Annotated in this window: 58 protein-coding genes, 1 tRNA gene and 1 pseudogene (1 of these 60 cut by a window edge); 33 read left to right on the top strand and 27 right to left on the bottom strand. The window is 69.4% G+C overall.

Annotated elements, in window-relative coordinates:
* The 5 genes from ABT009_RS35320 to ABT009_RS35340 form a co-directional block, all read right to left on the bottom strand.
* Positions 1 to 344 (bottom strand): hypothetical protein (locus ABT009_RS35320; RefSeq protein WP_502990024.1); only part of this gene is annotated, 344 nt, incomplete at its 3' end.
* Positions 345 to 638: 294 nt separating this feature from the next.
* Positions 639 to 1,490, bottom strand: a complete 852-nt coding sequence (locus ABT009_RS35325) for an NAD(P)-dependent oxidoreductase (RefSeq protein WP_351304580.1) — start codon at positions 1,488 to 1,490, stop codon at positions 639 to 641.
* A complete protein-coding gene (locus ABT009_RS35330) occupies positions 1,487 to 2,074 on the bottom strand; it encodes an AAA family ATPase (protein ID WP_351304582.1) in 588 nt (195 codons plus the stop codon). The genes ABT009_RS35325 and ABT009_RS35330 overlap by 4 nt, the downstream gene beginning before the upstream one ends.
* Positions 2,071 to 3,087, bottom strand: a complete 1,017-nt coding sequence (locus ABT009_RS35335; protein WP_351304585.1) for a P-loop nucleotide/nucleoside kinase family protein — start codon at positions 3,085 to 3,087, stop codon at positions 2,071 to 2,073. The genes ABT009_RS35330 and ABT009_RS35335 overlap by 4 nt, the downstream gene beginning before the upstream one ends.
* Positions 3,088 to 3,320: 233 nt before the next feature.
* Entirely contained in the window at positions 3,321 to 3,671 is a 351-nt protein-coding gene (locus ABT009_RS35340) for a GntR family transcriptional regulator (protein WP_351304588.1), read from the bottom strand.
* 580 nt (positions 3,672 to 4,251) lie between these two features.
* On the opposite strand from ABT009_RS35340, the gene ABT009_RS35345 reads away from it, so the two are divergent.
* From ABT009_RS35345 to ABT009_RS35415, 15 genes are all read left to right on the top strand, one after another.
* Complete coding sequence (locus tag ABT009_RS35345) at positions 4,252 to 4,518, top strand: DUF6284 family protein (protein WP_351304591.1); 267 nt, start codon at positions 4,252 to 4,254, stop codon at positions 4,516 to 4,518.
* Positions 4,515 to 4,715 carry a hypothetical protein gene (locus ABT009_RS35350; protein WP_351304594.1) on the top strand — a complete coding sequence of 67 codons (201 nt, stop codon included), beginning with the start codon at positions 4,515 to 4,517 and terminating at the stop codon, positions 4,713 to 4,715. Before ABT009_RS35345 ends, ABT009_RS35350 begins: the two co-directional genes overlap by 4 nt.
* Positions 4,712 to 5,569, top strand: coding sequence for a hypothetical protein (locus ABT009_RS35355; RefSeq protein ID WP_351304597.1), 858 nt, complete (start codon positions 4,712 to 4,714; stop codon positions 5,567 to 5,569). Before ABT009_RS35350 ends, ABT009_RS35355 begins: the two co-directional genes overlap by 4 nt.
* Before the next feature lie 50 nt (positions 5,570 to 5,619).
* Positions 5,620 to 5,949, top strand: a complete 330-nt coding sequence (locus tag ABT009_RS35360) for an RRQRL motif-containing zinc-binding protein (protein WP_351304885.1) — start codon at positions 5,620 to 5,622, stop codon at positions 5,947 to 5,949.
* Positions 5,950 to 6,024: 75 nt separating this feature from the next.
* Positions 6,025 to 7,602, top strand: a complete 1,578-nt coding sequence (locus ABT009_RS35365; protein WP_351304600.1) for a hypothetical protein — start codon at positions 6,025 to 6,027, stop codon at positions 7,600 to 7,602.
* 1 nt (position 7,603) lies between these two features.
* Complete coding sequence (locus tag ABT009_RS35370; RefSeq protein ID WP_351304603.1) at positions 7,604 to 9,697, top strand: hypothetical protein; 2,094 nt, start codon at positions 7,604 to 7,606, stop codon at positions 9,695 to 9,697.
* Between the two features lie 216 nt (positions 9,698 to 9,913).
* Entirely contained in the window at positions 9,914 to 10,105 is a 192-nt protein-coding gene (locus tag ABT009_RS35375) for a hypothetical protein (protein ID WP_351304605.1), read from the top strand.
* Between the two features lie 24 nt (positions 10,106 to 10,129).
* On the top strand, positions 10,130 to 10,636 hold the full coding sequence (locus tag ABT009_RS35380) for a hypothetical protein (protein WP_351304606.1): 507 nt from the start codon (positions 10,130 to 10,132) through the stop codon (positions 10,634 to 10,636).
* Between the two features lie 16 nt (positions 10,637 to 10,652).
* Positions 10,653 to 11,147 (top strand): hypothetical protein, encoded by a 495-nt coding sequence (locus tag ABT009_RS35385; protein WP_351304609.1) that lies wholly within the window; start codon positions 10,653 to 10,655, stop codon positions 11,145 to 11,147.
* 26 nt (positions 11,148 to 11,173) lie between these two features.
* A complete protein-coding gene (gene ssb / locus ABT009_RS35390) occupies positions 11,174 to 11,635 on the top strand; it encodes a single-stranded DNA-binding protein (protein ID WP_351304612.1) in 462 nt (153 codons plus the stop codon).
* Between the two features lie 88 nt (positions 11,636 to 11,723).
* The gene (locus ABT009_RS35395) at positions 11,724 to 12,638 is read left to right on the top strand and encodes a bifunctional DNA primase/polymerase (protein ID WP_351304614.1); all 915 of its coding nucleotides are present in this window, start codon (positions 11,724 to 11,726) and stop codon (positions 12,636 to 12,638) included.
* A complete protein-coding gene (locus ABT009_RS35400; protein WP_351304617.1) occupies positions 12,635 to 13,003 on the top strand; it encodes a hypothetical protein in 369 nt (122 codons plus the stop codon). The genes ABT009_RS35395 and ABT009_RS35400 overlap by 4 nt, the downstream gene beginning before the upstream one ends.
* Positions 13,000 to 14,256 carry a DUF3631 domain-containing protein gene (locus ABT009_RS35405; RefSeq protein WP_351304620.1) on the top strand — a complete coding sequence of 419 codons (1,257 nt, stop codon included), beginning with the start codon at positions 13,000 to 13,002 and terminating at the stop codon, positions 14,254 to 14,256. The genes ABT009_RS35400 and ABT009_RS35405 overlap by 4 nt, the downstream gene beginning before the upstream one ends.
* 171 nt (positions 14,257 to 14,427) lie before the next feature.
* The gene (locus ABT009_RS35410; RefSeq protein ID WP_351304622.1) at positions 14,428 to 14,631 is read left to right on the top strand and encodes a helix-turn-helix domain-containing protein; all 204 of its coding nucleotides are present in this window, start codon (positions 14,428 to 14,430) and stop codon (positions 14,629 to 14,631) included.
* A 63-nt stretch (positions 14,632 to 14,694) separates the two neighbouring features.
* Positions 14,695 to 16,080, top strand: coding sequence for a tyrosine-type recombinase/integrase (locus tag ABT009_RS35415; RefSeq protein ID WP_351304625.1), 1,386 nt, complete (start codon positions 14,695 to 14,697; stop codon positions 16,078 to 16,080).
* 41 nt (positions 16,081 to 16,121) lie between these two features.
* Here ABT009_RS35415 and ABT009_RS35420 read toward each other — a convergent pair.
* Positions 16,122 to 16,198 (bottom strand) — tRNA-Thr (locus tag ABT009_RS35420).
* A gap of 216 nt (positions 16,199 to 16,414) precedes the next feature.
* Between ABT009_RS35420 and ABT009_RS35425 the strand changes: the two genes are divergently transcribed.
* The 3 genes from ABT009_RS35425 to ABT009_RS35435 all read left to right on the top strand — a co-directional run bounded on the left by ABT009_RS35425 (position 16,415) and on the right by ABT009_RS35435 (position 18,998).
* Entirely contained in the window at positions 16,415 to 17,551 is a 1,137-nt protein-coding gene (locus ABT009_RS35425) for an ABC transporter ATP-binding protein (protein WP_351304628.1), read from the top strand.
* A 201-nt stretch (positions 17,552 to 17,752) separates the two neighbouring features.
* Positions 17,753 to 18,196: a hypothetical protein gene (locus ABT009_RS35430; protein ID WP_351304631.1), complete on the top strand. Its 444-nt coding sequence runs from the start codon at positions 17,753 to 17,755 to the stop codon at positions 18,194 to 18,196.
* Positions 18,197 to 18,263: 67 nt separating this feature from the next.
* On the top strand, positions 18,264 to 18,998 hold the full coding sequence (locus tag ABT009_RS35435; RefSeq protein ID WP_351304633.1) for a nucleotidyltransferase family protein: 735 nt from the start codon (positions 18,264 to 18,266) through the stop codon (positions 18,996 to 18,998).
* Positions 18,999 to 19,193: 195 nt separating this feature from the next.
* On the opposite strand, the gene ABT009_RS35440 is transcribed toward ABT009_RS35435, so the two are convergent.
* The 7 genes from ABT009_RS35440 to ABT009_RS35470 form a co-directional block, all read right to left on the bottom strand.
* A complete protein-coding gene (locus tag ABT009_RS35440; RefSeq protein WP_502990025.1) occupies positions 19,194 to 20,948 on the bottom strand; it encodes a DoxX family protein in 1,755 nt (584 codons plus the stop codon).
* A 212-nt stretch (positions 20,949 to 21,160) separates the two neighbouring features.
* Entirely contained in the window at positions 21,161 to 22,105 is a 945-nt protein-coding gene (gene rlmB, locus ABT009_RS35445; protein WP_351304639.1) for a 23S rRNA (guanosine(2251)-2'-O)-methyltransferase RlmB, read from the bottom strand.
* A gap of 124 nt (positions 22,106 to 22,229) precedes the next feature.
* Positions 22,230 to 23,630: a cysteine--tRNA ligase gene (gene cysS / locus ABT009_RS35450; RefSeq protein ID WP_351304642.1), complete on the bottom strand. Its 1,401-nt coding sequence runs from the start codon at positions 23,628 to 23,630 to the stop codon at positions 22,230 to 22,232.
* 102 nt (positions 23,631 to 23,732) lie between these two features.
* The gene (locus ABT009_RS35455; protein ID WP_351304645.1) at positions 23,733 to 24,137 is read right to left on the bottom strand and encodes a PPOX class F420-dependent oxidoreductase; all 405 of its coding nucleotides are present in this window, start codon (positions 24,135 to 24,137) and stop codon (positions 23,733 to 23,735) included.
* A 214-nt stretch (positions 24,138 to 24,351) separates the two neighbouring features.
* Positions 24,352 to 24,882 (bottom strand): 2-C-methyl-D-erythritol 2,4-cyclodiphosphate synthase, encoded by a 531-nt coding sequence (ispF, locus tag ABT009_RS35460; RefSeq protein ID WP_351304648.1) that lies wholly within the window; start codon positions 24,880 to 24,882, stop codon positions 24,352 to 24,354.
* Positions 24,872 to 25,651 carry a 2-C-methyl-D-erythritol 4-phosphate cytidylyltransferase gene (gene ispD / locus ABT009_RS35465; RefSeq protein ID WP_351304651.1) on the bottom strand — a complete coding sequence of 260 codons (780 nt, stop codon included), beginning with the start codon at positions 25,649 to 25,651 and terminating at the stop codon, positions 24,872 to 24,874. The genes ispF and ispD overlap by 11 nt, the downstream gene beginning before the upstream one ends.
* A 339-nt stretch (positions 25,652 to 25,990) precedes the next feature.
* Positions 25,991 to 26,473, bottom strand: coding sequence for a CarD family transcriptional regulator (locus ABT009_RS35470; protein ID WP_003953493.1), 483 nt, complete (start codon positions 26,471 to 26,473; stop codon positions 25,991 to 25,993).
* A gap of 648 nt (positions 26,474 to 27,121) precedes the next feature.
* Here ABT009_RS35470 and ABT009_RS35475 point away from each other — a divergent pair.
* Positions 27,122 to 27,829 (top strand): copper chaperone PCu(A)C domain-containing protein, encoded by a 708-nt coding sequence (locus ABT009_RS35475; protein ID WP_351304654.1) that lies wholly within the window; start codon positions 27,122 to 27,124, stop codon positions 27,827 to 27,829.
* A gap of 162 nt (positions 27,830 to 27,991) precedes the next feature.
* On the opposite strand, the gene phoP is transcribed toward ABT009_RS35475, so the two are convergent.
* Both phoP and phoR read right to left on the bottom strand, forming a co-directional pair.
* On the bottom strand, positions 27,992 to 28,663 hold the full coding sequence (gene phoP / locus ABT009_RS35480) for a two-component system response regulator PhoP (protein ID WP_010985401.1): 672 nt from the start codon (positions 28,661 to 28,663) through the stop codon (positions 27,992 to 27,994).
* A 5-nt stretch (positions 28,664 to 28,668) separates the two neighbouring features.
* Positions 28,669 to 29,943, bottom strand: a complete 1,275-nt coding sequence (gene phoR / locus ABT009_RS35485; protein WP_351304657.1) for a two-component system sensor histidine kinase PhoR — start codon at positions 29,941 to 29,943, stop codon at positions 28,669 to 28,671.
* Between the two features lie 212 nt (positions 29,944 to 30,155).
* On the opposite strand from phoR, the gene phoU reads away from it, so the two are divergent.
* Positions 30,156 to 30,851: a phosphate signaling complex protein PhoU gene (gene phoU / locus ABT009_RS35490; RefSeq protein ID WP_351304660.1), complete on the top strand. Its 696-nt coding sequence runs from the start codon at positions 30,156 to 30,158 to the stop codon at positions 30,849 to 30,851.
* A gap of 151 nt (positions 30,852 to 31,002) precedes the next feature.
* Here the strand turns inward: phoU and ABT009_RS35495 are convergent, their stop codons facing one another.
* Positions 31,003 to 31,161 (bottom strand): hypothetical protein, encoded by a 159-nt coding sequence (locus tag ABT009_RS35495; protein ID WP_351304662.1) that lies wholly within the window; start codon positions 31,159 to 31,161, stop codon positions 31,003 to 31,005.
* A gap of 292 nt (positions 31,162 to 31,453) precedes the next feature.
* On the opposite strand from ABT009_RS35495, the gene ABT009_RS35500 reads away from it, so the two are divergent.
* Positions 31,454 to 32,212 (top strand): FG-GAP and VCBS repeat-containing protein, encoded by a 759-nt coding sequence (locus tag ABT009_RS35500; protein ID WP_351304665.1) that lies wholly within the window; start codon positions 31,454 to 31,456, stop codon positions 32,210 to 32,212.
* On the opposite strand, the gene ABT009_RS35505 is transcribed toward ABT009_RS35500, so the two are convergent.
* Complete coding sequence (locus ABT009_RS35505) at positions 32,101 to 32,862, bottom strand: phosphoglyceromutase (protein WP_351304667.1); 762 nt, start codon at positions 32,860 to 32,862, stop codon at positions 32,101 to 32,103. The genes ABT009_RS35500 and ABT009_RS35505 overlap by 112 nt on opposite strands.
* 146 nt (positions 32,863 to 33,008) lie before the next feature.
* Here ABT009_RS35505 and ABT009_RS35510 point away from each other — a divergent pair, with 146 nt between their 5' ends.
* Positions 33,009 to 34,349, top strand: a complete 1,341-nt coding sequence (locus ABT009_RS35510; protein WP_351304670.1) for an MDR family MFS transporter — start codon at positions 33,009 to 33,011, stop codon at positions 34,347 to 34,349.
* 115 nt (positions 34,350 to 34,464) lie between these two features.
* On the opposite strand, the gene ABT009_RS35515 is transcribed toward ABT009_RS35510, so the two are convergent.
* Together ABT009_RS35515 and mshA are read right to left on the bottom strand one after the other, a co-directional pair.
* Positions 34,465 to 34,965, bottom strand: a complete 501-nt coding sequence (locus tag ABT009_RS35515) for a type III secretion system chaperone family protein (RefSeq protein ID WP_351304673.1) — start codon at positions 34,963 to 34,965, stop codon at positions 34,465 to 34,467.
* Positions 34,958 to 36,304 carry a D-inositol-3-phosphate glycosyltransferase gene (gene mshA, locus ABT009_RS35520; RefSeq protein ID WP_351304675.1) on the bottom strand — a complete coding sequence of 449 codons (1,347 nt, stop codon included), beginning with the start codon at positions 36,302 to 36,304 and terminating at the stop codon, positions 34,958 to 34,960. The genes ABT009_RS35515 and mshA overlap by 8 nt, the downstream gene beginning before the upstream one ends.
* 355 nt (positions 36,305 to 36,659) lie before the next feature.
* Here mshA and ABT009_RS35525 point away from each other — a divergent pair, with 355 nt between their 5' ends.
* The 3 genes from ABT009_RS35525 (at position 36,660) to ABT009_RS35535 (ending at position 40,587) form a co-directional block, all read left to right on the top strand.
* Positions 36,660 to 37,484, top strand: a complete 825-nt coding sequence (locus ABT009_RS35525; protein WP_351304678.1) for a class I SAM-dependent methyltransferase — start codon at positions 36,660 to 36,662, stop codon at positions 37,482 to 37,484.
* A gap of 196 nt (positions 37,485 to 37,680) precedes the next feature.
* A complete protein-coding gene (locus ABT009_RS35530) occupies positions 37,681 to 38,769 on the top strand; it encodes a C40 family peptidase (protein ID WP_502990026.1) in 1,089 nt (362 codons plus the stop codon).
* Positions 38,770 to 39,030: 261 nt separating this feature from the next.
* Positions 39,031 to 40,587, top strand: a complete 1,557-nt coding sequence (locus tag ABT009_RS35535; protein ID WP_351304681.1) for a PP2C family protein-serine/threonine phosphatase — start codon at positions 39,031 to 39,033, stop codon at positions 40,585 to 40,587.
* A 43-nt stretch (positions 40,588 to 40,630) separates the two neighbouring features.
* Here the strand turns inward: ABT009_RS35535 and ABT009_RS35540 are convergent, their stop codons facing one another.
* The 3 genes from ABT009_RS35540 to ABT009_RS35550 all read right to left on the bottom strand — a co-directional run bounded on the left by ABT009_RS35540 (position 40,631) and on the right by ABT009_RS35550 (position 42,253).
* Entirely contained in the window at positions 40,631 to 40,960 is a 330-nt protein-coding gene (locus tag ABT009_RS35540; protein ID WP_351304891.1) for a DUF2516 family protein, read from the bottom strand.
* A gap of 160 nt (positions 40,961 to 41,120) precedes the next feature.
* Positions 41,121 to 41,729 (bottom strand): hypothetical protein, encoded by a 609-nt coding sequence (locus ABT009_RS35545; RefSeq protein ID WP_351304684.1) that lies wholly within the window; start codon positions 41,727 to 41,729, stop codon positions 41,121 to 41,123.
* A 23-nt stretch (positions 41,730 to 41,752) separates the two neighbouring features.
* Positions 41,753 to 42,253 carry a helix-turn-helix domain-containing protein gene (locus ABT009_RS35550; protein ID WP_351304687.1) on the bottom strand — a complete coding sequence of 167 codons (501 nt, stop codon included), beginning with the start codon at positions 42,251 to 42,253 and terminating at the stop codon, positions 41,753 to 41,755.
* 130 nt (positions 42,254 to 42,383) lie between these two features.
* On the opposite strand from ABT009_RS35550, the gene ABT009_RS35555 reads away from it, so the two are divergent.
* The 5 genes and pseudogenes from ABT009_RS35555 (at position 42,384) to ABT009_RS35575 (ending at position 48,141) form a co-directional block, all read left to right on the top strand.
* Positions 42,384 to 43,046, top strand: a complete 663-nt coding sequence (locus tag ABT009_RS35555) for a class I SAM-dependent methyltransferase (protein ID WP_351304690.1) — start codon at positions 42,384 to 42,386, stop codon at positions 43,044 to 43,046.
* Between the two features lie 16 nt (positions 43,047 to 43,062).
* Positions 43,063 to 43,193: pseudogene (locus ABT009_RS35560) on the top strand (helix-turn-helix transcriptional regulator); the annotation flags it as partial.
* A 303-nt stretch (positions 43,194 to 43,496) separates the two neighbouring features.
* Positions 43,497 to 45,899 carry an ATP-binding cassette domain-containing protein gene (locus ABT009_RS35565; protein WP_351304693.1) on the top strand — a complete coding sequence of 801 codons (2,403 nt, stop codon included), beginning with the start codon at positions 43,497 to 43,499 and terminating at the stop codon, positions 45,897 to 45,899.
* Between the two features lie 103 nt (positions 45,900 to 46,002).
* Positions 46,003 to 46,491 (top strand): MarR family winged helix-turn-helix transcriptional regulator, encoded by a 489-nt coding sequence (locus ABT009_RS35570; RefSeq protein WP_351304696.1) that lies wholly within the window; start codon positions 46,003 to 46,005, stop codon positions 46,489 to 46,491.
* 120 nt (positions 46,492 to 46,611) lie between these two features.
* Positions 46,612 to 48,141, top strand: a complete 1,530-nt coding sequence (locus tag ABT009_RS35575; protein WP_502990027.1) for an MFS transporter — start codon at positions 46,612 to 46,614, stop codon at positions 48,139 to 48,141.
* Here ABT009_RS35575 and ABT009_RS35580 read toward each other — a convergent pair.
* Positions 48,128 to 50,368 carry a phosphotransferase gene (locus tag ABT009_RS35580; protein ID WP_502990028.1) on the bottom strand — a complete coding sequence of 747 codons (2,241 nt, stop codon included), beginning with the start codon at positions 50,366 to 50,368 and terminating at the stop codon, positions 48,128 to 48,130. The two genes, ABT009_RS35575 and ABT009_RS35580, sit on opposite strands and share 14 nt — an antisense overlap.
* Before the next feature lie 174 nt (positions 50,369 to 50,542).
* Positions 50,543 to 51,424, bottom strand: a complete 882-nt coding sequence (locus ABT009_RS35585) for a winged helix-turn-helix domain-containing protein (protein WP_351304698.1) — start codon at positions 51,422 to 51,424, stop codon at positions 50,543 to 50,545.
* Between the two features lie 172 nt (positions 51,425 to 51,596).
* Between ABT009_RS35585 and ABT009_RS35590 the strand changes: the two genes are divergently transcribed.
* Positions 51,597 to 51,779, top strand: coding sequence for a hypothetical protein (locus ABT009_RS35590; RefSeq protein WP_351304701.1), 183 nt, complete (start codon positions 51,597 to 51,599; stop codon positions 51,777 to 51,779).
* Between the two features lie 13 nt (positions 51,780 to 51,792).
* Here ABT009_RS35590 and ABT009_RS35595 read toward each other — a convergent pair whose 3' ends face one another.
* Both ABT009_RS35595 and ABT009_RS35600 read right to left on the bottom strand, forming a co-directional pair.
* Positions 51,793 to 52,494 carry an HAD family hydrolase gene (locus tag ABT009_RS35595; RefSeq protein ID WP_351304704.1) on the bottom strand — a complete coding sequence of 234 codons (702 nt, stop codon included), beginning with the start codon at positions 52,492 to 52,494 and terminating at the stop codon, positions 51,793 to 51,795.
* Between the two features lie 29 nt (positions 52,495 to 52,523).
* The gene (locus ABT009_RS35600; RefSeq protein ID WP_351304707.1) at positions 52,524 to 53,402 is read right to left on the bottom strand and encodes a GntR family transcriptional regulator; all 879 of its coding nucleotides are present in this window, start codon (positions 53,400 to 53,402) and stop codon (positions 52,524 to 52,526) included.
* 156 nt (positions 53,403 to 53,558) lie between these two features.
* Here ABT009_RS35600 and ABT009_RS35605 point away from each other — a divergent pair, with 156 nt between their 5' ends.
* Positions 53,559 to 53,747, top strand: a complete 189-nt coding sequence (locus ABT009_RS35605; protein ID WP_351304710.1) for a hypothetical protein — start codon at positions 53,559 to 53,561, stop codon at positions 53,745 to 53,747.
* A 78-nt stretch (positions 53,748 to 53,825) separates the two neighbouring features.
* On the opposite strand, the gene ABT009_RS35610 is transcribed toward ABT009_RS35605, so the two are convergent.
* Positions 53,826 to 54,737 carry a GntR family transcriptional regulator gene (locus ABT009_RS35610; protein WP_351304713.1) on the bottom strand — a complete coding sequence of 304 codons (912 nt, stop codon included), beginning with the start codon at positions 54,735 to 54,737 and terminating at the stop codon, positions 53,826 to 53,828.
* A 176-nt stretch (positions 54,738 to 54,913) separates the two neighbouring features.
* Here ABT009_RS35610 and ABT009_RS35615 point away from each other — a divergent pair, with 176 nt between their 5' ends.
* Positions 54,914 to 55,009: the 5' portion of a hypothetical protein gene (locus ABT009_RS35615; RefSeq protein WP_351304716.1), read on the top strand. Its footprint extends 90 nt past the window's final position; 96 of the gene's 186 nt are visible here — the first part of the coding sequence; the start codon lies at positions 54,914 to 54,916; its stop codon lies off the right edge, out of view.

Consider the following 55,009-nt stretch of genomic DNA (forward strand, 5'->3'; position numbering starts at 1 on the left):
TCCTGCGGATCCGGGTCCTGCGGATCCGGGTCCTGCGGATCCGGGTCGTGCGGCGGATCCTGCGGATCCGGGTCCTGCGGATCCGGGTCCTGCGGATCCGGGTCCTGCGGCGGGTCCGGGTCCTGCGGATCCGGGTCGTGCGGCGGATCCTGCGGATCCGGGTCCTGCGGATCCGGGTCCTGCGGATCCGGGTCGTGCGGCGGATCCTGCGGATCCGGGTCCTGCGGATCCGGGTCCTGCGGCGGGTCCGGGTCCGGCGGGTCCGGAGGATCAGGTTGGTCCGGCGGGTCCGGGGCTTCCGGGTTATGGGCTGCGATCGCAGCCTCAACAGGGGCTCGGGGCATTGCCACAGCGCTCGTTGCACTCGTTGGCAAGGCGAGCGTTGCAGCCAAGCAGGATGCGCCGATAAACCGGAAGACTTGACGCCGGGCGGTTCTGGCCATGATGTCCCCATCTGCGGGCATGGCGATGTTGTTCTTCGTCCCTGCGGACTAAGTCCTCAGGGACGTTGCGGCCTAAGACCGGCGAGATCTGAGGCCGACGTTGCCCGGGCCCATATAAGATCTACTTTTCACCCCCTCAAGGGATCCGGCAAGAGGACTTCACCAGCGCCACGCTGACCGAGCGCTGACGGCTAGCTAGGAGGGCTCGCCGTCCTGCGCGGCGTGCAGGTGATTGAGTACCTGGGGAATGTCCAGGGACGAATCCTTGAGGCTGTCCCACCGGCTCATGACCGCAGCCGCCGCGTCGGCCAGGTTAGAAGGAAGACCGGCCTCTTCGAGGGCGTACGCCACCTCTTTCATCTCGGGGCCCCAGCGCCATGACCGCGCTGCCACCTTCGGGATGTACCCCGTCTCAGCGAGGTAGCTGGTGGTGCGGTCCTGGGCTATGTCGAGTAGCTCCTCATGTACTCCGTAGTCACTGGCGAGGGCGTACGCGACCGCGGCCAGGACGCGGCTCGCCTTCTGATAGCTGCTGAACGACAGCTTCAGTGCGGAGGCACGCCCGATGTCCCCTGGCAGCAGGTGAGTGTGCACCGCCGAACCCGCGAAGAGCGACGCCACGGGCGTCAGCCCCTCCGAGGACCCGGAGAGGTACAGGCGAGTGTTCTTGGAGGCAGACGGAGGCGAGCCGATGACCGAGCCGTCAACAACGGTCGCTCCGGTTCGGGTCAGGATCGCGTAGACGCGCGCCATGCTGGCTGGAGAGATGGCGTTGCCGTCCACGTAGATACCGGTGAACGGATGAGCCGCGACCTCGGCCGCCACTTCCTCGGCGTGCGCCGGGGGGCAGATGCTGAGGATGATCTCGGCTCGCTCCGTCAGCTCCCCAAGGTCGTTCACCGCGGTGAGCCCGTAGCGCAGGGCGCGTTTCTTGGTCGCGGCGCTACGGCCGGTCGGGCACCACAGAACCTCGGCGCCGCTGCGGCTGACCTGCGCTGCCACGGCGGCGCCCATACTGCCTGGGTGCAGGATGCCGACGACGGTCACGCGACCAGTCCTCGGATATCGCGTACTTCGGCGAGCACGCCGGCCAACCGGGCCTCATCAATGGCCTGCGCGGCTTGAGCCGCGCTGACCTGGTCGCTTCGGATGACAAGCGACCACGGTTCTTCCGCGTGGTCCAAGAGGTCCTGCCGGGTCTCGTGCCAGACCTTGAGCCGGGCGTCCAGGTCCTTGTCGCCGCGTCCCTTGCAACGCTGACGCGTCACTTCCTCGGGGCACCAAAGCAGAACCCGTACCCAGTTGATGGGGGAGGCTGCGACGGCGCGAGCCCCTGCGACCTGGCCCATGTGGAGGACCGGGATGCGCCCGGCGTCGACGAGCGCGGAGACCTCGCCGCGGTCGACGGCGTACTCGGCGTCGTACCGGCTGTTGCGGTACAGAACCTCTCCGGCCTGCGCCAGTTCCTCGATGTGCTGGGCCGTTGTGAGCCGGTACCCCGTGGTGCGCCCGGGGCCCGCCTTGAGCCTCTCGAATAGCGCGAACTCCGGCCGCAGGCGACAAAGTTCTGCTGTGACCGTGTCCTTTCCGGACCCCGGAGGGCCGTAGAGGATGACGCCGGAAGGGCTCATAGTCCGCCTCCACTCAGCACGTCACGGGCTTCGTCGACCAAGGCCACAGCGGCGCCAAGCCGGTTGTCGACGACGAAGTGCGGACCCTGCGGCCGCATCTTCAGATCGAGCCCCGAGACGTAATCCTCCCACGCTTCCATCTTCCAGGCGTCGCGCGCCGCTCCCCGGAATTCGATGTACTCACGCATCGACTCCGGGTCGCACTCTACCCATATGGTCGCGACGGAAACGCGCTTGGATCGGCAACGGTTCTGGAAGCGCTGCATCCATTCAGCTTGGGAGAATTCGGAGATGAAGGGAGCGTCGAGGATCGTGGAAATTCCGCAGTCTACATTGTCCCATGCGGCTTCCATGAGGCACCGATATTCGAGCGGTCGGACCTTTTCTCGGTAAAGCTCTGAACTCCGATCGTGCGCCTCCCCACCCAATGCGACCAAGAGTTGGTCCACCAGCGGACGGGTCAACGAGTCTTTGTCGAGGATTGGCCAGCCAGTGAGCCCTCCGAGGAACTTAGCGAACTCCGACTTCCCCGACCCTGCGTACCCCCCGACCAGGATCACGGTTGGGCCATCAACGCTTCCCCCTGCGGTGTGGCGGCGCCACGCGTCAATCACGCGATTGCGCAGAGCTTCGCTGTCCACGTCGTCGGTGCCTTCGCTGATACTGCTGAGCGCTTGGCGTACTGCGTCCGGTTGATCGGGGAGCTTTCGCTCAGCGGAAGTGGTGGCCGGCACGGATTCCACAGGGGCATCCTCTCCGGGCAGGGCGCGACGGAAGCCGAGTTGGGCCTCATTGCAACGATAGAGGCGGCAATACGCCCGGCGATAATGCGGACCGGGATAAACCGTCCCCTTCTCGTGGCCCCAGATCGTTTGAAAGTTTGCGGCAATATTGAAGCCATGACGGTCCGCGATTTCGCGGAGCTTCTCCCCTGTGTCTTCCAGGGTGAGCCCTATTTCCTCGCGATGCATTCGCAGGAGATCGGGCTTCCAATCTGGGTGCTTCCGAGCCATCTGCCCCTCCTAGATAGCTAGTCGAGCCGCGAGTGTAGCGACTCGACTAGGGCTATGGAAATTCGTGATAGCGCATGTGTAAGCGGATGTATAAAACCGCCAAGATTTTCTCAGGTAGCGGGACGTGATACCGGTTTTCGCGCCGTGGCGGTGAACTTGTGGCACACCGAACGAGGGAGGTGCACATGCCCCACGGCGCGGCCATCGAGGCCCCACCCCGGCTTGCTGGAAGCTCAGTTCCCTTCCAGGGTCGCGACGCGTTGACGCAGCTCTCCGACCTCGCTCCGCAGTTTCTCGACTTCCTTGCGCAGCTCGGCCACGGTCCCGACCGGATCGGCGAGTTGCGCGGCGCGGCCGGCATCGGGCGTCAGGAAGGCGCCCTTGCCCTGGTGGCTCACCGCCAGGCGGTCCGTCGTCAACTGACGGATGGCGGCGCGAGCCACGGTCACCGTGACGTCGTACGTCTTCTGGAGCTGCGCCAGCGAGGGGAGCTGTCCGGTCTCGGCGAACTCGCCATCCGCGATCCGTCGCCGCAGGTCATCGGCCACCTGCTTATAGGCAAACCTGCCGGTCCACTCGACCATCTGCACCCCAAGTCTCGTCACGGTCTCTGCCTCATAGTGCCCAAGTCGCAGAGGTAGAACCAGCGCCCCACGCTGCTTGTTCCGTGAGGGGACTTGACGCACTCTGCCTCACAGTGCACTCTGAGGCAGAGTTCTGGCGGCTCAGTCCGAGAGGGCGAATCGCTTGCGAGACCTGCTCTTGACCTGCTCAAACAGCGCCCGGAAGGCAAGGACCGGAGGAAGCGCTGCCACGAACTCAACAGAGTGCCGACCCAGCCACCTGAACACGGGTGGTCGATGGGTGCGGGTCACCACCCCGACCGCCCATGTCGGGCCGGGTGACCTGCCCGGATCCGCCCTGTGGGGCGGTGACTGGCATTGCGTGATCTGACTGCGCAGAACCTTTCGCGGGGCGATCGAGCCCCGCGTGAGCACCAGTGCTCACGGTCCCCGACACCCGCTTCGTACGCGGCGTGGGTGCCGGGCGGCCGTGGCCGCTCGTGCAGGTGCGAGAGGCCCTGTCCCCGTACGGCGGGCGCCCCCGGAGCGGCTACTCCGGGGGCGCTGTTGGGCCGTACCTACTGCTAGGGAGAGACGACCCATGAAGCTCATCGTTCCTGCTCAGAAGCCCGTTACCACCGATCCGGCCGGCGAGGGTCCGTCGGATGCGGAGCTGGACGCCATCGAGCGGGAGTCGCCGCTCATCATGGCGGAAGTCGAGCTGCTGGACGTTCAGATCTCGCTGCTGGACCGGCCGGCGACCGAGTTGGGTGCGCGCCGGCTGCGGCGGGCTCGTCGCAAGGTGCTCAATGTCCGCCGTGAGCTGACCAACCAGACCACCGCGACGGTATCGGGGGTGGGCGCATGAGCCGCGACTCGTTCCTGACGGCCTGGTGGCTGCGCCATGGTGGCGCGCTGCTGGTCAGCCTGTGCGTGGTCTCGTGGCTGCTGCCGCTCCCGCCGTGGGCTCGGTTCCTGTGGAACCTGCTCGTGGCGGCCGGCTGCTTCCATCTCATGGCTCTGCACCGGGCGCGGCGTGAACGTCCGGGCGGTGATGACGCATGAGCCGTTTCGAGCAGCGGCCTGTGGCGCAGATCGAAGCGTTGCAGTCGCTTCAATCGGGCCTGACGAAGGTGCTTGTCACGGTCGCGGTGGTGGCGCTGGCGTTCACCGCGACGAACGTGACGCTGTTCGCCATCGATCACCACATCTCCGTGTGGATCGCCTGGCTGCTGGATCCCATGGTGGCCGTCGCCCTGGGCGCGGTGCTCATCGTGGACGGGCGCCTGTCGGAGCACGGTGTGCACCCCTCGGGGTGGGCCACGGGGCTGCGCTGGTTCGCCGGTCTGGGCACCTGGCTGATGAACTGCTGGAGCTCCCTGTGGCCGGCCGGTTCCCCGTTCGGGGTGCCGCGGCAGGTGGACCCGGCGGGGCTGGTCCTGCACTCGATTCCGCCTGTCCTGTTGATCGTTCTCGCCGAGGCGATCACCTTCTACCGGCGCGCGATCCTGGAACGGATCGCCGTCCTGCGTGCCCAGGTGGACACCCCGAACCGCGCGGTGGACACCCCGACCGTTCGCTCGGCGTCCGCCTCGCCCGCTGTCCCCGCTCCCGCCCTTGTGGAGCGGCAGCGTCCGGCGGCATCGCCGCTGGTCATCTGCGGTGCACAGCAGGCGTACACGCTGACTGTGCCCCCGGCGTCCGCCTCGGGCTCGGAGGGCGAGCAGGAGCCGGAGCGGCTGTCCACTGAGCAGGCGCTAGACGTCATCCGCGAGTGCTGGGTGGACGGGGCGTCCATCCGTGCGGCTGCGCGGATGTCCACCCGTTCCCCGTCCTACGTCCAGACGGTCTATGCCCGGCTCGCCGCGGAGGCCGAAGAGGCACCGCGCTTGACGGTTGTCGCTGGGAGCGGGGACTGAGGCCCCCAGCTTCCGGCAAGTGCTCCGGCCCGTCCGGCGCCCGCTACGACATCCCCGTCTACCGATGGCAGCTCGCCCCGGAGGGGCTGGCAACAGTCCGCCAACTCCGAGCGATGGACCTGCGGCCCGGCGGGCAGGACGTAGCCGCGCAGATCGAGCGTCCGCGGCGCCGCCGCGGCCCGCTGGTCGCCTACCTCTACCGCATCGACGCAGCCAAGCCCGTACGGCCCATGACGCCCGCCAAATGGGCGGCCCTGGCCAAGGCCAACGCCGCGCGGCGCAGGTGCCCGGAGTGCCGGCGGGATGCCGGCTACGTCATCCCGCCCTCGCTCGGCATGTGCGCCACCTGCGCCTACCTCGAAGAACAGCGCGCCGCATAAGCCCTGTTGGCAGGCCCGGCCAACCGCCTCCTACAGCCTCGGCCGGGCCCTACTCCACAGAGGAGTGCTCACAGCATGACGGAACTCAGCACTGAGCCGGTAGCCGTTGAGGCTGCCCCGACCACACCGCCCCCGCCCGCCGCGACCGAGACCACCGCGGCGAAGGCCGCGAAGGAGGTAGAGCACACGCCGGGCGGCTGGCCGGTCGTCCCCCTCGCCCTGACCGGGGCGAACAGCACGGTCGGCATGGTCGCCGCCGCATCCCTGGCCGGTGGCCCGATCGCCGCCATGGTCGCCGCAACCGGCGCCGTCGTCCTCGGCACGGTCGCCGCCACCCGCTCCCGCAAGACCAACACCCGTCGTGAAGCCCGACGGACCGCAGCGCGCGCTGCCGGCCGCAGTGCTGCCGGCAGCGCGGGCCTGCGCCAGGGTGGGACGGGAGCAAGCGGCGGCCGGAGCAGCGGTGGCCGTGCGGCTGCCTCCCGCGCTGGTCGCTCCGGTGGCCGGTCAGGCAGCGTGCCGGGCCAGCACCGCCGCGGCACCGGCCCGGCCGCCCGCCACGGCAGCACAGCCACCAGCGGAAAGACCGGTAAGAAGGCAGGTCACAGCACGGCTGGTGGCCCGGGGAAGGCCGCTGGACGGGTTGGGCAGATAAAGGCCCTGCGGTCGGCTCAGCAGGCCGCGGCAGGGTCGCGTGCCGGCAAGCGGGCGCAGACCACCGCGGCCCGCCGCGCGGTCGCCGACGCTCGCCGCAACGCCAAAGCCTCAGCTGGCAACGGCCCGTTGGGCAAGCGCGGGAATGGCGGCGGTCGCCTGCTGGGCGGTGCCGCCCGCAAGGCCCGTGCCGTGCGGGATGCGGCGATCGCCAAGAACCGCGCCAAGCGCGACGCCAAGACCGGCGGCACGGTCGCCGCGCAGCGTGCCGTAGTTCGCAAGGCCCCGGCGCGCAAGGCCGCGCGGCAGGCGCTGCGCAGGTCCGCGGCCCGCTTCCACCGCCGCCGCCTGCTTGCCGCCCTGCTCGCCCTGCCCGTCGGCCTGTTCGGGCTCATCACCACTCCGATCGGGCGGAAGCTCAACCTTCCGTGGCTGATGAATCCCGGCCGTCGCCTGTACCGGCGTCTGGTCCGCACGGCTGCCGAGCAGCGCGCGGAGCGGGACGAAGCCACCCGCAAGAACCTGCGCGAGCAGGAAGCCGCGGCCGATGCGGAGGCCGCCAAGGACGGAACAGACGGGCTGGGCGAAAGCGTCGCGCGGCCCGCCGTCGAGATCCCCACCAGCACCACATCCGAGGTGAGTGAAGGAGAGCACGTGTCCGGATTCCAGTTCGAAGAGGCCGCCGCGGAGATGGAGCAGGCGGCCAACCAATACGAGCCCGAGAGCGCCATGGAGATCCTGGCCATGGTCGAGGGGCTCCCCGCTGCGCTGACCAGCGTGGCGAACGTGATGAAGATCCTCGCCGAGCGCTCCGACAGCGAGTTCCCGCTGGAGAAGCAGATCGCGGATGCGTTCAACGACATCTTCGGCGCCCTGATGAGCGCCGTCGCGGTCGCGGAGGACATGGGCCCGCTGTTCCGGCAGGTCCATGAGCAGGACATCGCCCGCCATGAGGACCCCCGCAACGGCCCGGAGGCCGAGAAGGGCTGGAACGTCTGAGATGAGCACTGCCACCGCCAACAACAGCAGTGGCCCGGTGCTGGACTGGGCCGCTGGTCACGGACCTGTGACCGGCGCCCTGTCCGCCACCACCGGAGCCTTCGCCGTCGCCACCACCGGCGCCGCAACCGCCATGCCCCCCGGCTGGGCCCTCGCCGTCGGCGCGGCCGGCGCCCTCGGCCACACCGTCGTCGGCCTGCGGGTACGCAACGCCGGCCGCACCCTGGCCACCCGCGCCGCCTCCTGGCTCGTCGGCGCCGGGTGGACCACCTGGGCCATGACCCACGGGCCCCTCACCTGGGCCGCCCTCGGCTCGCTCGCCACCATCGGCGTCGGCATCGGCGCCGCCGCCCGCTCCGCCGCCCTGTACGAGGAGGCCCGCGAGGAGGAGGCCATCGCTGCCGAGCAGCGGCAGATCGCTCGGGAGCTCTCCGCGGAGCGCCGGGCCATCGCCGCGGAGTGGGTGGAGCGGATCCAGCGGATCTGCAACATCACCGTGCGGGTGCTCGCTGTGGAGAAGTGGGAGACCGGCGCGGGGTACTCCCTGGATCTCGAACCGCAGGGCGGGATCACCTACGACCGCATCGCCCAGTACTCCGTGCAGCTGTCCGCGGATGCCAAGCTGCCGCACGGCTGCACCGCAACCGCCAGCCCCGGCATCCACCAGGGCCGGGCCATCCTCGACGTGACCACAGTCAACGTTCTCAAAGAGGACTGCCCCTACCCGAGCGACTACGGGCCCCTGTCGGTGCTGACCGGCATCCCGTGGGGCGTGCGCACCAACGGCGAAGTCGTCTCCGCCTACCTGCGCGAGCAGTGCGCTCTCGTGGTCGGCCCGACGGGATCCGGTAAGACGAACATGGTGCACGGAATCCTGGGCGGGTTCGCCCGCGCCGAGGACGCCCTGACCTGGGTGATCGACCTCAACGCCGGCAGCGCCGGCCTGCCCTGGGTCCTTCCGGCCCTGAACGGGGAGATCCAGCGGGAGGACGGCAAGCCCGTTAGGCCGGGCATCGACTGGCTGGCCGCTTCGTATGAGGAGGCCATGCTGATGCTGGATGCCGCGCTGGCCGTCGGTCTGCACCGCAAGAAGGCGTATCAGGACCTGCTGGCCAAGGCGAACACCGATCTGCTGCCGATCAGCGCCCGGATCCCCCAGATCCTGCTGGTGATCGATGAGGGTGCGGAGATCCTGGTCGGCACCGACCGGGAGATGAAGCAGCTCGCGAAGAAGATCCTGGAAGTCATCCGGATGCTGCGCGCCATGGGCATCCGGACCGTGCTCACCGCGCTCGGTGCCACCGGCAGCGTGCTGGGCAACCTGATGATCCGCCGAGAAGGAAAGGTTCGCGTCGCGCTCACAGGCGGTGAGACCGAGGGCATGGATCTGGGCAAGATGTTCCCCGGCCGCCGCGGCCTGCGTGTCGAGCAGGCCCCTTACAAGGGATCGGGGTTCATGGGGACCCCGGAGTCTCCGGCCGCGCTGTTCAAGGCATGGCGGATCCTGCCCAATCAGATCCGGGAGATCATCGCCGCTACCTCCGACCGGCACCCCCGGCTCGACGACATCTCCGCCAAGGCCGCAGGCCCCTCCTACGCCCGCCGCTGGGACACCGACCGGACCGCGTGGATGCGCGACCTCACCCCGGCCGACGACAGCACGGACACTGAAACCTCGGGATCAGCCGGCTCGGTGCTGAAACTGTCCGCGCTGAGCGGCCAGGAGACAGACCAGCCCTCGGAGGAAAAGGAGATGCTGCGCCAGTTCCGGGCGCAGATCGACGCTCAGTTCAGCACCGCACCGGATCCGCAGACCACCAAGCCCGACACTTCGCCGACCGAATCGGGTGGGCTGAACCTGTCCGCGCTGCGCGACAAGGGCAGCCGTGAGGCAGGGCCCGAGTGGCTTCCCGAAGCGATCACCGCGATCAAGGAAGCCGGAGCATCGGGCATGAAGCCGTCCGCGGTCGCGGACAAGGTCGGCCGCAGCCGGCAGGCCGTGCGCGATGCGCTCAAGGCCGCTGCCGAGCGCGGGGAGTTGCTCTACCGGGACAACGGGCCGCACTCGGTTTACGTCCATCCCGATCACGCCTGAGTCCGTCACTGACGGCTACTGGCTAGTGGCTACTGCCAACTTGCCACTAGCCAGTAGAACGCCCTCCTACTGGCCACCACTCAGGGCCCCTGGCAGGGCTTTTCCGGCTTGCCAGTAGCCACTAGCCGGTAACCACTACGACCACACACCGTCACCATCGTGGGCGGCATCCGCACCATCGGATGCCGCCCACGGCCCTTCTCCGGGAGGCCGTTCATGATCGTGACCCTGTCCGCCGTCGCCCTCTTCGGAGTGCTGACCTTCGTCCTGCTGCGCAGCCGCTACGTCGGCCCGTTCGCCGCCATCGCGGTGTTCCTGTTCGGGTTCTTCACCGCCGACACCGGCGCCGCCAACGCCGTCCGCGCCGTCCTCCGCGCGCTCATCGACGCGGCCCACAACGTCTCCTGACCCCATCCGCCGGGAGGTCCCACCATGACCGAGTACGAGCAGTCGACGGCGGCCTGGTCGCCGCGGATGAGCGACGCCGCAGCTAACGCCGAAGCCAAACGGATCATCGACGACGTCTACTGCCCAGCCCGACCGGTGCGGCAGATGCCCACCAGCTTCCGCGACGAGACCCCGAATCCTGTGGTCGGGGACGCCGCGCCCGTCCACCAGGACGACCGCCGCATCGTGCCCGCCTGGGCCGCAGGAACCGCGGTCGCCTCCATCGGCATCGGCGCCGGCACCACCGGGGTCGGCTGCGGCGTCTGGCTCGTCCTGAAGGGATTCGCCTCCATGAGCGTCACCGGCGTCGTCTGCATGGGCGTCCTGTTCTCCGGCATCGCGTTCGCCGCGCTCTCCATCGGCGCCGCCTTCTCCCGCGCCAAGTCCAGCATCTCCAAGCCCGTCTACAACGGGCCGGTCACCAAACACACCCACGTGACCACCCACACCAAGGGCGCGTTCGCCCGCTCGCACACCCACCTGCACAACTGACCAGGAGGCCGACCCTATGGATCCCGTGCAGCCGCTTTGCGGTGCCGCCGAAGCCATCCGGGCGTTCAATCACCTCACCTTCCCCCGCCCCGACCAACCGCCGGCCCTCCCGTATCCGGGCAACGCGTACGACGCCATCGGCGCCCTGAAGACGCTCGCCCAGAGGCTCCCGCAGACCTTCACCCAGACTGGCAACGCGCTGGAACGCCTCGTCACCGCCGGGCACCTCAGCGCCGTGCACGGCACGCCCGTCATGCACGTCACCGAAACCCAAGACCTCCTGCGCGACGCCGGAGACCTTGCCGCACGCCTGGCTGCCGTTCTGGAGCGCGCCCACAGCGCTGTGAGCCCCCTCAGCTACAGCGGCCCTGATGACGAGCCCGAAGAGGAGCCGTGCGGCGAGGGCATGTGTCAGTGCTACTGCATCGGTGTCCTGCACCCGTGCGGCTGCGACTGCCCGCACACCGACGACTGCGACTGCGACTTCTGCGCCGCCATTGACCAGTACTGACCCAACCACCAGGAGGGACACACCTGATGTCGTTCGGAGAGACCCCGATCACCGTGATCGGCAACCTGACCGCTGACCCCGAGATCAAGTTCACCGAGGGCGGTGCCGCGCTCGCCAAATTCACCATCGCCGCCACCCCGCGCGTCTTCGACCGCGAGAGCAACCAGTGGAAGGACGGCAACGCCACGTTCTTCCGCTGCGCCGCCTGGCGCTCGCTCGCGGAGCACATCGCCGAGTCGCTGGCCAAGGGCTCCCGCGTGGTCGCGTTCGGCCGCATCCGGCAGCACAACTGGCAGACCGACCAGGGCGAGAACCGTTCGATGCTCGCGATGGAGGTCGACGAGATCGGCGCGTCCCTGCGGTTCGTCAACGTCGCCATCGACGCCAAGCGCCCCGCCCAAGGCTCCGCGAGCGGCACGGATGACCCGTGGGACACCGGAAAGCCTGCCCCGGCCGCCGTCAAGACCGGCGACGAGCCCCCGTTCTAGCTGCGCCAAGGGCGGCCCCCTCGTCTCGCCAAAGTCGCGGGGCCGCCCTTGTCTCCAGTCCTCAACAGACCTGTTGGAGGTCTCCAGCATGACGCATGACGCACGATCCGCGCTCTTGCGCGCGGCGCTCGATGCGGCCGCCCGCGGCTGGCCCGTCCACCCGCTTCGGCCCGGCGCCAAAGGCTCCGCACTGCACGGCGAACGCTCCTGCACCCATCGCGGCGTCTGCGCGAGTGGGCACGTGAAGTGGGAACAGCGGGCTACCTGCGACCCTGAGCGCATCCGTCGTACCTGGCAGACGGGCGCGTTCAACGTCGGCATCGCCCCCGGCCCGGCCGGCCTTCTGGTCGTCGACCTCGACATCCCCAAGGCCGAAACAACAAAGGGCAGCTCGGACGCGCCTTGCGGCGCGACAAACTTCCAAGCGCTCTGCGAGCGCGCCGGAGCCCCCTGGCCCGCCACCTACACGGTGCGGACCCCCAGCGGCGGCCTCCACCTGTACTTCCACACCCACCACCACCTGCCCAGCACCAAGGGAACGCTCGCCGACCACATCGACACCCGGGCCTGGGGCGGCAACATCGTCGCCTCAGGCTCCCGCACCCCGCAGGGCGCGTACGCCGTCGACGTCGGCGGCCCAGTTGCCGAGCTGCCCGACTGGCTCCACACCCTGCTCCGTGCTCCAGCCCCTGCGTCCGGGTCGGCGCGGCTCGCGCCGCTCCTCGTCCCGGGCACGGTCAGCCGCCGCGCGCACGTGGCTCTGGAGCGAGAGGCCGCACAGGTGACGGGGACCGGTGAAGGGGGCCGCAATCAGCGGCTATTGGAGGCCGCACGGTCGCTGGGGCGCTTCGTGGCCTGGGGCGAGATCCCCCGGCACGTGGTGGAGGAGGCTTTTCAGGCGGCCGGTGAGGCGGCCGGCCTGACCTCCTCCGAGTGCCGAGCGACGATCCGCAGCGCCCTGGACTGGTCGATCCGCACCGCCCGCCCGCGGGAGGCCGCATGACCACCGCATCCCGCCGCCTGAAAAGCCTCCCCGACACGGCAGACGGGCCCGGCCTCGCGGACAGCGCGGAGGAACCGGCTCGGGCGGGCGGCCGAGAGAAGGTCGCCCGTCAGGGCGTCCTTTCAGCCCTTCCCAATGACCAGTCCCCGAGCGCCCCGCCCCGTGGCGATGGGCGCGTTCCCGTGGCGTGGCTGCACATCAGCGCGCCCCGCGGCGCCACCCCGACCGCGACGTCGTGGTGCACGTGCGGCCGTGACCGCAGCGCCATCGGTCACCGCAAAGTCCTCGTGCTGATCGACGACCACGCCGCCCACCGCGACGTATGCCCGCTCCGCACCCCCCAGGAAGGGAGGAACGCCGCATGACCAGCACTAACCCGCCCGCGCCGTCCATCGACGGGGCCGCCCTGCTCGACGAGGTCGAAGCGTTCCACCGACGTTTCAACATCTTCCCCACCGAAGCCGCCTATGTCGCCGTCGCCCTGTGGGACGCTCACGCCCACCTCATCGACGCGTTCGACGGCACCGCCCGCCTCGCCTTCCTCTCCCCGGAACCGGGATCGGGCAAGTCCCGCGCCCTGGAAATCGTGGAAACCCTCACCCCTCGCGCGGCGACCACTGTCAATGCCTCCGCGAACGCCCTGTTCCGGCTTGTGGAGGCCGACGGAGGAACCCCCACCCTCCTCTTCGACGAGATCGACACCGTTTTCGGCCCCAAGGCCGGAGGCAACGAAGAGGTCCGTGGGTTCCTGAACTCCGGCTACCGGCGCGGCGGCAAGTCCCTGCGCTGCGTCGGCGACGGCTCCAACCAGAACGCGGAATGGTTCTCCTCGTTCTGCGCAGTCGCCATGGCCGGTCTCGGCTCACTGCCCGACACGATCCTGACCCGCTCGGTCATCATCCGAATGCGCAAGCGCGCCCCGAACGAGAAGGTCGAACCGTACCGCCGGCGCGTTCACGAGAAGCAGGGCCACGCCTTGCGCGACCGGCTTGCCGACTGGACCGCCACGATCCACGACCAGATCGCACAGGCGTGGCCCGAGATGCCTGAGGGCGTCTCCGACCGGCCTGCCGACGTGTGGGAGCCCCTCCTCGCGGTCGCAGACGCGGCGGGTGGCCACTGGCCCGAGCGCGCTCGGGCCGCCTGCGTCGCCCTCATCAAGTCCGCCCAGGAAGACGACGTAGCCTCCTTCGGGGTACGCCTTTTGACCGACCTGCGCGACCGCGTGTTCTGCGGAGCCGACCGCATGCCCACCGCCGCCATCCTCGAAGTCCTCCTCGGACTCGACGACGCCCCGTGGGCCGACCTGACCGACGACGGCAAGGCGCTGACCGCCCGGGGCCTCTCCAAGCTCCTGAGCCAGTACGTACGCCCCGACAACACCCCAATCCGCCCCCGCGGCATCCGCGTCGGCAGCGGCACCCCCAAGGGCTACTACGCGGAGGACCTGAGCGACGCCTGGGCCCGCTACTGCCCCCCACCCCCCGAAAAGTCCGCAACATCCGCAACATCCGCAACATCGCAGGTCAACGAGGGTGAATCTGTGGCGGAAGGCCCTTCCGAGAGCCGCCACATGTTCGCGGAAACCGACACACGCCAACTACGGATCGCTGGCTGACCAACCGCACCCGAAGGTGCCGCCGCGCATTCGCGTGGCGGCACCTAATCCGCAACACAACCGGCATCCGCCACAGATTCAAGCCGCTGACCAGCAATGTTGCGGCGTGGCGGATGTTGCGGATTCCCCAGAAGGTCAAGCACGGACAGTCCCGCCGAGGAGGCATCCCAGATGAGCACCGCCGCCGCTGCGCCCGTCGACCGGCTTCTCTACACGCCCGAGGAGGCCGCCGAAGCCCTCGCCATCGGACGCTCCACGGTCTATGAGCTGATGGCCGCCGGCGCCCTGAAGTACATCAAGCTCGGCCGCTGCCGCCGCGTCCGGCGAGCCGACCTCGAAGACTACGTGGCCAGCCTCGCCCCGCTATCGAACTGACCCAGAACCACCGAGGCGGCCCCGGACATCCGTCCGGGGCCGCCTCTCGCATGGAGGAAACGGATGAGTCCCCGCAAGGCCAACATGGAGTCGAGCATCTATCTCGGCAATGACGGTTGGTGGCACGGCCGCGTCACCATGGGCATCAAGGACGACGGCAGCCCCGACCGCCGCCACCGCCGCGCCAAGACGGAACCCGAAGTGCGCCGCAAGGTTCGCGAGCTGGAGCAGCTCCGCAACAAGGGGCGCGCCCCCAAGGCGGGTCGGAAACCGACCGTCGCTCAGTGGATGGAGACCTATCTCACCGACATCGCGAGCCTGAAGCTCCGGCCCCGCTCTCTCGACGACTACTGGTCGAAGACCCGTAACGACATCATTCCGGGCGTCGGCAAGCACCGCCTGGACAAGCTCGCGCCCGAGCACTTGGAGCGCATGTACCGCGCGATGCTCGACGCCGGCCACGCCCCCTCCCACGTCGTCAAGGTCCACCGCATCCTGTCGCGAGCCCTGAAGATCGCCCACCGCCGCCGCATCATCAGTGAGAACGTCGCCACGCTCGTGGACCCCCCGAGCGTCGACGAGACCGAAGCGAACCCCTTCACCAAGGAAGAGGCCAGGGCGTTCCTGGAAGCTGCGGCCAAGCGCCCCACCTTCATGCGCTGGATCATCGGCGTCGGCATGGGATTCCGGCAGGGCGAGACGCTGGGCCTGCGATGGTCGTACGTGGACTTCGAGGCGGAGCTGTTCCACCCTGAATGGCAGCTTCAGCGGCTCACGTGGCACCACGGCTGCAAGGACCCCCATGCCTGCGGTGCCCGACTGCACCGCTTCGAGCCGTGCCCGCCGGACTGCACCGTCCACAAGGGCTACAAGCGCGGATGCCCGAAGCCCTGCACGAAGAGGTGCACCAAGCACGCGAGTGCCTGCCCGGACCGCAAGGGCGGCGGCTTAACCTTCACTCGACCCAAGACCAAAAAGAGCCGGAACGCCGTCCCGATCCCGCCCGCATTCATTCCTCACCTGCTCGAGCACAAGGCCCAGCAGGACGCCATGCGAGCCGCGGCCGGCGAGCTGTGGCAAGAACATCACGTCGTCTTCTCGCGGCCGGACGGGCGCCCGCTGGACCCGCGCGCCGACTGGGAAGAGTTCAAGGAACTGCTTGCAGAGGCCGGAATCGGCGACCGACGCCTGTACGACGGGAGCCGCCACACCGCGGGCACGATCCTCAACGAGCTGGGCGTAGACATGCCCACGATCATGGAAATCCTTCGGCACACCCAGATCAGCCAGACCCGGCGGTACGTGAAGGGAAGATCACACCTGTCGAAGGACGCCATGCGACGCATGGGAGACGCCTTCATCCCTCGGCCGGAACTCTCGACTGAGACCAGAACTGAGACCACCGACAGCCGCGCGGCCCGCGCCCGACTTCGCCGCCGCATCCGCTGAACAAAAAGCCCAGGTCACACACTGTGTAACCTGGGCCTCAGTGGAGCCCCCTGTCGGATTCGAACCGACGACCTACGCATTACAAGTGCGTTGCTCTGGCCAGCTGAGCTAAGGAGGCGTGCCCGTGCAGTGTACCCAGCTCACGGACCGGCCCCGTCGAAAATTTCGTCGAAGTTCACATAGGCCGGACTACTGACAGACCAGGTGAACCCCAGGTACCGTCTCGATCCAGTTCACCCGTGTGGACTACACCACCGCGGCACTCGCCGCAGTGGATCACCTTCTTTACTCGGATCGTCCGGCACGTTCCTGCCGGTGAAGGGGGCCCATCACCATGGCCACTGTCTCGTTCGATAAGGCAACCCGGATTTACCCGGGTTCCGAGAAGCCCGCCGTAGACGCACTCGACATCGAGATCGAGGACGGCGAGTTCCTCGTCCTCGTCGGTCCGTCCGGTTGCGGCAAGTCCACCTCCCTGCGCATGCTCGCGGGTCTCGAGGACGTCAACGGCGGCGCCATCCGCATCGGTGACCGCGACGTCACGCACCTGCCGCCGAAGGACCGGGACATCGCCATGGTGTTCCAGAACTACGCGCTCTACCCGCACATGACGGTCGCCGACAACATGGGCTTCGCGCTCAAGATCGCCGGCGTCAACAAGGCGGAGATCCGGCAGAAGGTCGAGGAGGCCGCCAAGATCCTCGACCTGACCGAGTACCTGGGCCGCAAGCCCAAGGCCCTCTCCGGTGGTCAGCGGCAGCGTGTCGCGATGGGCCGCGCGATCGTGCGTGAGCCGCAGGTGTTCCTCATGGACGAGCCGCTGTCGAACCTCGACGCCAAGCTCCGCGTCTCGACCCGTACGCAGATCGCCTCGCTGCAGCGCCGCCTCGGCATCACCACCGTCTACGTCACCCACGACCAGGTCGAGGCCATGACGATGGGCGACCGCGTGGCGGTCCTGAAGGACGGTCTGCTTCAGCAGGTCGCCTCGCCGCGCGAGATGTACGACAAGCCGGCGAACCTCTTCGTCGCCGGCTTCATCGGCTCTCCCGCCATGAACCTCGTCGAGGTGCCGATCACCGACGGCGGCGTGAAGTTCGGCAACTCGGTCGTGCCGGTCAGCCGTGAGGCGCTCTCCGCCGCGGCCGACAAGGGCGACCGCACCGTCACGGTCGGCGTCCGCCCCGAGCACTTCGACGTGGTCGAGCTGAACGGCTCCGCCGCCAAGACGCTCTCGAAGGACTCCGAGGACGCCCCGGCCGGTCTGGCCGTGTCCGTCAACGTCGTCGAGGAGACGGGCGCCGACGGCTACGTCTACGGCACCGCCGAGGTCGGCGACGAGTCGAAGGACCTGGTGATCCGCGTCAACAGCCGCCAGGTGCCGGAGAAGGGCGCCCAGCTGCACGTCGTGCCGCGTCCGGGCGAGATCCACGTGTTCTCGACCTCGACGGGCGAGCGCCTCACCGACTGACGCGCATCCGCGCCATCACGCACACGGGAGTCCCGCACCGTCCGGTGCGGGACTCCCGTCGTTCACCGGTCACACAAGTCGGTCACACAACGGGCATTTCGATCCCGTACGTCAACCCTCGCCGAGCAATACCCGGTATGTGGTAGCTCGACAGAGTGACCAAATGTCGCCAAATCACTACCGGCCGCTACTCTCACTCGCGTGACGCACTCCTCTAAGCCGTCGGCGCGGCGTGGCACCGCCCACCGAATCGGCCGTTCCCTCGCTCTCGTTCTGCCCGTCGTCCTGGTCCTCTCCGGGACCCTCGCGGTCACCCGCGTCAACTGGTCGGGCGGCGGCTCCTCGGACTCCGTGCTCACCGTCTCCGCCGAGGACGTCTCCACGCCGGCCAGGTCCCGCGCCCCGCAGGACGTACTGCGCGACCGGCTCCTGCTCGAACTCCAGGAGAAGGACCCGGGCGTTGTTCTCACGCACCTCCAGCAGGAGGTCAACGAACGGCCGTCCCTGGCCCGGCACTGCGTGTCCATCGCCCGCGCCCTCGGCCGCGCCGCCGTGCAGCACTACGGAGCCTCCCGCGCCCAGTCGTTCGCACGCCCGGTCTGCGACACGTCCTTCGCGTCGGGCGTCGCCTCCCAGCAGGGTTGAGCGGCAACGCCCGCACTGATCGCGAGGCCCGTCGGACGCGCGGGCGGACAGCACGTACAGTTCGGACATGACAGGTGATTCGAACGGGCTGATCCGCCCCACTCAAGCCGTCGTGCTGGCCGGTGGCCAGGGCTCTCGGCTGCGTCCCTACACCGACGACCGGCCCAAGCCCATGGTCGAGATCCCCGGCACGGGAACGCCGATCATCGGCCACCAACTGACCTGGCTCGCCGAGGAAGGCGTCACCGACGCCGTCGTCTCCTGTGGCCATCTGGCCGAAGTACTCCAGAAATGGCTGGAGTCCGCGGATCTTCCGCTCCGGGTCACCACGGTGGTGGAGAAGGAGCCGCTGGGCCGCGGCGGCGGCCTCAAGTACGCCGCCGCCCATCTGCCCCACGCCGACCAGCCGTGGTACGCCACGAACGGCGACATCTGGACCCGTTTCTCGCTGCGCGACATGGCCGCCTTCCACGCCGAGCGCGACGCCGCGGCGACGCTCGCACTGGCGCGCCCGCGCATCCCCTGGGGTGCCGTCGAGACGGACACCTTCGGGCACATCACGGACTTCGTCGAGGCCCCTCCGTCGCCGTATCTCATCAACGCGGGTGTGTACGTGTTCTCGGCGGAGTTCAGCGATCTGCTGCCGGCCCGCGGCGACCACGAGCGGACCACGTTCCCGCGGCTGGCACGCGAGAAGCGCCTGGCCGGATTCCCGATTCCGCACGGCGCGTACTGGCGGGCCATCGACACGGCGAAGGACCTGACGGAAGCGGCGAAGGAGCTCGCGGCGCTGGGCCGTTGAGAAGCGACGCCGGTCGGCACGGCACCGCGTCACCGGAGCTCTGGTCAACGCCTTCCTGTACGCGGTGATGGTCCCGTAAAAGCACTCGGGGCTCGGCACACCGTCTGTGCCGAGCCCCGATTCTGTTGGCAGATGGCAGCCGCCGCACGCGGATTCACCGGCGCCGGTGCCGGATCACCGGCGCCCCACTCCGCCTCAGCCGAGGATTCCGCCCACGAACCCGTCCGACCCTCCGTCGTCGGATCCGCCGCCGCTGTCGTTGCCACCGGAGCCGGTGCCGCCGGAGCCACCGCCCGCGGCACCGCCGCCGGAGGAGGGCCCGGAGCTGGTGGCGGGAGGCGCCTGGGGTGACGTCGCACCCTGGGGCGGGGCCTGTCCGGTGCCCTGGGTCTGGCTGGGCTGCCCGGCGCCGCTGCCCGCCGTCTCGCGGGCCGTGCCGGAGTCGGCGGACTGCGACGGTCCGGCCGCGGCCTCCTGACCCTGTGTCGGCGATCCCGAGGCGGCCGGGCTCCTACTGCCCGTACCGCGCTTCTGGTCCGGGCTCTGCGGGAGTGGTGAGCCGGGCAGTTCGTTGCGCGGGGGCTCGCCGGGGCCGGGCACGGTGACGCGCGCGGCGTCCCGCACCGCGCTGCCGAGCAGCGCGCCGACGAGCAGCGTGAGTCCGGCCGCGACGGTCGCCATGAGGGCGCCGCGCCGCAGTACGCGGCGGCGCAGCTCCCAGAGGCCCGCGCGCGGTCCGAGCCTGCGCCAGGCCTCCGAGGCGAGGCGCCCGTCGACCGAGTAGACGGGGGCGCCCGCGATGACCAGCGGGGACCAGGCGGCGAGGTAGATGATGTCGGCGGCCTCGTAGACGGGCGCGGTCTTCCAGCTGACGGCGATGAGGAGCCCGGCGGCCAGCAGCGCTCCGATGGCGGCGGCGAGCCGCTGCCAGAGGCCGAGGAGGGTGAGCGCGCCCACGATCACCTGGAGGAACGCCACACACAGGCCGACGCCCACCGGGTGCTGCAGCGCGAAGTCGTGCAGCAGCCCGGCGACTCCCCAGGGGTGCAGCGAGTGGAGCCAACCGGCCATGGAGCCGTGGCCGGCGCGGTCGAAGTAGACGGGGTCGCAGAGCTTCTCCATGCCCGCGTAGACGGAGACGAATCCGAGGAGGATCCGCAGCGGGAGCAGTACGACGCCCAGGTTCATCCGGCGGCCGGGGTAGTACGCATGCCGCACCCCTGCCGCGGCGGCTGATGTCAGCGTGGCGCCGTGTCGCCGGGCGGCGCGCCCCTCGCCCTCGCCCGCGCTCTCCTCGTCGTATACGTCGCCGTAGACACCGGAGCCGTAGGGGCCGTATGCCTCGGAGTCGTACGTGCCGTATGCGCCCGTGCCGTAGGCGCCCGCGGCGCCGAACTCCCCGCTGGGGAAAAGGGGGTCTTCGTAGGCGCTGCCCGCGCCGCGCAGCTGCGAGAGCAGCCGGATCTCGTCGGTGTCGGTTCCGGGGTGGGAGGTCCCGGCGGGGAGAGGGGTCTCGACGGTGTCGTCGTATCCCGTGTCGTATCCCGTGTCGTAGCTCGTGGAGCTGCCGTAACCGGCGTAACCGCTGTACGTGTCCTGGTCGTTGACGCCGCTGCGGCTGTAACGGCGGCTTCCCTGACCGAACTCGACGCGCGGGATGACCTGGGTGGCGCCGGCGTCGTCCGTGCCGTAGCCGCTGTCGGGCAGTGTGCCCGCGCCGGTGTTGCGGACGGCCTGGAGGAGTCCGGTGGCGGCGGCGTCGCCGGGCTCGGACTTCCCGCTCCAGACGAGCGGGGCGCGGCGTGCGCCGGGGACGCGGCCGGGCTCGGCGTGGGCGCTCAGGTGGCGTCCGATGCGCGGGGACTGGGTTGGCCGCGTGGTGGGGAAATGCACGCGGAAGCTCGCGTGGTTGACGATGACCTGCGCGGGGTCGCACGGCACTTTCACCATGCTCAGCGCGGGAGCATCGTCGAACCCTGGCGAGCTGCCCCCCGTGGGAGTGCGGGGTGTTCTGGTGTCCACACTCATCTAACCGAGTGACGTGTGCTTAGGACACTGCCTTGACTGCCCCGATCTGTCCGGACCGCGTCAAGATCGCCAGGCGCATCGGAAGGGACCCGGACTCGGTCCCGACGGACCGAGCCCCCTCCGTACCCGGGGGTTCAGCCGCGCCGCCGCGCCGCCTCGTACAGCACCACGCCCGCCGCGACACCGGCGTTGAGCGACTCGGCACCGCCCGGCATGGGGATCCGCACCCGGAAGTCGCAGGTCTCCCCGACGAGCCGGGAAAGACCCTTGCCCTCGCTGCCCACGACGATGACGACGGGGCCCTCGAGGGCCCCGAGCTCGCCGACCTCGACCTCGCCGTCCGCGGCCAGACCGACGACCACGATGCCGGCCTTCTTGTACGCCTCCAGGGCCCGCGTCAGATTCGTCGCGCGCGCGACCGGCGTACGCGCGGCGGTGCCGGCGGACGTCTTCCACGCGCCGGCGGTCATTCCGGCTGCCCGCCGCTCGGGTACGACGACACCGTGGCCGCCGAACGCGGAGACGGACCGCACGACGGCACCGAGGTTGCGCGGGTCGGTGACGCCGTCGAGGGCGACGATCAGCGGGTCCTCGCCCTCGTCGTACGCGGCGTTGGCGAGGTCCTCGGGGTGCGCGTACTCGTACGGCGGGACCTGGAGGACGAGGCCCTGGTGGTTGAGCCCGTTCGTCATGCGGTCGAGCTCCGGGCGCGGGGCCTCCATGAGGTTGATGCCGCCGCGCTCGGCCGCGAGCTGGAGCGCCTCGCGCACCCGCTCGTCGTTGTCGATGAACTGCTGGACGTACAGCGTGGAGGCGGGCACGCCCTCACGCAGCGCCTCGACGACGGGGTTGCGGCCGACGACGAGTTCGGACGAGGACTTGCCGCCCCGGCCGCGCGGCGCCGGCTGGCGGCCGGACGCGCGCCGGGACTTCGCCTGCGCGGCGCGCTGCTTGGCGTGCCCCTTGCGCATCTCGGCGGGCGGCGTGGGGCCCTTGCCCTCGAGCCCGCGGCGTCGCTGGCCACCGCTGCCGACCTGCGCGCCCTTCTTGCCGGACATGCGACGGTTGTGAGCGGCCATGATCTACCTGTCTGCCTCTTGGTTCGGGTGAATGTCGTGAGTGCGTACGCCCGTGAGCGTCTGCAGCGTGTACGTCTACGAAGTGTGCCGCCCGTTCGTCCGGACGTCACATTCGCCCTGGTGGTCAGCGCGGACCGAGCGACCAGCGCGGGCCCTGCGGGCTGTCCTCGATGACCAGGCCCGACTGGTTGAGCTGGTCGCGGATGGCGTCCGCGGTGGCCCAGTCCTTGCGGGCCCGGGCGGCCTCGCGCTGCTGGAGCACGAGGCTCACGAGGGTGTCCACGACGCCGTGCAGATCCTCGCTGCGGTCGCTCTCGCCGGCCCACTCGGGGTCGAGCGGGTCGAGGCCCAGGACGCCGAGCATGGCGCGGACCTCGGCGAGCCGGGCCACCGCGCCTTCCTTGTCGTCTGCGGCCAGCGCGCTGTTGCCCTGCCGGACGGTCGTGTGGACGACGGCGAGCGCCTGCGGGACGCCGAGGTCGTCGTCCATGGCCTGTGCGAAGGCGGGCGGCACCTCGGCGGCGGGCTCGACCGGGCCTCCGGCCTTCTCCACCACCCGCTGCATGAAGCCCTCGATCCGCGCGAACCCGGACTCGGCCTCGCGCAGGGACTCCTCGCTGTACTCGATCATCGAGCGGTAGTGCGGGGTGCCCAGGTAGTAGCGGAGCACGATGGGGCGCCAGCGCTTGACCATCTCGCTGACGAGCACGGAGTTGCCGAGCGACTTCGACATCTTCTCGCCGCTCATCGTCACCCAGGCGTTGTGCACCCAGTACTTGGCGAACTCGTCGCCGAACGCCTTGGCCTGCGCGATCTCGTTCTCGTGGTGCGGGAAGATCAGGTCGATGCCGCCGCCGTGGATGTCGAAGACGGTGCCCAGGTACTTGTGGGCCATGGCGGAGCACTCGAGGTGCCAGCCGGGGCGGCCGCGGCCCCACGGGGTCTCCCAGCTCGGTTCACCGGGCTTGGCGGCCTTCCACAGGGCGAAGTCGCGCGCGTCCCGCTTGCCGGTCTCGCCCGCGCTCTCCGGCTGCTGGAGGTTCTCGAGTTCCTGGTTCGACAGCTCCAGGTAGCCCGGGAAGGACTTCACGTCGAAGTAGACGTTGCCCTCGGACTCGTAGGCGTGGCCGCGCTCGATGAGGCCGCGCATCATCTCGACCATCTCCGTGACGTGGCCGGTGGCGCGGGGCTCGTACGTGGGGGGCAGGCAGCCGAGCGCGGTGTAGCCGTCGTTGAACGCGCGCTCGTTCTCGTATCCGATGGACCACCAGGGGCGGTTCTGTTCGGCGGCCTTCTGGATGATCTTGTCGTCGATGTCGGTGACATTCCGGATGAACGTCACCTCATAGCCGCGGTAGGCGAACCAGCGGCGCAGGATGTCGAAGTTTAGGCCGGACCGGATGTGCCCGATGTGCGGGGCGGCCTGCACGGTCGCGCCACACAGGTAGATCGAGACACAACCCGGCACGAGCGGGGTGAAGTCACGAATCTGCCGGGCGCTGGTGTCGTACAGGCGAATAGTCACCGCTCCAGAGTAGTGGGCCCGGGCCAGTGCCCCGCGACACATCCTGCCCTCGGGGTATTGATTCGTGACATCTCTTGACGACCTCGGGTGCCGCCTGGGGTGTCAGAGGGTTCCGACGATCTTGCGAGGGGTGATCCGTACGACGAGACGCTCGGCGTCCTGCGCCGCGGCCGGGTTGAACTCTGCGTACGTCTTGCCCGTGTACTTCAGCGACAGCTCGTCGATGAGTTCCTGTCCGCCCTCGGTGGTCATCTCGGCGGTGCCGCGGATCTCCGCGTAGGTGTACGGGGAGTCGGGGGGCACCACGACGACGCCGGCGCGCGGGTCGTGCCGGAGGTTCTTCGGCTTGCGGCGGTCCACGGTGGTGGAGAACAGCACGTCGTTGCCGTCCCGCTTGACCCAGACCGGCGACGCGTGGGGACTGCCGTCGGGCTGGACGGTGGCTACGACGACGAAGATCGGGCTGTCGAGAAGCGCCTTGAGCTTGTCGGGCAGTTCGACGGACATGGTGGCCTCTCTATTGGTTGACGGCTGTATGAGTTCGTACGGGTACCCGATACTCCGCCACCGCACCGCCGTGCCCCGGCATTGCTCCCTCCGGCGTGCGCGTCACCCCTCCCGGAGTGGGACGACGGTCATCCCGGCGCGGCCCCGACCCACCCACCGACAGGTGACGCACCGACCACGGGCAGGAGGTCGAAAACCCAGCGCGAAGCCCGCGTCACCCCCGCCGAACCACCACCGCCGTGGCGATCGCCGCAAGCCCCTCCCCACGCCCCGTCAGCCCGAGCCCGTCCGTCGTCGTACCGGAGACGGCGACGGGCGCCCCGGCCGCCTCGCTCAGAGCCTTCTGCGCCTCGTCCCGCCGCTTGCCGATCTTCGGCCGGACGCCGATGACCTGGACGGCGATGTTGCCGATCTCGAACCCTTCGGCCCGTACGATCCGCGCGGCCTCGGCGAGCAGCGTCGTCCCGGAAGCCCCGGCCCACTCGGGCCGCGACGTGCCGAAGTGGGCGCCGAGGTCGCCGATCCCGGCCGCGGAGAACAGGGCGTCGCACGCGGCGTGCGCGGCCACGTCGCCGTCGGAGTGCCCGGCGAGCCCGTACCCGCCGCTGTCCGGCTCCTCCCAGAGCAGCCCCGCGCACCACAGCTCACGCCCCTGCTCGAAGGCGTGCACGTCGGTGCCGATGCCGACCCGCGGCAGCGGAATCCCGGAAACAGAAGCAGCAGAAACAGCGGTCTCAGAAGCCATCGTTGGCCCTCCTGCGCGCCAGGACCGCCTCGGCGAGGACGAGGTCCAGTGGACGGGTGACCTTGAAGGCCTCCTCGTGTCCGGGCACGACCACCACGGGCTCACCGAGCTGTTCCACCATGCCGGCGTCGTCGGTCGCGCCCTCACCGCTGAGCACGACGGTCTCGTGGGCGCGTACGAGGGTGGCGCGGTCGAAGCCCTGCGGGGTCTGCACGGCGCGCAGCCGGGCCCGCTCGGGCGTGGCGACGACGGGTTCCGGCTCTCCCTTCTCGCCAGGCTCGACCTGCTTGACGGTGTCGGCGAGGGGCAGCGCCGGGACGACGGCGGGGGCGCCGGCGCGTACGGCTTCGATGACCCCGTCGACCGTGTCCACGGGCACGAGCGGACGCGCCGCGTCGTGCACGAGCACGATGTCGATGCCGGGAGGCAGCGCGTCGAGGCCGAGTTTCACGGACTCCTGGCGGGTGTCGCCGCCGGTGACGACCAGGAAGTCCGTCCAGTCGGGCAGCGCGTGTGAGGCGAGCAGGCTCTTGACCTCGGCGGCGCCGTCGGGCGGGGCCACGACCACGACGAGCGACACGGCGCGCGACGCGGCCATGGCGCGTACGGCGTGGATGAGCATGGGCGTGCCGTTGAGGGCACGCAGCGCCTTGGGGGCGCCGGGCCCGAGGCGCACTCCGCGGCCGGCGGCGGGGATCACCGCCGCGGTGCGGGCCTGGCCGGCGGTGCGGGACTGACCGCCCGTGGGCGGGCGCGAAACGTCAGACATCGGTTCCGTTCAGGTTTGTATGCTCGGCCGACTTGGGTATGGCCCCTGCGGGTGCCCCCGGCCGAAGGCTGGGGAAGTGCCGGGTACGACGTCTCGACCGGACCCTTCCGTGACATCTGGTCGAGTCGGCTGTCCGGGCCCGGCACGCTTCACATCCCGAGCCGTACGAGCCGGTGTCGGTTCGAGCGCCGAACCGATCGCCGAATCGATGCGGGTCGGGTATCGGGAGTCGGAAAGCGAAGAAGACATGCCGCAGCGCCCGGCGACCTTCAGGGTCAGCGGGCACCGCGGCATTTCACTGCGCCGGGCAGGGCGTCGGAGCAACGTGCGCCAGGACGCTCAGGACGCGAGAACCTCGTCGAGCAGAGCCTCGGCCTTGTCCTCGTTCGTGTTCTCCGCGAGGGCGAGCTCACTCACCAGGATCTGCCGGGCCTTGGCGAGCATGCGCTTCTCACCGGCGGAGAGTCCACGCTCGCGCTCACGACGCCACAGGTCACGCACCACTTCGGCGACCTTGATGACATCGCCAGAGGCGAGCTTCTCGAGATTTGCTTTGTAACGACGGGACCAGTTAGTGGGCTCCTCGGCATACGGCGCGCGCAGCACCTCGAAGACCCGGTCCAGCCCGTCCTGACCGACCACATCACGCACGCCGACGAACTCCGCATTGTCCGCTGGCACACGCACCGTCAGGTCGCCCTGGGCGACCTTCAGCACCAAGTAGGTCTTGTCCACGCCTTTGATCTGGCGAGTTTCGATGGCCTCGATCAGCGCGGCCCCGTGATGGGGATAGACCACGGTGTCGCCAACCTTGAACGTCATGTGACAGGTACCCCTTCCGTGGCTATCCAGGGTAACACGAGAACCGCCGGTTCTGAATGGCGTTTTCGCAGGTCAGGGCATATCTCGGGGCTTGACAACAACAACATGGACGTGCTGCGGAGCCCTACCGGAAGCGGGTATTCGCAGGTCGGAGGTACTGTTCGGCCAGAGCGAAACGCGCACGTTACACGCATCCGGAGCCCTCCCCAAGTGGTCGAACGTCCCGTTTTGCCGGATTCTCGACGGTCGAGTTCCGCTAGTCCGTTCGGTGACTGAGGCCACGTGCGACACGAATCCGGAATTGATCACACGGCTCGGTGATCAATTCTCCGGACCGCCATGCATTCCTTACCGGAAATCCGCAAGCGGGTGCCGACGGTACAGATGGCACTGACCAGGCTTATGTGAATGCTGATCGGTATGAGAGCGCATGAGACCGAGAACAGCAGAAGCGCTCATGCGCATCGTACGGACAGTCGAGTGACAGAGGTGGCCTGTGGGGAAGTGCAGCCTGCCGAGGGTGTAGGGGCGGGTCGGGTGCGGCGGCGCGGGAGCGGCTCGGTAATCTGAGCCCGCTGAACAACCCTTAGGGCGGCTTTACGGCCGCCCGCACCGTCGTACCAGCCACGTCCAAGGAGTTGCCGCGCCGTGAGCCTCCCCCTCACTCCGTCCGGGGGTATCCCCAGCCTTCGTCGCGGTGTCCTCGCCGCCGCTGCCGTCGTGTTGTCGATCAGCGCCCTCTCCGCGTGCGCCGCCGGCAACAACGCCCAGACGCTGGAGGTCAAGCCGGACAACGCCGCGACCGCCGTTGGTGACATCAAGATCCAGAACGCCACGATCATCACGCAGCCGGATCTGCAGTCGACGGGTCCGGCGGTGGTCACCGGGACCCTCTTCAACAACGGCACGACAGCCCAGACGCTCGAGTCGATCACGGTCGTCGGCACCAACAAGAAGGCCGAGATCAAGCCCGCCAAGGGCTCGGGACCGCTGACCATCCCGGCCGGCGGCTCGGTCATCCTCGGCGGCAAGGGCAACGCGTCGGCCGTGCTGCCGAGCAGCCGTGAGGCCGTCCAGGACGGCAACGCGCAGCAGGTGGCCTTCACCTTCAGCGAGACCGGCGACGTCAAGCTGCGGGCGTTCGTCGTGCCTGCCGAGCACTTCTTCACCGAGTGGGGACCGAGCGAGAAGCCGAGCCCTACCGCTGGTACGCCGTCGCCCACCGCGTCGCCGACCAAGGCCGGCTCGGGCGAGGCGGCGGCCGGGTCGAGTGCGGAGGCCGGGACGGGTGCGGAGACCGGGACGGGGGCCTCGGACGAGGCGTCGTCCAGCGCCTCGCACTCCTCCGGCCACTGAGACGTACGACGTGAGGGGCGCCCCGGATCTCCGGGGCGCCCCTCACGTGTTGAGCCTACGTACGGGCACCGTACGTCGTGGGTTGTGCCCACCCGTTCCGCCGTGGGGGTACCTCCCAGGCCCTTAAGGCACTGGGGGAGGAACGGGTGCCCACAACGCGGTCTACGGCTCGAACTTGTAGCCCAGGCCGCGGACCGTCACCAGGTAGCGCGGCGCCCCCGGGTCCGGCTCGATCTTGGCGCGCAGGCGCTTGACGTGGACGTCGAGGGTCTTGGTGTCGCCCACGTAGTCGGCGCCCCAGACGCGGTCGATGAGCTGCATGCGCGTAAGGACGCGGCCCGCGTTGCGCAGGAGCATCTCGAGCAGGTCGAACTCCTTGAGCGGGAGGTCGACCTTGGAGCCGGAGACGGTGACCACGTGGCGGTCGACGTCCATGCGGACCGGGCCCGCCTCCAGGGCGGCCGGGGTGACCTCCTCCGGCTCGCCACGGCGGCGCAGGACGGCACGGATACGGGCGACCAGTTCGCGCGAGGAGAAGGGCTTGGTGACGTAGTCGTCGGCTCCTATCTCCAGTCCGACGACCTTGTCGATCTCGCTGTCCTTGGCGGTCACCATGATCACCGGGACGTTGGAGCGGCCGCGGAGCTGGCGGCAGACCTCCGTGCCGGGGAGGCCCGGCAGCATCAGGTCGAGCAGGACGAGGTCGGCGCCGTTGCGCTCGAACTCGTCGAGTCCGTCGGGCCCGGTGGTCGCGATGGCGACCTCGAAGCCCTCCTTGCGGAGCATGTACGACAGGGCGTCGGAGAAGGACTCCTCGTCCTCGACGACGAGCACTCGGGTCACGGAAGGACCTCCGGGGCAGAAAGCGGTTCGTGTGCGTACGGGGATGAGATGGCGGTCTCGACGGGCTGCCCGTTCTCGTCCTCGTCGTCGAGGCCGGGCCGGTGGCTCGAGCGGTCGCGGGCGGAGCCCGCCTCCGGAAGCCGCAGGGTGAAAGTGGAGCCCTGTCCCTCGGAGCTCCACACCGTGACCTCCCCGCCGTGCGAGGCGGCCACGTGCTTGACGATGGCCAGGCCCAGGCCCGTGCCGCCCGTGGCACGGGATCGGGCCGGGTCGACGCGGTAGAAGCGCTCGAAGACGCGCTCCTTGTCCTTGTCGGAGATACCGATTCCCTGGTCGGTGACGGAGAGTTCGATGAGGTCCCCGCCGGGCGCGGCGACCCGGCGCGCGGCTATGCCCACGCGGGTACGGGCCGGACTGTAGTTCACGGCGTTCTCGACGAGGTTGCCGAGTGCCGCGGCGAGCTGGCCGCGGTTGCCCCACACGTGCAGGTCGGCGGTGCCGCCCGAGGCCATGGTGATCTGCTTGGTGCCCGCCTGGTGGCGGCAGCGGTCCATGGCCTCGGCGACGAGTTCGTCGACGCGTACGGGTTCGGCGTCCTCCAGCGGGTCGTCGTTCTGCACCCGGGAGAGGTCGATGAGCTCCTGGACCAGGTTGGTCAGCCGGGTGGCCTCCACCTGCATGCGTCCGGCGAACCGTTCCACCGCCTCCGGGTCGTCGGACGCGTCCATGACGGCCTCGGAGAGGAGGGAGAGGGCGCCGGTCGGGGTCTTGAGCTCGTGGCTGACGTTGGCGACGAAGTCGCGGCGTACCGCCTCGATGCGCCGGGCCTCGGTGAGGTCCTCGACCAGCAGCAGCACCAGGCGCGAGCCGAGCGGGGCCACGCGGGCGGAGACGGCGAGGGCCTCGCCGCGGCCGGTGCCGCGCCGGGGCAGGTCAAGCTCGACCTGCCGTATCTCGCCGTCCCGCCGGGTGTCGCGGGCCATCTGCAGCATCGGCTCAACGGCCAGCTTCCCGCCACGCACCAGGCCGAGGGCGTACGCGGCGGAGCTGGCCTTGACCACGCTGTCCGCCTCGTCGAGGACGACGGCGGAGGAGCGCAGGACGGACAGCACCGTGTCGACGCCGGGGGGCAGCACGGGATCGGTGTGCAGGGAGGTGCGGGTGGGACGCTTCTGCTCGCGCTCGCTCCAGCGGAACGCCAGCATGGCGATGACACCGGTGCACACGCCGGCGATCGCTGCCGCTGCGGCAACCGCCGCGTTCACGTCCATGTCTCCAGGTTATGCGTGCCGTGACCACGGCCCACAGCCATCGGAGTGCCCGCTCGAACACTCGTCGCCCAGAGTTCACCGAGGAGACAGGGGCGGTTCATTTGGTCTGCCGGAAACGGACGCGTACGGCCCGGAACGTGGCAGCGTGGGGTTCACAGCCCCCGACCCCGGAGCCCCGGAGCCCCGACGAAGACGGAGAGAGGGACAGCCACATGCGGGACGCGTACCACGAGGAACTTGACTCGATCGGCGAGGACCTGGTCGAGATGGCCCGCCTGGTCGGGTCGGCGATCGGGCGCGCCACCACGGCCATTCTCGACGCCGACCTGAAGCTGGCGGAGAGCGTGATCGCAGGCGACCAGAAGGTCGACGACCTGCAGCACGACCTGGAGGCCCGGGCCATCGCCCTGCTCGCCCGTCAGCAGCCGGTCGCGACGGACCTGCGGATAGTCGTCACCTCGCTCCGTATGAGCGCCGACCTGGAGCGCTCGGGCGACCTGGCCCAGCACGTGGCCAAGCTGGCCCGGCTGCGCTTCCCGGAGCGCGCGGTCCCGAACGACCTGCACGCGACCATCCTGGAGATGGGGCAGCTGGCGCAGCGCCTGATGGCGAAGGCCGCCGAGGTCGTCATCACCAAGGACGTCGACCTGGCGCTGCAGCTGGAGGCGGACGACGACGAGATGGACCTGCTGCACCGCACGCTCTTCCAGCACCTGATGGACGAGCGCTGGAAGCACGGCATCGAGACGGCGGTCGACGTGACGCTGCTCGGCCGCTACTACGAGCGCTTCGCGGACCACGCCGTGTCGGTCGCGAAGCGGGTCGTGTACCTGGTGACGGGCGAGTACGCGGACGAGCTGCAGCCCCCGACGGGTCCGGTGGAGACGGGCGCGGTCGAAGGCGCCTGACCGCCTCCGACAGTCGGCGGCGCCCCACGGGACACGTTCACGTCCCGTGGGGCGCCGATGTCTGCACCCTGTTCCGGGCCGCCGAACGCCCGGAGACGCCGGTCAGGTCAGCCAGGTCCAGGACCGCGGTACGACCCGCCGTACCGCGGTATCACCCACCGCACCGGCACGGCGCACCGGACTGGCAGCCGCAACCGCAGCCGGCGCCGCAGCCGCAGGCGCCGATGAGCACGAGCTTCGGCAGATCGGGCACCGAGGGCATCTCGGCGGGCGGCTCGGGGGTGTAGTCGGTCTTGGGGGACTCGGCCATGGGGTTCCCTCCTCGAAGGCGCACGTGCGTACGGGCGTACGGCCTCGGGACGTCGCCTCCTAGCCCATTGGAAGCCCACCGGGGCAGGCGCATCAACGGCGCACACGCGCGCCGCCCCACTACCTGTCACACAACGGCGCGCCCCGCGGGCTCGCACACAGCGCGCAGCACACACGTCTCCGCCGGCTCCGATGTCAGGGTGCGACCCCTATCGGTACGCGCTTCCGTCATAGACGGGCTTTCCCGATCCTGACGACATGGACGCGGACGGCATCGAACTCCAGGCTTCCGTGTGCACGGCGCGCACGAGCTGGCCGCCGGTGACTTCAACAACGACCAGGTGGCCGACCTGGTGGTGCTGTCCGCCCAGGGCAACCTGGTCTACCTGGGCTCCTCGGCCGGTCCCACGCTGCAGACCGAGGTGGGCACGGGGTACGCGGGCGCGGCCACCGTGGCCGACTTCGACCTCGACGGCCACGACGACCTCGTCATCGGCAACGACTTCATCTCCGTCACCGACCAGACCGCGCGCGGCGGCTACGTCACCGTGTTCTACGGCGGCGCGGAGGGCATCGACACCACCCGCAGCCGCGTCTTCCACCAGGACACCGAAGGCGTGCCGGGGTCGGACGAGTCCGACGACTCCCTCGGTGGCGCGCTCACCGCCGGCGATGTCACCGGGGACGGCTACCCGGATCTGGCCATCGGCGCCGTCTTCGAGTCCATCGGCTCCGCCACGCACACCGGCAACGTCTGGGTGCTGCGCGGCGGCGCCTCCGGCCTGACCACGTCCGGCGCCCAGTCCGTCAACCAGGGCACCCCGGGCGTCCCGGGCGGCAACGAGTCATGTCGGGCTCCTGAGGGCCCAGGGAGGGCCCACCGCATGAAAACGCCCCCGATCTGCGACATAAGCGCAGGTCGGGGGCGTGATCACGAAACCTACTTCTTCTTGCCCTGGTTCTTGACCGCCTCGATCGCGGCCGCGGCCGCATCGGGGTCGAGGTACGTGCCGCCCGGGTTGAGCGGCTTGAAGTCGGCGTCGAGTTCGTAGGAGAGCGGGATGCCCGTCGGGATGTTCAGGCCCGCGATGTCCTCGTCCGAGATGCCGTCGAGGTGCTTGACCAGGGCGCGGAGGCTGTTGCCGTGGGCGGCGACAAGGACGGTCTTGCCGTTGAGGAGGTCCGGGACGATGCCGTCGTACCAGTACGGCAGCATGCGGATGACGACGTCCTTGAGGCACTCGGTGCGCGGGCGCAGCTCCGGCGGGATGGAGGCGTAGCGCGGGTCGTCGCTCTGCGAGAACTCGCTGCTGTCCTCGAGGGGCGGCGGCGGGGTGTCGTAGGAGCGGCGCCAGAGCATGAACTGCTCCTCGCCGAACTCGGCGAGGGTCGCCGCCTTGTCCTTGCCCTGCAGGGCGCCGTAGTGGCGCTCGTTCAGGCGCCAGCTGCGGTGGACGGGGATCCAGTGGCGGTCGGCGGCCTCGAGCGCCAGCTGCGCGGTGCGGATCGCGCGCTTCTGGAGCGAGGTGTGGACCACGTCGGGCAGCAGGCCGGCGTCCTTGAGCAGCTCACCGCCGCGGACTGCCTCCTTCTCGCCCTTCTCGTTGAGGTTGACGTCCACCCAGCCGGTGAACAGGTTCTTCGCGTTCCATTCGCTCTCGCCGTGGCGGAGGAGGATCAGCTTGTACGGTGCGTCGGCCATGCCCCTGAGCGTAATCGACACGGCTGTCCGGTTCGATCGGTGTCTCGATTGACGGCTGCCGTCAATTCGATGGCGGCCGAGAGTTCCCTCTTTGTAAGTTGCGTTTCGAGCCGCCGCTACTTACATCGATCGTTCAGGGGGACGCCATGCCTGCCGCCGGAGCCGCCACCGGACTCACCGCACTGAGACGGGCCGCAAGGGACAGCGTGGCCGGGCTTCCCCGCGCCTTCTGGTGGCTGTGGACCAGCACGCTGGTCAACCGGCTCGGGGCGTTCGTCGCCACCTTCATGGCGCTGTACCTCACGCTCGACCGCGGGTACTCGGCCTCGTACGCCGGACTCGTCGCCTCGCTGCACGGCCTCGGCGGCGTGATCTCCTCGCTTGGTGCGGGCGTGATGACGGACCGGCTGGGGCGGCGCCCGACCCTGCTCATTGCCCAGACGTCGACGGCCCTCAGCGTCGCGCTGCTCGGCTTCATGCGCGATCCGATGGCGATCGCGGCCGTCGCGTTCCTCGTCGGCATGGCGTCGAACGCCTCACGGCCCGCCGTACAGGCGATGATGGCGGACATCGTGCGGCCTGAGGACCGGGTGCGCGCCTTCTCGCTCAACTACTGGGCGATCAACCTGGGGTTCGCGGTCTCGTCGATGGGCGCCGGCTTCATCGCGGAGTTCAGCTATCTCGCGGGCTTCCTGGTCGAGGGCGCGATGACGCTGGTGTGTGCGGTCGTGGTCTTCGCCAAGCTGCCGGAGTCGAGGCCGGAGCGGACGGCCGCGCAGAAGGCGGACGAGCCGGAGGTGGGGCTCGGCACGGTGCTGCGCGACGGCCGGTTCATGGGCGTCGTGGGGCTGTCCTTCCTCATCGCGCTGATCTTCCAGCAGGGTTCGGTGGGGCTTCCGGTCGCGATGGGCGGGGCGGGGTTCACCCCGGCCGACTACGGCATGGCGATCGCTGTCAACGGCGTGCTGATCGTCGTCCTGCAGATCCCGGTCACCCGCTTCATCGAACACCGCGACCCGCAACAGCTGTTGATCGTCTCGTCGCTCGTGGCGGGATACGGCTTCGGGCTCACCGCGTTCGCCGGGTCGGTCGGTGTCTTCGCCCTGACGGTGTGCGTGTGGACGCTCGCCGAGATCGTCAACGCGCCCACGCAGACGGGACTTGTGGTCCGGCTGTCCCCGGTGCACGGCCGCGGCCGCTACCAGGGCATGTACACGCTGTCCTGGTCGGTGGCGGCCCTGGTGGCCCCGCTGATGTCCGGCTTCGTGATCGACCGGTTCGGCGCGGAGTGGCTGTGGGGCAGCTGCGCGGTGATCGGCACGGCGGCGGCGGTGGGGTACTGGGTGCTGATGCGGGGGCTGCCGGCGACGGACGAGCCGACCGCAGACGAGCCGACGGCGGACGAGGGTACCGCGGACGCCCCGTCACCTGCCGCGGGCAGGCTCGAGAAGCCGGAGGTCAGCAAGCCTGAGGTCAGCGCCGCCTGACGCAGGTCAGCGCACCGCCTGAACGCCGGGGCGGAGGGCGGAGGGCGGAGGGCGGAGGGCGGCGGGCGGCAGGCGGCAGGCGGCAGGGGCGGCAGGCGGCAGGCGGCAGGCGGGCTCAGTCCGCCGGACGCTGCGTCAGATGCGCGAACGCGTCGAGGTTTCGCGTCGACTCGCCGCGCGACACCCGCCACGCGTACTCCTTGCGGATCGCCGACGCGAAACCGAGCTCGAGGAGCGTGTTGAAGCTGCCGTCGGCAGCCTCCAGGACCGAGCCGAGGAGGCGGTCCACCTCCTCGGGCGTGACGGCGGCCAGCGGCAGCTTGCCGACCAGGTAGATGTCGCCGAGCGGATCGACGGCGTAACTCACGCCGTAGAGCTTGAGGTTGCGCTCCAGCAGCCAGCGGTGCACCCTGGCCTCGTTCTCGTCGGGATGCCGGATCACGAACGCGTTCAGCGAGAGCGAGTGCCTGCCGACGAGCAGCGAGACGGTCGTCGACAACTTGCGCGTACCGGGCAGTTTGACCACGTACGAGCCGGGTTCGGGGCTCTCCCACTCCAGCTCTGCGTCCTTGAGCGCGGACTCGATGACCTGCGCCGCCTGCCGTACGTCAGCCATGGAGCGAGCGTACGCGACGGCGGTGGTCGTACATCGCAGCGGTGTAGACGTCCGCCGTGGCCGACGCCGCCGCGTCCCAGCCGAAGGACTCGGCGTGCCGGGCCGCTGCCGCGCCCATCCGGGGCGAGAGCCCGGGATCGTCGGCGAAGTCCCGCAGCACGCGCGCGTAGTCGGCCGGTTCGTGGCCGTCCACGAGGAATCCGGTCACTCCGTTGCGTACGGCCACGGGCAGCCCGCCGACCGCGGCCGCGAGGACGGGCGTACCGGTCGCCTCGGCCTCGATCGCCACGAGGCCAAACGATTCGCTGTACGACGGCATGACGAGCAGCGACGCGGCCCGGAACCAGTCCGCGAGCTGGTCCTGGGCCACCGGCGGCCGGAAGCGCACCACGTCCGCGATGCCCAGCCGCGCGGCGAGCTTCTGCAGCCGCTCGGGCTTGGCGAGCCCGCTGCCGCTGGGACCGCCCACCACCGGCACGACGATCCGCGAGCGCAGTTCGGGCCGCTCGTCGAGCAGCACGGCGACGGCACGCAGCAGCACGTCGGGCGCCTTGAGGGGCTGTATGCGGCCGGCGAAGAGCGGGATCAGGGCGTCCAGCGGGAGGCCGAGGCGGGCGCGGGCCTCGGCACGTCCGTCGGCCGGTCGGAAGAGGTCGAGGTTCACGCCCGGGTGGACGACGGCGACCTTGCCGGGATCGGCTTCGTAGTGGCGTACGAGTTCCTCGGCCTCCCCCGCCGTGTTGGCGATCAGGCGATCCGCGGCGCGTACGACCTGGGTCTCGCCGATCACGCGGGCGGCCGGCTCCGGGGTGTCGCCCTCGGCGAGCGAGGCGTTCTTGACCTTCGCCATGGTGTGCATGGCGTGGACGAGGGGGACGCCCCAGCGCTCGGCGGCGAGCCAGCCGACGTGGCCGCTCAGCCAATAGTGCGAGTGCACGAGGTCGTAGTAGCCGGGGCGGTGCCCGGCCCAGGCCTGCATCACGCCGTGCGTGAACGCGCACAGCTGGGCCGGCAGGTCCTCCTTGGCGAGGCCCTCGTAGGGGCCGGCGTCCACGTGCCGCACGAGGACGCCGGGCGCCAGCTCGACGGTGGGCGGGAGCCCGCCCGTCGTGGCGCGCGTGAAGATCTCCACCTCGACGTTGATCGCGGCCAGCCGCTTGGCGAGCTCCACGATGTAGACGTTCATACCGCCCGCGTCGCCCGTGCCGGGCTGGTGCAGCGGGGACGTGTGCACGCTGAGCATGGCGACCCGCCGCGGGCGCCGATGTGTGCCGGGCAGTCGGAGCCGGGAGGGGGCCGCCGGGGAACGGCGCCCGAACCTGGTCACGTACTGGCTCACGTGGCGGTCCTCCTTGCTGCGGGCTGGCAGCGCGATATGCGGGCAATGCGGGCACGGCTGTGCGGAGGACGTGCTACGGCCTCCAAGAGCCGCAACACCGGAGGGGCCTCCTCCCATTCCTCTCCGTTCGCCTTTGCCGAAAGATTCCCGGTCTCCTTTGCCGAAAGATTGCCGCGGCGGGATCGGGGCGTGACCCGGCGGCAGCCTCAGGTGCGACCCGGGTGCCCGGTGAGACGGGTCACACGCGCGTGGTCGGCCCAGGCGGCATCGGGACGCCATCGGCGCAGGTCACGCGGGCGAACGGCCTTCGGCAACGCGGCCGGCGGGAGGGCGCCCGCCCCATACCCTCGTACGCATGGCTTCCCGCACCCCGTCCCGGCCCGTGGGAACGGTGACACGCGGGACCACCAACCCGAACCGGCTGCGCCGCATGGACCGCTGGATCGCCGCCGTCCACGGCCGTCAGCTGCGCCGCGCGGCCGACTCCGTCGCCGTCGACCTCGGCTATGGCGCCGCTCCCTGGACCGCGGTCGAGCTGCTGCAGCGGCTGCGCACTGTCGTGCCCCACGCGCGCGTGGTCGGCATCGAGATCGAACCGGCACGGGTGGAGGCCGCGAAGCCGTACGAACGCGAGGGGCTGCGCTTCCGCCACGGCGGCTTCGAGATCCCGCTGCCCGAGCGCCCCGCCCTCATCCGCGCGGCGAACGTGCTACGCCAGTACGACGAGGACCAGGTCGCCGCCGTCTGGGAGCGGCTGTGCGCGCGGCTCGCGCCGCCGGATCCCGCGAGCGGCTTCGCGGGCGGGCTGCTGGTCGAGGGCACGTGCGACGAGATCGGGCGGCGGCACGTGTGGGTCGCGCTCGACACGTCAGGGCCGCGCACGGTGACGTTCGCGACCCGGCTCGGCTCCCTGGACCGGCCGTCCGACCTCGCCGAGCGGCTGCCGAAGGTACTGATCCACCGGAACGTGCCCGGCGAACCCGTGCACGCGTTCCTGCGCGACTTCGACCAGGCGTGGGCCGCCGCGGCGCCCTACGCGTCGTACGGCGCGCGCCAGCGGTGGATCAGGGCGGTACGCGACCTCGCGGCGGACTGGCCGGTGGTGGACGGGGTCTCGCGGTGGCGGCAGGGCGAAGTGACCGTCAGCTGGGACGCCTTGGCGCCGCGTACGTCGTCCTGACCGGCGCGCAGGACGCCTTGCCGTCGGCGGCACCTTGCCTTCGGCGGCCGGGAACGATCTACGAGGCCCGTTCGTCACACGAGGCGGTGGGGGATCGGAATTCCCGTCCGGCTCTGTCGTATTGAGCCCGGCCGTGGCACCATCCCGAAGGCGTCCGTAGGTTACTGACGGTAAATCAGCTTTGGGGGGCTGAGACGTGATCGGGAAGACCGGGAAGGCGGGCTTGACCTCGGCGGCCGTGGCGCTGGTCTGCGCGGTGACCGTACTGGCGGCCTCGGGAGCGGCGTACGCGAGTTCGTACGCGAATCCGGCGAAGCCGACACCGACGCCGACGCCGACGGCCTCCGGCGACAAGGACCTTGAAAAGGTCCGCGAGGAACTGGACCGGCTCTATCACGAGGCGGCGGTCGCGACGGACGAGTACAACGCGGCCGAGGAGAAGGCCGGCAAGCAATCGGACGAGATCGTCAAGCTGGCCCGCCGCATCGTCAAGGGCCAGGAGAGACTCGACGAGTTGAAGGAGCGCGTGGGCGCAGCGGCGAGGGCGCAGTACCGCAGCGGCGGTCTTCCGTCCGAGGCGCAGCTGATGCTCAGCGACGACCCGCAGCTGTTCCTGGACGGTGCCGGCCGGGTGCGCCAGGGCGCGCAGGCGACCAAGGGGCTGCTCGCCGAGCTGACCAGGACCCAGGAGGACCTGCAGGCCTACGCGAAGGACGCCTCGACCCAGTGGCAGAAGCTCGAGGCCAACCGCAAGGCCAAGGCGGCGGCGAAGAAGAAGATCAAGAGCCGGATCGCCCAGGCCGAGAAGCTCGAGGCCAAGCTCGAGAAGAAGGAGCGCGAGCGGCTGCTGGAGCTGGAGCAGGAGACCGCGTACGAGAACCAGGCCGCCTGGCTGAGCTCCGGAATCCTCAAGGAGATCGACGGCAAGGCGTCGACCCAGGGCAAGAAGGCCGTCAAGTACGCGACCGCCCAGATAGGCAAGCCGTACGAGTGGGGCGCCGAGGGCCCGAAGTCGTACGACTGCTCGGGGCTGACCTCACAGGCATGGGCGGCCGCCGGGCGCGGCATTCCGCGCACCTCGCAGGAGCAGTGGAAGCAGCTCCCGCACATCGACATCGAGGACATGCGGCCGGGCGACCTGATCATTTATCACGACGACGCCAGCCACGTCGGGATGTACATAGGCGACGGGGCGATCGTGCACGCGCCGCGCCCGGGGCGTACGGTGACCATCGCGGGCGCCGGCTCGATGGCGATCCTCGGGGTGGTACGTCCCGATAAGTGAGCCTTGCGTGAGGCGCGGCACGTGACGTACTGCACGTGACCCGCGGCACGTTCAGGCATCCGCTCAACCTCTACGGCGTGATGTTCGTCATCCACAGTGAGGCTTGGCGTGCCCAAATGCGCTACTGAATGCGGCATATGCCAGCGGCTGTTTGCAGCTCGCCATTCCGTTACCGCGGGGGCTACCGCTATGGTCCCGGTCGGTGGGGGCGAAGGTATTCGTTCCACCGTGCCCTCGGGGGGAGGGAAGGAATCCACAACCATGCCCGTACCCATACCGCGGCAGAGAGGCATCCCGGCCGTGGAGAGTGGTCAGGCTCAGGCCGAGCCCACGCACGGCGTGCCTCGCCCCCGAACGGAACCGGCGACGCCGCGGACCGGCGACGCCGCAGACGGCGGCAGGCGCACCGACGACGGTCGCGGCCGTGACGGCGATCACGCCGGTGACGGCGACAGCGGTCGTGACAACGATCGTCACGACGTGGCTCACAGCAGTGGTTCCGGCGGCAACACCGGGATCACGCTCCTGGTCATCGAGGACGATCCGGCCGGTTCGCTGAGCCTTCCCGAGCTGCTCGACTCCGCCGGCAAGCCCGTCCGCGTCCGCACCGCCCGCAACCTCACCGAGGCCGAGCGGCTGCTCACGGACGACGTCAACTGCATCCTTCTCGACCTCGCGCTGCCCGCACCCGGCGGCGGCACGGCGTCCCAGGGTGCGGCCGGCGGCACCAGGTCCGGATCCGGGAGCGGTCCCGGGAACGGTTCGGGGAGCGGTTCGGGCAGCGGTTCCGGGCACGGTTCGGGCAACGGTCCCCGTCCGGACACCGAGGAGCTCGCGACACTCAGGCACGTGCTGCGGCTCGCACCCCGGCACGCCGTACTCGCGCTCACCGCGTCCGGTGACGCCGAGCGCGGCACGGAAGCCGTGCGTGTGGGTGCCCAGGACTACCTGTTCCGGGACGAACTGGACGGACAACTCCTCATGCGCGCCATCCGGTACGCGGTGGAGCGCAAGCGCGCCGACATAGCCCAGCGCAAGCTGACCGAGTCCCGGCTGCGGGCCCAGGAGAACGCCCGCCTGGAGCGGGGTCTGCTGCCGACGCCGCTGCTGGGCGGCTCGTCGCTGCGGTTCGCCGCCAGCTACCGCCCCGGCCGTTCACGCGCCCTGCTCGGCGGCGACTTCTACGACACGGTCCGCACCCCGGACGGCACGGTGCACGCCATGATCGGCGACGTCTGCGGGCACGGCCCCGACGCCGCGGCACTCGGCGTCGAACTGCGCATCGCCTGGCGGGCGCTGACCCTGGCCGGGCTGTGCGGCGACGAGCTGCTGTCGACACTTCAGCAGGTGCTGGAGCACGAGCGCGCGGACGACGAGATCTTCGCGACGCTGTGCACGGTGGACATCGCCCCCGACGAGCGGCGCGCCGGCCTGTGCCTGGCCGGACACCCGTCTCCGCTGATCGCCCGCCAGGGAGGCCGCGCCGAACTCCTGGCGCCGGAGGAGAACAGCGGCCCGGCCCTCGGCCTGCTCGAACGCGCCCGCTGGCCGCGCCGGCAGGTGGAACTGGGCGCCGCCTGGAGCCTGATGCTCTACACGGACGGCCTGATAGAGGGCCGTATCGGCCAGGGCAACCAACGGCTGGGCCAGGACGGCATGGTGGAGCTGGTCCGCCGCCAGCTCGCCGCGGGCCTTAAGGGCGAGGAGCTGCTGGAGGCAGCGGTCAACGAGGTCCGCGACCTCAACGGCGGGGATCTGACGGACGACGTGGCGGTCCTGCTGCTGGACCGGGACCGCGGCCGAGGCCGCGGGCGGTAAAGCCCGCAGGGGCCCTGGTGGATCCGCAGGGCCCTACTGACCCCTACCGTCCGCCGTTGTAGGGCCCGTACGGACCGTCGCTGCTCGAGCCGCGACGGCCGCCGCCACCCGTGATCGACCGGACCGCGGGCCGCACGTCGACCATGTACACGATGGTCGCGATGAGGCCGATGACGGGCAGGAACGACAGGATGGGGAAGAGCAGGTTCACCACGAAGGCGATCCCCAGGATGATCAGCCAGAACGGCTTGCTCTGCTTGTCAGCGGCACGATACGCGTCCTCGCGCCGGATGGCGGCGTCGATCAGAGCGAAGCCGCTGAAGAGGATCAGGGCCACGCTCAGCAGCCACATGAACCCCGCGAACCCCTGCATCAGCACTGCGTCCACCACCCGATTTCCGGCTCGTGTCTATGCGGCCACCGTACCCGCTACCCGAGGAACGAGCCGGGCACTCCGCAAGTGCCCGGCTCGTTCCCGCGACAACGACTCCCGTCTCTGCCCGACCCGTCTCCCGGACTCCCCGGGTGACCGGTCACTTGGCGGGCGGGGTGGTCTTCTTCGCCGTGGTCGTGGTCGTGGTGGTGGTGGTCTTCTTGGCCGGAGCCTTCTTCGCCGCGGTGGTGGTGGTCTTCTTGGCAGGGGCCGCGGCGGTCTTGGGCGACGAGGCCGACGACGAGGACGGCTTCGACTCCGGCTCGACGGTCACGGCAAGCTCCGAGATCTCCTCGGCCGCCTCGCCGCGCCAGGTCCGGACGGCCTGCTCGCCGTGCTCGGCGACCTTCTCGTACGTCTCACGCGCCTTGACCGCGTACTCGGCGGCCACGCCGACGCCGCGCAGGGCCAGGTCCTGAGCGGACTCGCCCAGCTTCTTGAGGTCGGTGTCGATGGTGCCGAGCACCTCCGTAACCTTGGCCTGGATGGTCTCCTGCACCTCCTTGGCGCGGGCGGCGGCCTTGTCCTGGACGGCCTTCGGGTCGGTGCCGCGCACCGCGTCGATACGGGCCGGGGCCTCGGCGCGCAGCTGCTCGACGAGCGACGGCACCTTCTTGGCCTGCTGGTACGCCAGGTCGGCGGTCCCTGCGGCGAAGTACAGCGGCGTCGGGTCCTTCAGGGTCTTACGCAGGTCGTCGGTGATGGCCATGACTGTGGTCCTCCCGGATCACTTCAGCTCGAGGGTTTGTGGTCGTGCTGGTCGTGCTGGTCGGCATCGCTGCCACTGGCCGCGCTGGGCTCGCCGGCCCCGCCGCTTTTGGCGACGGTGTCCTGGATGGCATCCGTGACGACATCCGTAACCGCATCCGTAACGACGTCGGTCCCGGTCCCGTTCTCCTTGCGGAAGGACTCGTAGATCTGCAGGAGCACCTGCTTCTGACGTTCGTTGAGGGACGGATCGGCGAGGATCACCGCACGCGTCTCCACCTCGTCCCGGTCCCGCTCGGCGTCGAGGATCCCGGCCCGCACGTACAGCGTCTCGGCGGAGATCCGCAGCGCCTTCGCGACCTGCTGCAGCACCTCGGCACTCGGCTTGCGCAACCCGCGTTCGATCTGGCTCAGATACGGATTGGACACCCCTGCGGCCTCCGCGAGCTGCCGCAACGACAGCTGCGCAGTGCGCCGCTGCTCGCGCAGGTACTCGCCGAGATTGCCGACGTTGAGTGATGCCATGTCTCGATGGTGCCTCAACCGCGCTAACTTTTGCAAGCAAGTGCTTGCAAAAGTGTGCCGCGCGGCTCCTCGAACGCGTTTCTGTCAATCTCGGGCCTGGCGTCGAGGCACGGGGCTACGGTCATGGACCATGACCGAAGCCACCTACCTGCACGCCACACGGACGGCCTACGACACCGTTGCCGTCGACTACGAGAGCCTTCTCCGCGACGAGCTGAACGCCAAACCGCTGGACCGCGCCATGCTCGCGGCGTTCTCCGAACTCGTGCAGGCACCGGGCATCGGGCCAGTCGCAGAGCTCGGATGCGGCCCTGGCCGCATCACGGCCCACCTCCACTCACTTGGAGTGGACGCATTCGGCATCGACCTCTCCCCCGAGATGATCGCGGTCGCCCGCCGGACGCACCCGGGTCTTCGGTTCGAAGAGGGATCGATGACCGCTCTGGACCTGGAAGAAGACAGTCTCGGCGGCATCGTCGCCTGGTACTCAACCGTCCACACCCCACCAGAGCTGCTGCCGACCGTGTTCGCGGAATGTCACCGGGTGCTGGCCCCAGGCGGCCACATGCTCCTGGCGTTCAAGGTCGGGGACCAGCGTCGGCACCTGGACCAGGCATACGGCCACGAGCTGTCGCTCGATGTCTACTGGATGTCCCCTGATCACATCGCTGACCTGATGAGCAAGGCCGGCCTCGTCATGGACGCCCAGATGATCCGCGAACCCGACGAGAGCGAGAAGCCCCGGCAAGGCCGACAAGGCTTCTTCCTCGCCCACAAGCCCAAGGGATCGTGACGGGAAACCTCAGGTGATGGGTCAGCCGCTGAACGTCGACGCGCTCGCCCGCGGCGCGCACATCTCGGCCGGGCACCTCGGCCGTGAGTTCCGGCGCGCCTATGGGAGTCGCCGCACGGCTACCTGATGACACGGCGCAGTGACCAGACCAGACCGGTCAGGATTCGAGAAGCGCCGGCCCTCGAGCCGCAGCTAGCGTGACCGCCATGCAGGTGGCCCCGGTGGTCCCCCTTCTCAGCGTCGTCGCGACACCGAGCATCGGCTCACCCACGACTGAGATGTCCGGGTGGCCAGTGCCTCGGCGGGCCCCGCGTGGCCGGGGCCCAGAGGCTCCACGGGCCGAAGCGAAGGAGAACCAGACGTACTGCTCGAAGCTTGGTTAGATCGAGCTGAGCCAGGCGACGCCGACGGAGACCGCGAAGGCGGCCCCGCCCAACAGATGGAGACACGATGAGCATGGCCACGAGGACGGATACGCAGTCGCCTGCGCTGCACGCTGCCGACAGCCACGATCTGATCCGCGTGCACGGCGCACGCGAGAACAACCTCAAGGACGTCAGCATCGAGATCCCGAAGCGCCGGCTGACCGTGTTCACCGGCGTCTCCGGCTCGGGCAAGAGCTCCCTGGTGTTCAACACGATCGCCGCGGAGTCGCAGCGGCTGATCAACGAGACCTACAGCGCCTTCGTACAGGGCTTCATGCCGACGCTGGCACGGCCCGAGGTCGACGTACTCGACGGGCTGACGACCGCGATCATCGTCGACCAGCAGCGGATGGGCGCCGACCCCCGCTCCACGGTCGGCACCGCCACCGACGCCAACGCAATGCTGCGCATCCTCTTCAGCCGGCTCGGGAAGCCGCACATCGGCCCGCCCAGCGCGTACTCCTTCAACACCGCCTCGGTCCGGGCAAGCGGTGCGATCACGGTCGAGCGCGGTACCAAGAAGGCGGTGAAGGCGACCTACTCCCGCACCGGCGGTATGTGTACGCGCTGCGAAGGCCGGGGCACGGTCTCCGACATCGACCTCACCCAGCTCTACGACGACAGCAAGTCGCTCAACGAGGGTGCGCTCACGATCCCCGGCTACAGCATGGACGGCTGGTACGGCCGCATCTTCAGCGGCTGCGGCTTCTTCGACCCGGACAAGCCGATCCGCAAGTTCACCAAGAAGGAACTGCACGACCTCCTCCACAAGGAGCCGACCAAGATCAAGGTCGAGGGCATCAACCTGACGTACGAGGGTCTGATCCCGAAGATCCAGAAGTCGTTCCTGTCCAAGGACATCGACGCGCTGCAGCCGCACATCCGCGCGTTCGTGGAGCGGGCGATGACGTTCACCACCTGCCCCGAGTGCGACGGCACCCGCCTCAGCGAGGGGGCCCGGTCGTCGAAGATCGAGGGGATCAGCATCGCCGACGCCTGCGCGATGGAGATCAGGGACCTGGCCGAGTGGGTCCGCGGCCTCGACGACCCGTCGGTGGCGCCGTTGCTCGCCAAGCTGCTGCATACCCTCGACTCGTTCGTGGAGATCGGGCTGGGCTACCTCTCGCTGGAGCGGCCGTCGGGCACGCTCTCGGGCGGCGAGGCACAGCGCGTCAAGATGATCCGCCACCTCGGCTCCTCGCTCACCGACGTCACCTACGTCTTCGACGAGCCCACCATCGGCCTGCACCCCCATGACATCCAGCGGATGAACGACCTGCTGCTGCGGCTGCGGGACAAGGGCAACACGGTGCTCGTCGTGGAGCACAAGCCGGAGGTGATCGCGATCGCCGACCACATCGTCGACCTCGGCCCCGGCGCAGGTACGGCGGGCGGCACCGTCTGCTTCGAGGGCACCGTCGAGGGACTGCGGGTCGGCGGCACTGTCACCGGCCGCCATTTCGACGACCGGGCCTCTCTCAAGGAGACGGTGCGGACGCCCACCGGCCGGCTTCCGATCCGCGGCGCGGAGACGCACAACCTGCAGGGCGTCGACGTGGACATCCCGCTCGGAGTGCTCGCCGTCGTCACCGGCGTCGCCGGCTCCGGCAAGAGCTCCCTCATCCACGGGTCGCTGCATCAACAGTCGGGGGCCGCCGGCGAGGGTGTGGTGTCGGTCGACCAGGGCGCGATCCGCGGCTCGCGACGGAGCAACCCGGCGACGTACACCGGACTGCTGGACCCGATCCGCAAGGCGTTCGCGAAGGCCAACGGCGTGAAGCCGGCGCTGTTCAGCGCCAACTCCGAGGGCGCCTGCCCCACCTGCAACGGCGCCGGCGTCGTCTACACCGACCTGGCGATGATGGCCGGCGTCGCCACCACCTGCGAGGAGTGCGAGGGGAAGCGGTTCCAGGCATCGGTCCTGGAATACCACCTCGGCGGCCGCGACATCAGCGAGGTGCTCGCGATGTCGGTGACCGAAGCCGAGGAGTTCTTCGGCGCCGGCGAGGCGCGTACGCCGGCCGCGCACCGCATCCTCGACCGGCTCGCCGACGTCGGTCTCGGCTACCTCACCCTGGGCCAGCCGCTCACCACGCTGTCCGGCGGCGAGCGGCAGCGGCTCAAGCTGGCGACCCACATGGCCGAGAAGGGCGGCGTCTACGTCCTCGACGAGCCGACCGCCGGCCTGCACCTCGCCGACGTCGAGCAGCTGCTCGGCCTGCTCGACCGGCTCGTCGACTCCGGCAAGTCGGTCATCGTGATCGAGCACCACCAGGCGGTCATGGCGCATGCCGACTGGATCATCGACCTCGGCCCAGGCGCCGGCCACGACGGCGGCCGGATCGTCTTCGAGGGCACACCTGCCGACCTCGTCACCGCCCGCTCCACCCTCACCGGCGAGCACCTCGCGGCCTACGTCGGCAGCTGACCGAGGCCCGCGCGGCACGTACCTGCTGCGTGCCGCGCGGGCACCGCCCCCAAACGTCCGCTTCCCAATAATCCGCTACGGACCGGATTGCTACCCTGGCTATATGACCGCCATGGCACCCAAGCGCACAGAGCCGGACCTGTCGTACCTGCTGGACCACACGAGCCATGTCCTGCGCACCCAGATGTCGGCGGCGCTCGCCGAGATCGGGTTGACGCCGCGCATGCACTGCGTACTGGTCCACGCCCTGGAGGAGGAGCGCACCCAGGCCCAGATCGCCGAGATCGGGGACATGGACAAGACCACGATGGTGGTCACGGTGGACGCGCTGGAGGAGGCCGGCCTCGCCGAGCGGCGCCCCTCGAGCCGGGACCGGAGGGCGCGGATCATCGCGGTCACCGAGGAGGGCGCACGAGTCGCCGAGCAGAGCCAGAAGATCGTGGACCGCGTCCACGAGAGGGCACTGAAAGCCCTCCCCGAGGGCGACCGGACGGTCCTGTTGCGGGCCTTGGGGCAGCTGGCCGGCGGACATCTGGCCGCACCGGCCGAGAGCCCGCGACCAGCCCGGCGGGCACGTCAGCGCGGACAGTAGGCCAACAGGGCGCCGGCCTCTGAGAGTTGGACAACCGAATACCGAACCGTAGTAGATGGTCTGCAACAAAACCATCTGCTACGGTCTCTCCAGTCGGCTCAACTGACAGGAGAGACCGCTATGTCCGCAGCATCTGCCGCTTCCGCTCCTCCTCCCGGCACTCCTCGCGCCACGTCGTCCCGGCCCAAGTCGTCCGCGAGTTCCGCGAGTTCCCCCAGTTCCACCGCGTCCGCCCCGTCCGCCCCGTCCACCCGGTCGCGGAGGCTCGCCCTCGGCGTCATAGCGACCGGAATGCTGATGATCGTCCTCGACGGCAGCATCGTGACCGTGGCGATGCCCGCCATCCAGCACGACCTGGGCTTCTCCCCCGCCGGCCTAAGCTGGGTCGTCAACGCCTACCTGATCGCGTTCGGCAGCCTGCTCCTGCTCGCCGGACGGCTCGGCGATCTGATCGGTCGCAAGCGCATGTTCCTGGCCGGGACCGCGGTGTTCACCGGCGCATCGCTCCTCGCGGGCGTGGCGACGTCCCCCGCCGTACTGATCGCCGCCCGGTTCCTGCAGGGGATCGGCAGCGCGATGGCCTCCGCCGTCAGCCTGGGCATCCTCGTCACGCTGTTCACCGAGCCCAGGGAGCGCGCCAGGGCGATCGCCGTGTTCAGCTTCACCGGGGCGGCGGGCGCATCGGTCGGCCAGGTGCTCGGCGGTGTCCTCACCGACGCCCTCAACTGGCACTGGATCTTCTTCATCAACCTGCCGATCGGGCTGGCGGCCCTCGCGGTCGCCGTGCCCTTCCTGCCCTCCGACCGCGGGCTCGGCCTGACGGCCGGCGCCGATGCCGTCGGGGCGCTCCTCGTCACCGCCGGGCTGATGCTCGGGATCTACACGATCGTCAAGGTGGAGGAGTACGGCTGGACTTCGGCACCGACGCTCGGCTTCGGCGCCCTCGCCCTCGTACTGCTCGCTGCCTTCGTCGTGCGCCAGGCGACCGCCAGGACCCCGCTCATGCCGTTGCGGATCTTCCGGTCCCGCAGTGTCTCGGGGGCGAACCTGGTCCAGGTCCTCATGGTGGCGGCGCTCTTCTCGTTCCAGATCCTGGTGGCCCTCTACCTCCAGAAGGTGCTCGGGTACGGGGCCGCCAGGACCGGCCTGGCCATGCTCCCGGCGGCAGCGGTCATCGGCGCGGTGTCACTCGGGGTCTCGGCTCGCCTGAACGCCCGTTTCGGTGAGCGCAATGTGCTGCTCGCGGGGCTCGTGCTGCTGATCGGGGTTCTCAGCCTGCTCACGCGCGTGCCCGTCCACGCGCACTACCTCACCGACCTGCTCCCCGTGATGCTGCTCGCCGCCGGCTTCGGGCTCGCCCTCCCGGCACTGACCACGCTGGGCATGTCGGGCGCCAAGGACGACGACGCCGGACTCGCCTCCGGCCTGTTCAACACGACCCAGCAGATCGGCATGGCCATGGGGGTCGCCGTCCTCTCCACCCTGGCCGCCTCCCGCAGCGACAGCCTGCTCGCGCAGGGCCGGCCCCCGGCCGAGGCACTGACCGGCGGCTACCATCTGGCCTTCGCCGTCGGCACGGGGCTCCTGGTGGCGGCCTTCGCTGTGGCGTTGGCCGTGCTGCGCCGACCGCGGCGCGTCATACGCCCGTAGGGAACCCGACAGTCCTCGGCCTGCCGTCGTCTCCGTGCGGGAGCGCACGGGCGAGGTAGGGGTTCGCCGTCGACTTGACCGGCAGCCCCAGCGCTGCCGTGGCGGCCGCCAGGGTCATCCCGTACGAGTCCACGGCCCGGCGGACGTTGGGGGCGTCGAGGCTTGCGCCCGTGACGAGCCGGTCCAGGTCGACATAGGCGGAGCGGATGATCTCGATCCGCCGGTAGACGGGCCAGTCCTCGCGCCAGCCCTTGGTGTAGGCGTCGGGGAGCCGGCTCTGCCAGCGGTCGAACATGCGCTGACGGATCTCGGGCCGCGTCGGGGTGAGGTGCATGTGCCGGACCAGGTCGTACAAAGGGTCGCCGATCATCGCCATCTCCCAGTCGATCATGGTGAGACCGGTTCGGCCTCCACCGCGGACGAGGTTCCACGGGTTCAGATCGCCGTGCAGGAGCGCCGAGGCACGTTCGGTGACGTGGTACCGGTCCAGAATCTCCCTCAGCCGGTATCCGTCGGGCAGCCCGAGGACCCGGGCCAGTTGCTGGGACTCCTTGGGCAGCTCCTGTACGAGCCGCACGAGTTCCTGGGTGAGCCAGCCGAAGAAATCCAGTGATTGCGCCGCGGGGTCGAGCGAGGAGTACTCGACCCCGGTCAGCTCGCGGAGCTGGTCCACGAGTTCGTCCGCTTCGTGGGGCAGCAGGCCGTGCACGGGGTGGTTGGGCGGCCGGTCACTGCCGAGCGGCCCCACATAGGTGTGGATGGCGAACTTGTCCCTCTTCGGGTCGCTGGCCCCGAGTGCCAGAACCCTGGGTGCCCTCACCACGACCCCCGAGTCCTCGATTGCACGCAGGACTGCGTGCTCGCTGAGGAAACTGCGGCTGCGCTCCCGACGGCAGACCGCCGCCAGCTTGCGGCGTACCACGACGGGGAATTCGACACCGGGCACCCTGACCACCGAGTTGAGGTGCACGGTGCCCTTGAACACGCGGTCCGCAGGAGCCGCGCCCTCGGCGATGAGCGCGTCGAGGACGGCGGTGTGAGGAAAGTCAGGATGTTCCGGGACGCGCTTGTCCGGCTCCCAGCCGATACCCGTGGCAGACCGTGCACCGACGCGTCGTTCCCGCCGCGCCGCCTGCCAGCGGGTGAGGACCCGTTCGATCTCCGGCTCCTCGGGCAGTTGCCTGAGCCCGAGTGGTTCGGCGGCGGCCTCGAGGGCCCGGCGCACCGCCGCGGAGGCGACGTCCAGGTTCTTCTGGTCGCACGAGTCCTCGAGGGACTTCGCGGCACGCATGATGTCGGGATAGACGGACTGGGCACGTTCGAAGGCGATGTAGTGGCGCAGATCCTTGGTGAGCCCGTTGACCGCAGCCGGTCTGGTGCCTTCCATGGCACCTGCCCATGCGTCGATCACCTCGCCCCACTGGAACGCCGGGTACTGCATCCGGACCAGGTGCGTCGCGAGGTCGTGCAGTGGATCGCCGTACGTGGCGAGCTCCCAGTCGACGCAGATCAGCGGCGGATCCCCGCCGTAGGAAACGATCACGTTGTCCCGGTGCAGGTCCGTGTGGAGCAGGCTGTAGGGACGACGGGACATGGCGGGCACCCGTTCCGCCAATCGGGTCATGGCGTCGTCGGGGATCCCGAGAGCCGCGAACAGCCCTCCGAAGACAGTCCAATTGGGCTGCCGGACTTGCCGGTCCACCAGAACGGCCAGGGTACGCAGGAATCCCTGGCTGTCCCTCTCGTTGCGCGGCCAGCAGTCGGGCAACCGCGGCAGAGCCTCCCGGCGTACCTGGGACATCTGGGCCAGGAGCCCGGCGAGCGCCCTGATCAGCAGGTGGTCGACCGGCTTGCCGTTCTGGCAGATGCTGGAGAGCGGCACTCCCTGCACATAGCTGTGGACGGCGGACCCCGGCCGTTCGGCGAGGCATTCCGGCACATGGGGAAGTACGCCCTTGATGGCGCCGAGAATGTCCGACTCCTGCTGCCAGGTCCTGACCACCACCGGCAGAGCCTCGGCCCTGCGGATCCGCACCGTCACAGAGGTGCCAGCTTCCCGGCCCACCAGACGCGCCATGCGTTCCGTCAGGGGCAGCACGAAGTTCCGGTTGTGATGCCCGCGACTCATCGTCCCGACCTGCTTGGCCTGCCGCACGAACTCGTCGTAGGCATTGTCGGTGGCGCATCCCCAGATGACCGAGGGACTGGGAACAGGAGGTGCGCCCACTGGCCGCTCCTGAATAATCGCGCGAGGGGGTGCAAGAGAATGCACCCCAGGGTGTTTGCACACCCTAGCGGTGGCGCGCGGTCCGCACGACTTGACCGATGCGCTCTCTGGTCTCAATGAGGTATACGTCGCCCTGCGGTGCCGGAGCGTTCGACGATTTGGTCGGGTTCCGTGTCATTGAGCCAATCGGCTCCATACGGAGTCGAACCAGGACTGCATGCTGCCGACGAAAACCGACCCCTGGGAATTCCCGTCCTCGTCTCGGACGTGATGCATGAGCGTGGCGCCGAGCCCGAGCACATCGAGGGCGTCGACCTCTCGCCCGTCGTCCAGAATGATCCGGCGCTCGATCACCTCGTACGGCCCGTGCAGCGCCTCCACGCCGTTGAACAGATAGAGCTTGAAGGCCGGGGTCAGCGGCACGTGGCGGATCTCGATGTCGGCGGTCGGTACGTAGCGCTCGGCCTGGAGAGCGCGCAGCACACCCCTTAGCGACTCCGTGTGGCGCCGGGTGATGGCCTGCAGGCGTTTCGCCAGAAGTAGTGATTCCTCTGCGTCGCCCATCGCTCGCGGATACGGGAGCGGGAGCGACTCGTCCGGCAGCAGCATGCGGAGCTTGATGCGCTGCGGGGCGATGGAGCCGGCGCGAATGCGCTCGGCCTGCACCCGGATGTGCGTGTCGAGCGACTCGGACGTCAGGGTGTAGACATCCAGGTCGACTTCGGGGCGCTCGAACGCTTCACCGATGAGCGGTCCCAGCGTGACACGCCCCTTCCGCGCGTCCGTCGCTACGGAGGAGTGGATCCGCTGGGTTTTGAGCACCCGCGACCCGCTGCCCTGCCGGGACTCGATCCAGCCCTCGCTGGCCAGCTCCCGGAGCACCCGCTGGACGGTGTCCCGTGAGACACGGAACTCAGCGGCGAGTTCGCGCTGCGTCGGCAGCATGCCTCCCACCCGGTAGGTGCCGTCGGCCAGGCGGGAGCGCAGCGTCTCCGAGACATGGAAGAACGCTCGGCCGCCGCCGTCACCTGCCCGTCCTTCTCCGTTGCCGCCCACACGGCGACCGTACCTCTCCCAGCCGACAAGCAAACCGATTTCAGTCAAATGCGAGATCGGACTTGCCGGTTGGTTAAGGGATCAGGCAGGCAGGGGAAATCCAATCCAAGTCAACCAGTCCAATTGGCCGGATGGTTGATCGCTTCTCGGAAAGCGGAGAGGGGTGGGGTCCATGGTTCTCTTCCAGCTGCTGTCGACCGTCCTGGTCCTCGGCTTCGAACAGCTCGTCCAGTGGGAGTACGGCCCGATGGGCATGGTCTGCCTCTGCCTGCTGGCCGTGGGCATGCGGATGCGCAACACGACCTGCGTGTCGCTCGGAGCCGTGGTGTTCGTTCTGCTGATGGTTCAGGCCTGATTCCTGAACACCTTCAGTTCCTGAGCACCTTCAGGATGGACTCCAGGGAGTTGATGACGTGCTCCGCGCCGGAGGCTCGCAGGAGCTTCTCCTTGCGGGCGTTGCGGGCGTAGCCCAGGAAGGCGACCCCTGCCTCCCTGGCGGCCTGGTGGTCCGACGGGGTGTCGCCGATCATCAGGGCGGCCTCGGCGTCCGCGCCCATGGCGTTCAGGGCCCGGTTGAGGCAGTGCGGGTGGGGTTTGAGGAGGTGCAGGTCCTGGGTGCGGCCGTAGATGTGGGGATGGAAGCACTCTTCGAGGCCGCGCGTGGTGAGGTAACTGCGCACCGCTCGCGGTGAGTTGTTGGTCGTGATGGCGAGCCGCGAGCCGACGGCGGTCCAGGTGCGTATGAGCGGGTCCGCGTACGGTGTGGGCCGGGCCGAGCCGACCGCCCGCAGCTCCTGCTGGGTCAGCCGTTCTTCGAGCTCGGCGACGAGGTCGCTGCCGGCGTGTCTGCGGTCGACCGCGCGCAGCACCTCGTGCGGGTCCGGTACCTGGCGCTCGACCTCTGTCAGCAGCCCGTGCAGTCCGCGTTCCTCGAGCCACCGCACCTGGCCCTCCGCGATCAGTTCCGCCCTGTGTCCCGCGAACAACCTGCAGATCGGTCCGTCGAAGTCGAAGAGCACATAGCGAGCGCGCCCGATCAATTCGCGCAGGTTCTCGGTCTCTTGTGCCACCAGTTCAGTCTGCGTCGTATCAGATGTCACTAGGAGAGTGTCAGGTCCGTGGTGATGGTTTCCCAGAGGGCGTTGAACCACTTCTGCGACTCGTCCACGAACGCCGTGTCCCGGCTGCCGGCTCGCTTCTCGAAGGAGAAGAGCAGCGATTCGGTGCCCAGGGCGTCGTACATGTCCAGCGTTCCGCTCTCCACCTCCTCCTCGCGCCTGGTGACCATGTAGTACGACAGCAGGGCCTCGGTGCCGTTGAGCAGGTACAGCTTGACGGGCGGCGTGAAGGGCAGCGCCCGGAATGTGACGTGGACGTCGATGCCGTGCGAGGAGCGCAGCGCGAGCAGGTTGTGGCGGAGCACATGGCCCTGGGCGTTGCGCTGCGACAGCCAGCGCTCGTGCACGGGGTCTTCGTCGCCCTGGTCCTCGACCGAGACCGGGAAGGCCAGATCGATGTCCCGGCTCGGCAGCAGGATGCGGACGTCGATGGACTCGGGGTGGATACGGCCCTCGTGAATGAGACGGACCGGCTCGCCCAGCGCCAGCATCAGGGTCTCGGCCGTGAGGGAGACGACGTCTATGCGCACCTTGGGTGCGGCGAAGGCAGCTGTCAGGCGCGGGGCGAGCGCCACCATGGTGGGCTGCGGTCCCTGGCGCGTCGGCGCCGGCGCCGCGATGCGCGGCGGGCTGCCCTTGCTGATGTTGGCAAGCAGGCCGTCGTCCTGCAGGGTCTTCAGGGCCTGACGCACGGTTCCGCGCTCCACGCCGAACTCCAGCGCGAGGTCCGCCTGGGTGGGCAGGCGGTCTCCGGCTTTGAGGGCTCCGGTGCGGATGCGTTCCCGCAGCGCGTCGGCGATGTCCTTGGGCGTGAGCTTTCTACTGCCGTTCACTGCGACGTTCTCCTGGGTCACAACCAAACGCTACAACTCCATGCCATCTGATGGGAGTTGTTTGTGAGTTGTTTATTCCTTGCGACCAACTGGGGATAACTTCATTGGAGTTGGTTGCCAACTTGGCCAACCGGGTGGAAGTTTACAGCCATCCGCTCCTCCCACCCCGAAGGAGGAACCACCATGCCCGCCATCGCCCTCATCTCCGCCGTCTTCGTCATCGGCTTCGAGCAGCTCGTCCAGTGGACGTACGGCCCGATGGGCATCGTCGGACTGCTTCTTCTGACCATCGGTGTCAAGGCCAGGAACCCGGTCTGCAGCTCCATCGGGGCCGTCGTCCTCGCCCTGATGGTCGCCGGTCCCGCCCTCTGAGTACCCAAACGCCCGAGCCGGGCTCAGGGCACCGTGGGGCTCGAGTCAACCATGAGCCTCAGACACCATGAGCGCGGCTCAGGCGGTCAGCACCAGAGCAGAACTGATCGTGTTCCATAACGAGTTGAACCACACATGGGACTGCTCCACGAACGTCGTGGCCCGCAGCCCGGCCCCCTGCTCAAAAGGGAAGAGCATGGACTGGATCCCCTGCGCGTCGTACGTCTCCAGGTACTCGTGGTCGATCTCCACGCCCCGCCTGCTGAGGGTGTAGTACGCGAACAGCGCCTCGGTGTTGTTCAGCAGGTACAGCTTCACCGGCGGGGTGAAGGGCAACGCTCGGAACGAGACGCTGACGTCGATGCCGTGCGTCGAGCGCAGCGCCATGAGGTTGTGCCGCAGCACCTGGCCCTGGGCGTTGCGCTGGGACAGCCACCGGCGGTGCAGCCGGCTGTCGGCGGTCGCGTGCACCGGCGCAGGGAAGGCCAGCCGGATGTCCTGGCTCGGCAGCAGCACCCGCACATCCACCTTGGCCGGTTTCATTCGGCCCTCGTGGATCTGGCGGAGCGGTTCGCCGATGGCGAGCGTGAGCGACACGGCCGTCAGGCACAGGGCGTCGATCTCCACGTGCGGAGCCGTGAAGGCGGCGGCTATCCGCGGGGCGAGCCCCACCATGGTCGACTGCAGCGGCGCTTCCGGGCCGGTGAAGGCGTGTTCTATGTGCTCGGCGACAGTGGCCGGGCTGCCCTTGGTCACATTGGTGAGCAGATGTTCGGACTGCAGGATGCGCAGGGCCTGGCGTACGGTGCCGCGCTCCACGCCGAATTCCACGGCCAGCTCGGCCTGCGTGGGCATGCGCTGCCCCGGCCGCAGCCGCCCGGTCCTGATCCGGGCGCGCAGTTCGTCGGCCACCTCGCGGTACGACCTGGGTGACGGCCGCTCTGCCCTCTTCCGCCCGTCGACGGCGGCATGCTCCGGGTTCACAACCAAACACTACAACTTCTCGCCATCTTTGGGGAGTTACTGAGAAGGTGGTTATGAGCCGCGCCATCGCGGAGATAAGTACGAGTGAGTTGGTCGCCAACTTGAGCAACATGGTCAAGCTTTCGCAGGGTTGGCAATCGGCTTAGCGGGGTCCGCCTCCCCATCCCCAAGGAGGGACCGTCATGCCACTCGTCGCCATCGTCGTAGCCGCCCTCGCCATCGGGTTCGAGCAGCTCATCCAGTGGAAGTACGGGCCGATGGGCATCATCGCCTTCGTC

The organism is Streptomyces sp. NPDC002896 (assembly GCF_040295225.1).
Taxonomy (GTDB): domain Bacteria; phylum Actinomycetota; class Actinomycetes; order Streptomycetales; family Streptomycetaceae; genus Streptomyces.

Bases quoted from the DNA above. Each gene is read 5' to 3' on its own strand.
- ABT009_RS35330 (WP_351304582.1), bottom strand. From the start codon at position 2,074: ATGAGCCCTTCCGGCGTCATCCTCTACGGCCCTCCGGGGTCCGGAAAG.
- ABT009_RS35335 (WP_351304585.1), bottom strand. From the start codon at position 3,087: ATGGCTCGGAAGCACCCAGATTGGAAGCCCGATCTCCTGCGAATGCAT.
- ABT009_RS35340 (WP_351304588.1), bottom strand. From the start codon at position 3,671: ATGGTCGAGTGGACCGGCAGGTTTGCCTATAAGCAGGTGGCCGATGAC.
- ABT009_RS35345 (WP_351304591.1), top strand. From the start codon at position 4,252: ATGAAGCTCATCGTTCCTGCTCAGAAGCCCGTTACCACCGATCCGGCC.
- ABT009_RS35350 (WP_351304594.1), top strand. From the start codon at position 4,515: ATGAGCCGCGACTCGTTCCTGACGGCCTGGTGGCTGCGCCATGGTGGC.
- ABT009_RS35355 (WP_351304597.1), top strand. From the start codon at position 4,712: ATGAGCCGTTTCGAGCAGCGGCCTGTGGCGCAGATCGAAGCGTTGCAG.
- ABT009_RS35365 (WP_351304600.1), top strand. From the start codon at position 6,025: ATGACGGAACTCAGCACTGAGCCGGTAGCCGTTGAGGCTGCCCCGACC.
- ABT009_RS35370 (WP_351304603.1), top strand. From the start codon at position 7,604: ATGAGCACTGCCACCGCCAACAACAGCAGTGGCCCGGTGCTGGACTGG.
- ABT009_RS35375 (WP_351304605.1), top strand. From the start codon at position 9,914: ATGATCGTGACCCTGTCCGCCGTCGCCCTCTTCGGAGTGCTGACCTTC.
- ABT009_RS35380 (WP_351304606.1), top strand. From the start codon at position 10,130: ATGACCGAGTACGAGCAGTCGACGGCGGCCTGGTCGCCGCGGATGAGC.
- ABT009_RS35385 (WP_351304609.1), top strand. From the start codon at position 10,653: ATGGATCCCGTGCAGCCGCTTTGCGGTGCCGCCGAAGCCATCCGGGCG.
- ssb (WP_351304612.1), top strand. From the start codon at position 11,174: ATGTCGTTCGGAGAGACCCCGATCACCGTGATCGGCAACCTGACCGCT.
- ABT009_RS35395 (WP_351304614.1), top strand. From the start codon at position 11,724: ATGACGCATGACGCACGATCCGCGCTCTTGCGCGCGGCGCTCGATGCG.
- ABT009_RS35400 (WP_351304617.1), top strand. From the start codon at position 12,635: ATGACCACCGCATCCCGCCGCCTGAAAAGCCTCCCCGACACGGCAGAC.
- ABT009_RS35405 (WP_351304620.1), top strand. From the start codon at position 13,000: ATGACCAGCACTAACCCGCCCGCGCCGTCCATCGACGGGGCCGCCCTG.
- ABT009_RS35410 (WP_351304622.1), top strand. From the start codon at position 14,428: ATGAGCACCGCCGCCGCTGCGCCCGTCGACCGGCTTCTCTACACGCCC.
- ABT009_RS35415 (WP_351304625.1), top strand. From the start codon at position 14,695: ATGAGTCCCCGCAAGGCCAACATGGAGTCGAGCATCTATCTCGGCAAT.
- ABT009_RS35425 (WP_351304628.1), top strand. From the start codon at position 16,415: ATGGCCACTGTCTCGTTCGATAAGGCAACCCGGATTTACCCGGGTTCC.
- ABT009_RS35435 (WP_351304633.1), top strand. From the start codon at position 18,264: ATGACAGGTGATTCGAACGGGCTGATCCGCCCCACTCAAGCCGTCGTG.
- ABT009_RS35440 (WP_502990025.1), bottom strand. From the start codon at position 20,948: ATGGTGAAAGTGCCGTGCGACCCCGCGCAGGTCATCGTCAACCACGCG.
- rlmB (WP_351304639.1), bottom strand. From the start codon at position 22,105: ATGGCCGCTCACAACCGTCGCATGTCCGGCAAGAAGGGCGCGCAGGTC.
- ABT009_RS35455 (WP_351304645.1), bottom strand. From the start codon at position 24,137: ATGTCCGTCGAACTGCCCGACAAGCTCAAGGCGCTTCTCGACAGCCCG.
- ispF (WP_351304648.1), bottom strand. From the start codon at position 24,882: ATGGCTTCTGAGACCGCTGTTTCTGCTGCTTCTGTTTCCGGGATTCCG.
- ispD (WP_351304651.1), bottom strand. From the start codon at position 25,651: ATGTCTGACGTTTCGCGCCCGCCCACGGGCGGTCAGTCCCGCACCGCC.
- ABT009_RS35470 (WP_003953493.1), bottom strand. From the start codon at position 26,473: ATGACGTTCAAGGTTGGCGACACCGTGGTCTATCCCCATCACGGGGCC.
- phoR (WP_351304657.1), bottom strand. From the start codon at position 29,943: ATGGACGTGAACGCGGCGGTTGCCGCAGCGGCAGCGATCGCCGGCGTG.
- phoU (WP_351304660.1), top strand. From the start codon at position 30,156: ATGCGGGACGCGTACCACGAGGAACTTGACTCGATCGGCGAGGACCTG.
- ABT009_RS35495 (WP_351304662.1), bottom strand. From the start codon at position 31,161: ATGGCCGAGTCCCCCAAGACCGACTACACCCCCGAGCCGCCCGCCGAG.
- ABT009_RS35505 (WP_351304667.1), bottom strand. From the start codon at position 32,862: ATGGCCGACGCACCGTACAAGCTGATCCTCCTCCGCCACGGCGAGAGC.
- ABT009_RS35510 (WP_351304670.1), top strand. From the start codon at position 33,009: ATGCCTGCCGCCGGAGCCGCCACCGGACTCACCGCACTGAGACGGGCC.
- ABT009_RS35515 (WP_351304673.1), bottom strand. From the start codon at position 34,965: ATGGCTGACGTACGGCAGGCGGCGCAGGTCATCGAGTCCGCGCTCAAG.
- ABT009_RS35525 (WP_351304678.1), top strand. From the start codon at position 36,660: ATGGCTTCCCGCACCCCGTCCCGGCCCGTGGGAACGGTGACACGCGGG.
- ABT009_RS35535 (WP_351304681.1), top strand. From the start codon at position 39,031: ATGCCCGTACCCATACCGCGGCAGAGAGGCATCCCGGCCGTGGAGAGT.
- ABT009_RS35540 (WP_351304891.1), bottom strand. From the start codon at position 40,960: ATGCAGGGGTTCGCGGGGTTCATGTGGCTGCTGAGCGTGGCCCTGATC.
- ABT009_RS35545 (WP_351304684.1), bottom strand. From the start codon at position 41,729: ATGGCCATCACCGACGACCTGCGTAAGACCCTGAAGGACCCGACGCCG.
- ABT009_RS35550 (WP_351304687.1), bottom strand. From the start codon at position 42,253: ATGGCATCACTCAACGTCGGCAATCTCGGCGAGTACCTGCGCGAGCAG.
- ABT009_RS35555 (WP_351304690.1), top strand. From the start codon at position 42,384: ATGACCGAAGCCACCTACCTGCACGCCACACGGACGGCCTACGACACC.
- ABT009_RS35565 (WP_351304693.1), top strand. From the start codon at position 43,497: ATGAGCATGGCCACGAGGACGGATACGCAGTCGCCTGCGCTGCACGCT.
- ABT009_RS35570 (WP_351304696.1), top strand. From the start codon at position 46,003: ATGACCGCCATGGCACCCAAGCGCACAGAGCCGGACCTGTCGTACCTG.
- ABT009_RS35575 (WP_502990027.1), top strand. From the start codon at position 46,612: ATGTCCGCAGCATCTGCCGCTTCCGCTCCTCCTCCCGGCACTCCTCGC.
- ABT009_RS35590 (WP_351304701.1), top strand. From the start codon at position 51,597: ATGGTTCTCTTCCAGCTGCTGTCGACCGTCCTGGTCCTCGGCTTCGAA.
- ABT009_RS35605 (WP_351304710.1), top strand. From the start codon at position 53,559: ATGCCCGCCATCGCCCTCATCTCCGCCGTCTTCGTCATCGGCTTCGAG.